We start from the raw sequence: 57,671 nt of genomic DNA on the forward strand, positions 1-57,671 counted from the left end.
CTTCTTCTCTCCATGAACCACCTCCGGTTTCATCTTCCACCTTAACAAGGTGTCATCGAAACCGGCAGCAGCCCAGTATGGGCCGCCTGGCACCGGAAAGACCGCCTACGGTCGCTGGCTCGCTCAACAGCTCGGCGTTCCTCTGCTCGTCAAACGTGCTTCCGATCTGAAATCCAAGTGGCTGGGCGAGAGCGAAAAGAACATCGCCAAAGCCTTCCGCGAAGCGCAAAACGATGGCTCGGTCCTCTTGATCGATGAGGTGGACAGCTTTCTGCAAGATCGACGGGGCGCCCAACACAACTGGGAAGTGAGCGAGGTCAATGAAATGCTGACCCAGATGGAATCGTTCTCTGGCGTGTTTGTGGCCTCGACCAACCTGATGGACGGGCTGGATCAGGCGGCCCTTCGCCGGTTTGATCTCAAGGTGAAATTCGACTTTCTGCGCCCCGACCAGGCGTGGGAGCTGCTGTCGCGCCACTGCGAAGGACTCGGTCTGCAGCAACCGCTGCCAGAGGAGCAGGCCAGGGTTTCACGACTGGTTTCTCTGACGCCAGGCGATTTTGCAGCCGTGGTGCGCCAGCACCGATTCCGGCCCATCACATCTGCTGCCACTCTCATTGCGGCCCTCGAAGCCGAATGCGCGGTGAAACATGGCACGAATCGCGCCATTGGGTTTTTGTGAGCACAAACCCATGGGAGAATTTCTTTCAAACAAGAGGGAGTCGGCCTTGCGTGTGCTTTCCAAATCGAAGCTGCTGGCGTTTCGGCAGTGCCCCAAGCGACTGTGGCTGGAGGTCCATCGCCCGGAACTGCGAGAAGACTCCTCTGCAACCGAGGCCAGCTTCACGGTGGGCCACCAAGTTGGCGACATTGCCAGGCAGGTCTATGACCCCAAAGGCAAAGGCGCGCTGATCGATTTCAAAGTGGGAGGCTTCGAAGCAGCCTTTGCGCGGACGCAGGCTCTCCTGCAAGCGAATCAGCCGATTTTCGAGGCTGGATTCCGCGCCGAAGGAGCCCTGGCCTTTGCCGATGTGATGCTGCCGGTCAAGCGCGGCGGCAAACGGGCTTGGCGGATGGTGGAGGTGAAGTCATCCACCTCCGTCAAGGATTACCACCGGGACGACGCCGCCGTGCAAGCATTTCTGGCTCGCTCCTCGGGGGTGCCTCTGACTGGGATTGCGCTGGCCCATATTGATAGTTCATGGGTCTATCCAGGCGGTGGTGACTACAGCGGGCTGTTGGTCGAGAACGATCTGACCGATGAAGCGTTTTCACGCGGGACAGAAGTTCGCAGCTGGATCGAAGACTCCCATGGGATCGTTGCCAAGAAGAAGGAGCCTCGCGTCTCAACAGGCGAACAGTGCAATGCTCCCTATGAGTGTGGTTTCTTCTCCTATTGCCAAAGCCAGGAGCCTCAAGCAGAGCAGCCCTTGCATTGGCTGCCCGGGGCACAGAGCAAGGGACTGAAAGCACATGTTGAGGCCCACGGAGTGTGCGAACTACGCGATGTGCCGGATGCGCTGCTGAATGACAAGCAAAGGCGTGTGAAGGCGGCCACGCTCACGGGAAAGACGTACTTTGATCAGAAGAGTGCGTTGCAAGAACTGGCCCAGCACAAGCTGCCCGCGTTTTTTATGGATTTTGAAACCATCCAGTTCGCAGTACCGATCTGGAAAGGTACACGCCCTTACCAGCAGATCCCGTTTCAGTTCAGCGTGCATCGCCTCGCGCGTACCGGGAAGCTCGAACAGCAGGCTTTTCTTGATCTCTCGGGCGGTGACCCCTCAAAAGCCTTTGCTGAAGCATTGCTCAGTGCATGCGGCGAGCGTGGCCCCATCTTTGTCTACAACGCTGGTTTTGAAATGGCCCGGATCCGCGATCTGGCGCAGCGTTTTCCACGACTGTCCGAAGCCCTCCTGGCGCTGAACGAGCGTGTTGTGGATCTGCTGCCTGTGGCGCGTGAGCACTACTACCACCCAAGCCAGCAAGGGAGCTGGAGCATCAAGGCGGTACTCCCAGCGCTGTGCCCAGACTTGACCTACGGTGACCTTGATGGCGTCCAGGATGGCGGCATGGCCATGGAGGTTTTTCTGGAGGCGATCTCGCCGCAAACCTCGGCGGCACGCAAGGCTGAGATTGAGCACCAACTTCTGGCTTACTGCACGCTCGACACCTACGCCATGGTCCGCCTGTGGGCTGCGTTCTCCAACTCGTCTTTGAAGATCTGATATGGCGAAACGATCCGACACCCTCGAAACGGTCAAGCTCGCTGTCGAACTGCTGCGCCGCATTCCCCGTGGCCGCAAGGTCACTGCCAGCGAACTGCACGAGCAGCTCCAGCACGCAGGGATTGAACGCGAACTGCGCACCATCCAGCGGCAGTTGGAAATGCTCAGCGAGCACTTTGAGATCGAGCGCGACGACAGCAGCAAGCCCTATGGCTATCGATGGCTGGAGCAGGCCAAGGCACTGGCCGTGCCCAACCTCACCCCTCAAGAATCACTGCTACTGCAATTGGCGGAGGAACACCTCAAGAACTTGTTGCCGCCCCGGCTCATGAAGTCCATGGATGCGTTTTTCAGTCAAGCGAGACGCAATCTGGGACCGGAGAGCAGTGCACGCCTTGAACGGGAATGGCCAGGGAAGGTGCGTGTGGTGGCGACAAGCCAGCCGTTGCTACCGCCCAAGATTGTTTCCGGTGTGTTTGAGGCAGTGAGCGAAGCGCTGTACAGCAATCACTGGCTGCACATCGAATACAAGAATGCAGGCGGCAAACGCACCAGCGCAGACGTGATGCCGCTGGGCCTGGTGCAACAGGGATCGCGGCTGTATCTCGTTTGCCGTTACCAGGGCTTTGACAACGAACGCAACCTGGCTCTGAATCGCATTGCTGCAGCTGAAGTTTCAACGCTCACCTTCGAGCGGCCCAAGACGTTTGACCTCAAGCGCTATGACGATGATGGCCGTTTTGGGTTTGGTGAGGGAGAGAAGGTCCGCCTGGTTTTCCGCATTGAACGCAGTGCGGGATTACACCTCATGGAGTCTCCGTTGTCCGCTGATCAACAAGTGGTCGAGCGCAAGGACGGACAACTTGAAATCTCGGCCACGGTCGTCGATAGCTCGATGCTGGAATGGTGGCTGCGGGGGTTCGGAGACGCTGTCACCGAAGTGCGAAAACTACCTATGAATATCAACGAAAAGTAAAACGATGAGCTACAAACTGGAACACAAAACCATCGGCTTCGGCATCGATCCTATTAGCCGCTTGCCCACCAAGGGTATCGAGGGCGTGTTTTTCATACCCTCCTATCAGCGAGGGTACCGCTGGACTGCGGATGAAGTGACGAAACTGCTGGATGACATTTGGGAGAGTGGGGGCCAACAGTACAGCCTGCAACCTATCGTAGTCAAAAGCCATGGGGAGAATACGTGGGAACTGATAGATGGGCAGCAGAGGCTGACCACTCTGTGGATCCTCCTGCGGTTCATGCAGAAAGGTGCTGACCGCTACTCCCTACAGTACGAAACGCGTCCTGGAAGTCAGGAATATTTGCGACAGCTTGATGCTGGGCAAGCCGCCAAGAATATTGACTACTTCTTCATGCACCAGGCTCATGCAACCATCACCGATTGGTTTACCAACAAGATGGGGCCGCAATACACCCAGTTCCTAATTGACGAAATGTTCCGGTTCTTGTCCACCTCGGTGAAGGTGATCTGGTACCAAGCTCCGGCGGACACTCCTTCCATTCCCCTCTTTACCCGCCTAAATCAAGGCCGCATCCCGCTGACGGATGCGGAGCTGATTAAGGCGGTCTTGCTAACACGCATTGCCCAAACAAAGGCGGGACGTGAGACTGAAGTTGCGGCTCAATGGGACGGTATAGAGCGGGATCTCCAGCGCGATGACATCTGGGCGTTTATCGCTAGCCACAACGTACTTACGGCCGAGCCCCATGGAACTCGTATCGGGTTGCTGCTGGACACCCTCGCTCAAAAACCTGAAAAAGATGCACGCAGGTACTACACGTTCGACAAACTGCGGGAGAAAGCTGACACCAGAAGTTTGGAGTTCTGGGACGAAGTCGTTGCTCTACACGCACAGATCCTCGGATGGTTCGAAGAACCGCGTTGGTACAACAAGATCGGCTTCTTGGTCGCTTGCAGCATCTCCATCGGAGAAATTCTGCATCTAGCAAAAGGCCTGAACAAAAGCGCTTTCGACGATGCACTGACAGCACGCATCCGCGAGGTGCTGAAGATCAGTGCCAATGACCTTGATGATGCATTGCGATATGACGATCCCAAAGGTGGCCCCAAGCTGCAGCGCCTGTTGCTGCTATTTAACGTCGAGATCACCAACGGGCGTTTCCCGTTTGAAAAGCATGTGGGAGCTGCTTGGTCTCTCGAACACATCCATGCGCAAAACGCTCAAGACTTAACTCGTGCTGAGCAATGGGCAACCTGGTTGCGAGAGCACCGGCAAGCTTTACAGAACATCGAGACGGAGGAGAGGAAAGCGAGTATCGACGAGCTACTTACAGCGATTGATGAGGCAACCCCGAAGCTGCATACGCCTCGCTTTGGTCAAGAACACTTCAATGCCCTAGCTGCAGAAATATTGGTAGCTTTGAACGACGGAATAGTGGAAGGGGCCGATCACAGCATCGCAAACCTTTCGCTTCTCTCGCATGGTGCCAACGCCGCCCTAGGCAATGCAGTTTTTGAAGTCAAACGATCCAAAGTGCTCGCGATGGACAAGGCTGGCGACTACATCCCGACAGCCACGCGCAATGTGTTCCTGAAGTATTACACCGACGCAGGGCGCCTACAGCCGCACTTCTGGGGTGAGGCCGACAAGACCGCCTATCTGCGAGAAATCAAAGACAAGCTGGCTTCCTATCTGCAATGACCAACAGGCATCCAACAATGAACACCTCCATCAACGACAGCACTCCTACCAGCCTAGCCCAGTTGTTCAGCCAGACCATCAATGGAACGCAAGTTCGGGCGATAGAAATTCCACTCTTCCAACGCGACTACGCACAAGGCCGCAATAGCGACCAAGCTCGCCACGTTCGCGAACGGTTCATTGCGGACCTTTGCAGTGCGCTGGATGGCGACAAGGAACTCCACCTTGACTTCGTTTTTGGCGATGTGGTCAACGGAACGCTATACCCTTTGGACGGTCAGCAACGACTGACGACACTGTTTCTGCTGCACTGCTATCTTTGCTGGCAGCTCACACCTGCTCTCGATGCCCCGCAATCATGGCACGCCTTTCACTACGCGACTCGCCCTGGGGCTCGTGCCTTTTGCCAGTTCTTGACTCGATGCCGACCTGACATAGGCGAACCGCAGCTGTCGAAATGGCTGTGCGATCAGGCCGACTACCTGCCTACCTGGAAACATGATCCCACCATTCAGGGAATGCTGGTGGTGCTTGACGCACTTCACGATCGCTACAAAGGCTGTCCTCCAAGCCAATTGCTTGCTGCTTGGCAGCGGCTCACTGATCCGGTAAAGCCCGCCATCAGTTTTCTTCTGCTTCCGGTCGCGTCACAAAAGCTCGACAACACACTCTATGTCAAGATGAACTCGCGCGGCAGGCCGCTCACAGAGTTCGAAAACTTCAAAGCTGAGCTGGAATCACTGCTGCGTCAAAACCTCGCTATCTCGGAACAGGCCGTGGATGCCTTCTCGCGCAAGATCGATACCGACTGGGCCGATCTGTTCTGGGAATACCGGGGTAACAATGACCTGATTGATGAAGAGTTCATGCGCTACCTGCGCTTTCTCTTCGAGGTACAGGCTTGGAAGCGAGGTATTCATGTCGATCTGAGCCAAAGCGACCAGAGAGCGCTCACTGAACTCTCCGAGAAGTTGTTTGGCAGTGCCGCTACTGATGCAGCGGACAATTTCGACTGGGTGGTTAAGGCCCTAGACATCTGGCTGCAGGTGCAGGCCGACGGGATTAGTGGAGCAAAAGCGATAAAGCCACTTTTCTCCCAGCTCTTCACGCGCCATCCAAGCACGACAACCCAGCCGCTACGCATTTTCAATTTCCGCGACTTCGATGAAGGCAGCATAGGAGTGGACATGTTCCATGGCTGCTGCGCTCTTTATGGAACGGGTAGTTGGAGGCTGGCACATACGTTGCTGTTCTACGGCGCACTGCAAGGATGTTTGGCTGGCACCTATCCACTACCACACATCCAACTGCGACTGTTGCGCAATCTGATAGAGGCCTCGCAGGACGAAATCCGTGCTGGCGAACGGAACAATATGCCTGCGTTGCTAGGTGAGGTCGAAAAGATCATGGCGCGCGGACCTCTTACCGACATCGCAACGTTCAACCAGGTACAAGTTGCCAACGAGGTTGCAAAGCAAGCACTACTGTCCGCGCAGCCGTCACTGCAAGAAGCCTTACACCGCCTGGAAGACCATGAATTGCTACGGGGTGGCTTGACCGCGTTTGATCTTGATCCAGCCCAAAGCAGCACCGGCTTTGAGAACCACGCTGTGCAGTTTCAAGCGCTATTCGAAGCACCGTTTGGCAATGTCACTGCGGCCTTGCTGGCGAAAGGAAATGAGGGTCGTGGCCACATTCGAACGTCCGGCCATCGCTTCGCTTACCTAGGTGCACCGCGTCAAACCAGTCCGTGGGAGAACCACTGGCGCGCAAGACGTGGTGAAGTCCCGCATTCCAGCGCTGGTGCACTGGCAGCCTTACTCGACGATATGACGACGGGATCGTCATTGAAAGATGTCATCGGTGCTTACTTGAATGCTCCTTCAACCCCGAAAGACTGGCGCTACTACATGGTGAAGTACGAAGCTATGCGGGCCGGAGACTCCGGGTGTTATGTCATTGCACCCTACCCTGGGTACTCCATGTGCATGCTTAAGGGAGACTCCTGCGACAACCGCAGCTATCACAGCGACGCTTACCTGCTAGCAGCAGTCACCGTTGCCCAGATATCGCAAACGCAGATTGCCAACTCTGGGTGGCCGCGCTGCTTTCCTGGCTACGAAACTGAGAGTCGCTCTTTGGAACTCCGGAACAGCCGAATCAAAATTCGGTGCGCCGCAGAAGGTTGGCAATTTGATGGTGTTCCTGAGAACGGAATGGAGCGTGAGAAATTTGATCGTGTCGTAGGCCAGTACCCCGAATACGACGCCTCGCTGAAGGCCTATATCGTCCCGCAAGAAGGTGGCATCGATACTGAAGACCGCGTTGCGATTGGTGGGCAACTCATACGCGACTTGGTATCCACTGGTCTTTAAATCGATCTGAAACGACCCAGGTTTCCTGGGTCGTTCAAGGCGTCACTTCTTTTTGATCAAATTGGCGATCCCATCGTAATTGGATTTTTTCAAATCAGCGCTGACTTGGGGCGTTGAGCAATAAACTGCCCAAGCATCCATCAACTCACGTCGCTTCGCCAACTGTGTACTGCGCGCATAAGCAGCTTCTGCCTTGTCTTTGAGTTGATGCGCCAGCGCGTTTTCGATGACCTCTTTGGGGAAATGGGTTGTATCTCCAGCCCAGTCACGAAAACTAGAGCGAAAACCATGCACTGTGATGTCCGTGTGACCCATCCTCCGGAGAATCGAGGTGAGCGTCATATCGGACAAAGGTTTGTTCTCCTTTGTGGCGCTCGGAAATATTAGCTCGCAACCTTCCAGTTTTGGAAGGTTGCGAAGCAGATCTAGTGCAGACTTGGAAAGTGGGACCGTGTGCTCCTTGCCCGCTTTCATTCGCCCCGCTGGTATGACCCACTCTTTGCGGTCAATATCGATTTCGGACCAGGTTGCCATCCGAACTTCACCAGAACGAGCGGCAGTCAGAATCGCAAATTCCAAGGCTTTAACCCCCAGACCTTCTTTCGCGCGGAGTTCCACCATGAAGGATGGCACCGACTGATATGCCAGGGCGCTAAAGTGCTCTACCTTCGCAATCTTGGATGGCTTCGCCAGCAGGGTGTCTAGGTGGCCCCGCCAGCGTGCTGGGTTATCACCTTGCCGATACTTACTGGTAGTAGCCCAAGCCAGTACCGTTTCAATGCGACCTCTCAAGCGGGCCGCCGTCTCTGTCTTGGTTGTCCAAATGGGTTGCAGGCACTTCACCACCAGATCGGTATCAATAGAGTTCACCGGTAGCTTACCCATCAATGGGTAGGCATAGGTCTCCAGTGTGCTCATCCACTGCGCGATGTGCTTGGGGTTCTTCCACTCATGGCGCTTGGCCTCGATGCAGGCCATCGCACATTCCTCGAACGTCATTTCGCGGGCCTTCACCAAGCGACGCTCGTTCACTTGGGCACGCCGCACGGCAACAGGATCCACCGGCTCTGTTGGATGATGAACCTGCTGCCTAGCCTGAAGCGCCAACCGCCTGGCTTCCGACAGCCCGACCGCTGCAAGGCTACCCAGTCCCATGTTTCGACGCTTACCGTCCGTGCCGGTGTACCGAAAAACCCAGGATCGGGAAGTACCTCGGACAAACAAGTACAGCCCCCCGCCGTCTCCGTGCCAACCGTCCTTCAGTTTGGTTAGAACAATTGCCGGCAGTTTGCCGGGCGTATGCGATCCCACGATTAGCCCTCTGTATACCAATTGCGATGGATTTTAGTATACCTTTTTGTATGCCTTTTTGGTTTGGATAGAGCAAGGTTTTGCTGGACGCCAATGGACAATAAATGCAGGATAAATTCATACATTTCAACGATTTAAAGCACTCCATCGATCACTACTGGGCGTCCTTGGATATGGCGGAGGTAGACGCCCTCTCCGCCATATATCAACCCAAGTGATTCCGGTCACTTGGGTTTTTTGTTGTCTGGCGAGCCTTTCTTGCGCACAGTGGCTTTGTGTGCCACGGCTACCCGCTGAACCTTGCCCACGGGGCGCTCCGGTTGATGTGCTGTCAATGAAACCCCTGGAGGTCTGCACATGCTGATGCGTTGGAAGTTCTTCGGTATCTGCTGGGGGTTGGCAACCCTGATGGTGCCAGCGTGGGCCGAAGGGACGCTGTTCAAAGTGCCCACCCGCGAAGGAGTGACCCACACGCTGTTCTGGGAGGCTGCGCCGAAAGCCAAGGCCACGGTACTTCTTTTTCCAGGCGGCGCGGGCGGGTTCGGCAAGGTGGAGGATGGCCGCGCCACCGGTGGCAACTTTCTCGTCCGGTCTGCGCCGTATTTCATAGCGCATGGATACAACGTGGCGATCTTTGGACGGCCCAGCGACATGGAGCTGGGCTGGACCGAACGCACAGGTGCGGCGCACATGACCGACATCGCCAAAGTGCTGGAACTTGTGAAGCGCCAAAGCGACCTGCCGGTGTGGGTGGTGGGCACCAGCCGAGGCACGGTGTCCGCGACAGCCATGGCCGTTCATGTCAAAGACCCGGTGATTGCAGGGCTGGTGCTGACCTCCAGCATCGTGCGCCGAAGCACACCGGGCGCGGTGCCCGCACAAAACCTGCAAGCCATCGAGCTGCCGGTGCTGGTCTACCACCACGCCAGGGACGGCTGCAAACACTGCCAGGCCAGCGACACGCCTGCCATCCTCGAAGGGCTGACGCGGGCGCCCGTCAAAAAGCTGATGGTGGTGGATGGCGGTTCCAACCCGGTGGGAGACGAGTGCGCGGCGCAGCACTGGCATGGATTCATCGGCATGGAGCAGGAAGCGATTGGACAAATTACCGCGTGGATTCAGGCGCCCAAGCCTTGAACCCTTGTCGGCGGGGAGGACACGAGTGGGTCACTCCAAGGGCCTCCTCCACAGCACGTCCACAGTGCACTCCAGGCGCCGCTCAGCGGGCCTATTCAGTGCAAATCCCCCAGCTGACGGGAAGCCGAAGGTTTCTGGATTCTTTGTAAAGGCAACAGCCCGTAACAGTTGCCCATAGACACCCGGTATCGCACTTGTCTTACACGCGGAACTGCGGCACTTTGCTGAAATCCTAGCCAGCAGCCATTGAGGTTGCACTGGGAGGTCATTGCGGCCCCTCACCCCTTTTTGCTGAAAAGGACTTCATCATGAAACGCCATTCCTTACCGCCGGGAGCGCGCGCGCTGGTCGCGTTCATCGGCACCGTGGTGCTGGCAGTGCTGGCGGCGGTGTCGTTGTTGATGCCGGACGTGGCCGTGCAGTCTGTGGACTCGATGTCGAACGGGCTCACGGGGCTGGATCAGATCTTGTCCACCAGCTTTCTGGATCACTGAGCGCCGGAGCGAGCCGGCATCGTTGGCGCTGCGCTGCAGCGTGTGTGGGTCCAAAGAGCAACACGGTAGCAAAAAGCATAGCATCGGAGTACCATTCGGCGCTGCACACCGGGAGTTTTCGGTGGCATTCTGGAATGGAGGACGATCGTGACCACACGTTTTCGCATCTCTGCAAACCGTTTTTCCTTGATTCATTACCCAAAATTCTGGGGATCGATTGCGCTGCTGGCCGTTTTGGCTGGCTGCTCCAGCCCCCGCGACAACGCCCTGGATGAGTTCTCGCGCTGGTATGACGGTGCCAGGGCCCAGGCGCAGGCAGGGGCCATGAGCTGGAGCGAGCTTTACAAGCAAAGCTTTGACCGCCTGACCGCCCTGCCCCCTTCGCTGCAGCAGGACACGCGCCTTGAAAACACCGTGCTGCTGCTGTCTGTAGCCCGCAAGCTGGAGTCCAACGAAATCAGCCCCCAGCAGTTCGCCATGGAGCGGGACGACATCGAGACCCAATTGCAGGCTCGCTTGCGTTGATAGAAGCGGCTGCTACCAGCGGCGACCAGAGCCCTGCTACGGGCCCAAAGTCACTGCGAGCGCGCCTGTTGAAGCAGCCACTTTGACGGCGCCTCGCTCCCGGTATCCAATGCCTTACCCATCGCCCCCGCGTGGCGTGACTGGCTAACGGGGCAAGCCCGCCGACTGCTCAACCACGCTCACGCGGCGGCGCAAGGCGTCGGCTGCAGCAGCGTCGCCAGCGGCTTCAGCCCGTTGCACCTGTAGCAGCAACCACGCCATCAGCGGCCTGCGCCAGCCCTGTGCCGACGCAGTCTCGGTGGCTGTGGCGATGACTGCGGGGCTGGCCTTCCCTGTCTGCAACAAGACACCCGCCGCCACCAGGCGTGAAAGAGGGTCGGCAATGCCCGCCAAGCTGGTAGCGTTGCCCGCCGTAGCGACGGCACGCTGTGCGGGTGGCAACAGAGCCACCTGACCGGCTTGAACGCGGCCCGCCAGATAGTCGGCGTAGGCCTGCTCGGGCGCTGCGGCATCGGCCCGCAAGGCCTCAAAACGCTCGCAGGGTTCGGTGACCAGACTCGCCACCTGGGCCGCACAGCGCATCAGCTCCAGGCGGGCGAGCAGATCGGGGCGGCCCGTGCGCGCCACTTCGGCGCGAGCACGGTCCCATTCAAGCTTTTCCACGCGCGCATTGCCAGACAGGTAGGCCTCGATGGCCTTCTGAGTCGCGCCCTGGGCGTTCATCTGCCAGTCGGGCACCGGGGGTTGGCTGGAACACGCAGCCAACGCGAAGGCGCAGCCGATGGACAGGAGCCGCAACGCAGCCCGCAAACGAAGTGCAGCAGAGGGGTTCATGGCAGCTTCAGCTCCGTGTCGCGTGCAAAGGGCCATTTGCGGTTGATCTCGTTGACCAGGCTTTCCACCTTGCGCAGGTTGCTTTCCACCTCGGCACGCAGCGCGCCCAGGTCGGTGGTGGCCTCGCGGGCATTGGCGCCGATGGCCTGGGCCTCCACCAGCACCGCGTCCACCTTCTTCAGGCTGGTGCGGGTGTCGGTCAGCAAGCCGTTGAGCTGTGCCACGGTGGCACGCACCTCGGGCACCAGCGCGTCCTTGTTGCCCTCGCTGCCAAACACCTGCTTGTCAGCGCGGGCGGCCATGCCGTCCAGGCGCGCCAGCAGCGCGTTGGTGCGCTCCAGGGTGGCCACGATCCTTTTCGCGTCCGCTTCGTTGCCCATCAGCACGCCCAAGGCACCGCCCGGGCCATTGAGCCGCTCCGTGAGGGCCTTGACGTTGGTCAGGGTGCTGCCCAGCGCAGCGTCGGGCGACGTGAGGGCGTTCAGGTTGGTCAGCAGCTCGCGTGCGGTGGCCATGAGCTGCGGGATCTCCGCCGTCGCGTCGCCGCGCAACACGGGCCGCACGGCGCCATCGGGCAGTGCGGGGTCGGTCAGGATGCCGGAGTACGCCCGGATGTTGGTGCCCCCCACCAGACCGCGCACCAGCGTGAACACGCTGGACTCGCGCAGCCAGTGTGCGTCCTTGCGGGGCACGTCCACCAGGATGCGGGCATTGCCCGATTCGGCCAGCTCGATGCGCCGCACGCGGCCAATGGGAAAGCCCGAGAAGGTCATGTCCATGCCCACCACCACGCCTTCGGAGTCATCGGCCGTCAGCACCAGCGTCTGCGTGGGCTCAAAAGCACCCCGCGCATACAGCAGGTACAGGCCCGAACCCACGATGAGGGCCAGGGTGAACAACAGCAGCGCCGCAGCCTTGAGTTCCAGATAGGCCACCGGGCGCAGGGTCTCGACCGGGGGATTATCAGCCCCGGCGGGAGGTGCAGCGGGGCCTTGCGACGGCTTGGAAGGATGGTCGTTCATGTCGTGGGGTTGTGCGGGTGGGTGCGAGTGGGTGCGACTGGCGCAGGCCGTCAGTAGTAGTTGCCCATGAGCGATGCCACCTCGATCAGCAGCAGCACCGCAAACATGCGGGCCAGGCCGCCCAGTTCCGAGTCCGGCTGCGTGCGCTCACCGCTGTCATACAAGCCAGCCGCCATGGGAATGAGCGCCACGGCCAGGCTGAAGAACAGGGTCTTGAGCACAAACACCATGGTCACGCTGGGCGAAAACACCTGGCCGAACATGCGCGTGTAGCTGGACAGGCCCGCCGTGTTGAAGCCGTACACCCCCAGGTACGCCAGCACCAGCGCCACCACGCAACTGAGCGCAGCCAGCGTGACGCAGGCAAACACCCCGGCAATCACGCGGGGCAGCAGCTCGATGCGCACCGGGTCGGAGCCCTGGCGGCGCAGCGCCTCAAACCGGCCGGTGAGCCTCAGATGCGCCAGCTGCGAGCCGTTGGGGATGGTGCAACGCATGGCCACAAACAAGGCGGCCGTGAGCGGGATCAGCTCCAGCACCAGCACTCGGATCACCATCTCCAGCGCGTAGCGCGACAGACCGTAGCTCAGCGCCGTGACCACCACGATGCGTGTGAGCACCAGGCTGATGAGCGCGGCCAGCACCGTAAAGCCCACCAGCACCGGCGCCGTGTCCAGATACAGGTGCCGGGCCAGCGCGCGGCGGGTGCCCTTGCCGTAACTGGACGGAGACAACACCAGCACCAGCACCACCGCGCCCAGGTACAGGATGCGCCACCAGGCCACCGCCCAGCGCCGCGCCGTGTTCCACACACGTTCGGGCAGGGAGAGGCCGGGAAGGCGCGAGATCATGGGCGGATCATAGCGGGGGCATGCGCCAGGGCAGCCCATGGCAGGTTGCTGGAGACATTTGAGCCATTTTCGGGCGGTAGCGCTAGAAGGATATGCCTAAGCAGCTATCAATTAAGTAGCAAATGGCAAGCACACCACCACACCGCACAACAACTGCTCACACATGGCGCTTGCCCTGGCTGGGCGTGGCGCCGGCGCCCACGGGCTGCGCATCAGCCCGCGCATGAAGCGCTTCAATGATGTGGCAGGTGGCATCCGCGCCATCACAGCGGCTGCGCAGCGCCTGCAGGTCGGCCTCCAGCGCCTGCAGCTCGGCCAGGCGGGTGCGCACATGCACCAGGTGTGCATCCAGCGTGTCGCAGGCGGCATGGCAGTCGGTCTTGCTGTCCCAGTCCAGCGCCAGCAAGGTCCTGACCTCGTCCAGCGACATGTCCATGGCGCGGCACAGGCGGATGAAACGCAGCTGGTGCACGTCGGCGCTGCTGTACAGGCGGTAGCTGTTGTCGCCGCGCGCGCCGGGCGGCAGCAGCCTCTCTTTTTCGTAATACCGGATGTTGGCGGCCGACACGCCGGACTGCTGAGCGGCCTCGCCGATGCGGAACTGTGCAGCGTGGGGGTCCATGGGCTTGACCTTCAAGTGACTTCAAGGTTTCCAATGATGCCATCGCTTTCCAAAACTGCCAGGAGAAAACACCATGTCCGCCCATTGCCATCACGGCCACCACGACCACGGCGCCCCCGGCCACAGCCACGAAGCCCCCGCCAGCGCAGACCCGCGCTACCGCCGCATCCTGTGGATTGCACTCATCGTCAACGCCGCCATGTTTGTGGTGGAACTGGGCGCGGGCACCCAGTCGGGCTCGGCGTCGCTGCTGGCCGACGCCATCGACTTTCTGGGCGATGCAGCCAACTACGGCCTGTCGCTGTGGGTGCTGGCCATGGCGCTGACCTGGCGGGCACGTGCCGCGCTGCTCAAGGGGGCCAGCATGCTGGCCTTTGGCGTGTTCGTGATCGGCCGGGTGGCGTGGGGGGTGTGGCAAGGGGTGCCGCCCGAGCCCTTCACCATGGGTGGCGTGGGCCTGCTGGCGCTGGCGGCCAACCTGGGGGTGGCCGCCCTGCTCTACGCCTGGCGCGAGGGCGATGCCAACATGCGCGGCGTGTGGCTGTGCACGCGCAACGACGCGCTGGGCAACCTGGCAGTGATGGCCGCTGCGCTGGGAGTGCTGGGCACGGGCACGGCCTGGCCCGATCTGGTGGTGGCCGCCGTCATGGCCGGCCTGGCCATCAGCGGCGGCTGGAGCGTGATCCGCCATGCACGGCAAGAGCTGGCCAGCACCGCAGACGCCCCCGCAGCCCACGGGCACTGAGCCATGCGCGTACGCCTGTCCACTCCGCTCCATGCACCGCCCGAATGGGTGGCTGCGCAACTGCAAAGCACTGCCGTTTTTCGCCACATCACGGCGCCCCTGGTGCGGTTCACGCGCCCCGGCGGCGCGCCCTGGCCCAGCCACTGGTCCCCCGGGGATCTGCCGTTGCAGATGCGGCTGCTGGGGTTGCTGCCCCTGGGCACCCAAACCGTGCGCATCTCCATCGAGCCCGCCGCGCAGGACGGCGCATGGCCCACGCTGCGCGACAACGGCGAGGGCACGCTGATGCGGCGCTGGGACCACCGCATCACGCTGCAGCCGCTACCGGACGGCCGCACGCTCTACACCGACGACATCGACGTGGTCGCGCGCTACCTGCCCTGGCTGATGACGCCCCTGAGCGCGGCGTTTGCCCAGTTGTTCTACCGGCACCGACAGCGGCGCTGGCGCCAGCTGGCGGCGCGCCACGCGGCAGATCCCATAGCTGACCCCTTGCACACGCAGCGCGCGTTCGACCACCTGCTGACAGCATTTGCGAGCGATGCCGGCGCACCGCCCACCACCCGCTGGCACTGGCTGGAGGCCGCGCATGTGCTGGGGCAGACCACGCTGTCCCTGCATTGGCGGTCGCACACAGCCATGCTGCGCTACGCCCTGCAGTTGCGCGACCTGCGCGAGGCCGGTGGACAGGTGCTGCGGCTGGCCCTGGTGCCGCTGGGCCATGCGCTGGCGCGGCTGCCCATTGGCAACACGGGGCGGGCACGGGTGAGTGCCTTGGCGCCCATGGGGCCGCAGCCACACATCAAGCGGCTGATTGACGGGGCGATGGCAGCTGCGCGCCTGCAGACCGCCCCATTTTTGCCAAAAACTGGCGATAGCGATTGATCTATAAGCGCCACCAGCTATCAAATCAGGAGTAAACAACCAACGGACAGTGCTGCCGCCGGGCACCCGGAATTTGACGCACGACAAGCCCGGCATGGGGCTTGCATGGTCCAATCCACAACCTGTGCGCCGCCCTCTGCCCCGGGGGCTGCGGGCACAGCCTTCATTCCCTTTGCTTTTTGCCCATGCCCTCCCGCGCCCCTGCCGACCCCACAGCCCCTGCCCCGCTGGTCGTGCCCCACAGCCTGACGGAAGACGCCGTGGCCATCTTCACCGGAGTGTTGCTCATCTCGGTGGGGGTGGCGTTTTTCACCAGCGCGGGGTTGCTCACGGGTGGCACGGCGGGGCTGGCGTTTTTGCTGCACTACGCCACGGGCATCGGCTTTGGCAAGATCTTCTTTGTGCTCAACCTGCCGTTTTACTGGCTGGCGCTGCGCAAGCTGGGCCGGGCGTTCACGGTCAAGACCTTCATCGCGGTGCTGCTGCTGTCGCTGCTGACCGAGCTGCAGTCGCAGTTCTTGCAATTTGCGCAGCTGCAGCCGCTGTACGCGGCCATTGCCGGCGGGCTGATCACGGGAACGGGCTTCCTCGTGCTGTTCCGCCACCGCTGCAGCCTGGGCGGCGTGGGCATTGCCGCGCTGTACCTGCAGGACCGCTACGGCTGGCGCGCGGGCAAGGTGCAGATGGCCGTGGACTGCGTCATCGTGCTGCTGGCCCTGTGGACGGTGGAGCCCCTGCGTGTGGCCTGGTCGATTGCAGGTGCCGTGGCACTCAACCTGGTGCTGGCCATGAACCACCGGCCGGGCCGCTACATGGCGGTTTAGGGTGGTGTAGTACTACGACGACACCTGCCAGCCCAGCCCACTGTGCAGCCGCTGCTCCAGCGCCTCGATGGGCACCGGGCGGCTGAACAGGTAGCCCTGCCACAGCGTGCAGCCGTGGCGCTCCAGAAACGCGCGCTGCGCCTCGGTCTCAACCCCCTCGGCAATCACGTCGATGCCCAGGCTCTGCGCCATGCCGATGATGGTCTGCACGATGAGCGCGTCGGTGTGCTGGATGCCGATGTTGCGCACAAAGCTCTGGTCGATCTTGAGTTGGTCCAGCGGCAACCGCGTGAGGTACGACAGCGACGACTGGCCGGTGCCAAAGTCGTCCATCGAAAAGCGCAGGCCCAGCGCGCGCAGCGCGTTCATCTTGGCGATGGTGTCGTCCACGTTGTCCAGCGCCAGGCTCTCCGTCAGCTCCAGCTTCAGGCGGTCAGGCCGCGCCCCGGTCTGGCGCAGCACGGCCACCACCTGCTCCATGAAGTCGGCCTGGCGGAACTGGCGGGCGCTCACGTTCACCGCCAGTTGCAGGTGGGCGGTGGCCGGGTCGTCCTGCCAGCGGCGCAGCTGGGTGCAGGCAGTCTGCAGCACCCACAGGCCGATGGGCAGGATCAGCCCGGTCTCTTCGGCCAGCGGGATGAACTCGAACGGCGGCACCATGCCACGCGCCGGGTGGTTCCAGCGGATCAGCACCTCGGCCCCCACCACATGCTTGCCGCAGCCTACCTGCACCTGGTAGTGCAGCGTGAACTGGCCCTGTTCCAGCGCCGTGCGCAGGTCGTTCTCCAGCGCCGCGCGGGCCGTGACAGCGGCCTGCATGCGCGGGTCAAAAAACCGGATGCCGTTGCGCCCTGCGGTCTTGGCGGCATACATGGCCAAGTCGGCGTGCTTGACCACATCTTCCACCGTCTGCCCCTGGCCGCTGAACAGCACGGCGCCCACACTGGTGGTGCTGTGCACGTGGTGCGATGCGAGCTGGTAGGGCTGGTTGAGCGCGGCCAGAATCTTTTCGCCCACCGCCTGCGCCTGCTCGGCCGCATCGGTGGCAAGGGCGCCCAGGTCTTCCAGCAGCACCAGAAACTCGTCGCCGCCCAACCGCGCGACGGTGTCGCCCTCTCGCACGCAGGCCGTGAGCCGCTGGGCCACCTGCTGCAGCAGCACGTCGCCCATGTCGTGGCCCAGGGTGTCGTTCAGGGTCTTGAAGTGGTCCAGGTCCAGGCACAGCAGGGCCCCTTGCAGGCCCGCGCGCGCACTGGTGGCAAACGCCTGTTGCAGGCGGTCCATCATCAGGCGGCGGTTGGGCAGGTGGGTGAGCGGGTCGTAGAACGCCAGGTGCTCGATCTCCCGCGCCGCCGCCGCGCGCTGGGTGATGTCGCTGAGAGTGGCCACGTAGTGCGTCAGCACCCCGTGCTGGTCCGTGACGGCGGTGATGGCCATGAAGTGCAGGTTCACCTCGCCGCTCTTGCAGCGGTTCCACAGCTCGCCCTTCCACTCGCCGGTGCTGGCCAGGCTGGCCCACATGGCATCAAAAAACGCCTTGTCGTGGTGGCCCGAGGCCAGCAGGCTGGTGCGGCGGCCCACCACCTCATCGGCGCTGTAGCCGGTGATACGGCTGAACGCGCGGTTGGTGCGCAGGATGAGGGTGTCCGCGTTGGTGACGATCATGCCCTCTTGGGACTCGAACGCAATGGCCGCAATGCGCAGCTCGTTCTCGTCGCGCTTGCGGGCCGAGATGTCCTTGCCCACGCCCCGGTAGCCACAAAACACACCGTCGTCATCAAACACGGGCGTGCCGCTGATGGACACCCAGTACGAGCAGCCCTGCTGGTCGCGGCGCTCGAACTCGAAGTCGCGGAACTCCTGGTGGCGCTCCAGCAGCGCGCGGTGTTCTTCCCACAGCGCATCGCTCATGCCCGGTGCGGCCAGCTCCCAGCGGGTCTTGCCCATGTGCAGCGCGGCCTCCTGCACCAGCCGGTCATCGGCCCGGCCCTCGACATGCGTGAGGCGAAACTGCGCGTCCTGCTCCCAGTACCAGTCGGACGACAGCGCCGTAAGGGTGCGAAAGCGCGCCTCGTTGTCCTCCAGCTTGCGACGCACCCGGTAGGACTCGCTCACGTCGCTGAACACCAGCACTACGCCCACGATCTGCCCCTGCGCGTTGCGAATGGGGGCAGCGCTGTCGGCAATGTGGTACTCGGCGCCATGCCGGGCCAGCAAAGTGGTGTGGTTGCTCAATGCCACCACCTGGCCCCGGTCCATCACCAGCTGCACCGGGTCTATCTGCGGCTCGCGGGTGCCGGTGTTGACGATGCGAAACACCTCGGGCAAGGGCTGCCCCGTGGCCTGGGCCAGGGGCCAGCCCGTCAGGCGCTCGGCCACCGCGTTCATGCGGGTGATGCGGCCCTGCGCATCGGTGGCGATCACGCCATCGCCGATGGAGTGCAGCGTGATGGCCAGGTTTTCCTCACTCTGGCGCAGTTCGGCCTCGGCTTTCTGGCGGGTCAGCGCCATGCGGTCAAACCGGCGGCCCAGCTCGGTCAGCTCCTGCAGGCCCGTGGCGGGCACGCGCGACACATAGCGTCCCTCGGCCAGCTCGTCCGTGGCATGCAGCAGGCGCCGCAGGGGCCGCATCACGCCGCGCCGCACCCCCACCTGCGCCACGGCAAAGGACAGCACCAGGCCACCCAGCAAGAACGCCATCTCGGTCCACATGCGGCGGTTGGCTGTGGCGTACAGGTTGTCCAGCGGCACGGCCAGGCTCATGGTGGCCACGGGCTTCCCGCCCGCCTCGATGAGTGGCTGGAACACCACCAGCTCAGGGGTGCCATCCGCGCGCGTGCGCTGGCGCTGGCCCTGCGGGGTCTGCAGCACCAGGGCGCGGAACTCGCCATCGGCAAACGGAGCCCCCAGCTCGCTGGCATCGGGCGGGTAGCGCGCCAGCACGCGGCCGTCGGGGTCGGACACGCGGGCCACCGCGCCGTCCGGCAGCCCCAGATCGGTGAGCCGCAGGCTCCACCACTCCAGCGACACCACCGCCACCGCAGCGGCCACCACGTCTTGCGTGCCCGGCGGAATCACCGGGTAGGCAAAGTTGACACTGGCCACCTGGGCAGCGCGGTCCACCTGGAAGCTGCCCACCGCAAAGTCCCGCCCAGAGATCGTCTGCTGAAAATACGGGCGGTTGGCCACATTGACGGGCGCCTTCAGCGGCCGCGCATTGCACAGCAGCTCGCCATCCGCCCGAGGCACGCCAATGTTGACGTAGGTGGTGTTCAGCGACAGCACTTCGGCCAGGTAGCGCCCGCACTGGGGGGCGGCGGGGTCGTGCACCTGCGGCATGGCGGCCAGCTGCTGCAGAAACTGGCGGGTGTTCTGAATCAGCCGTTGCTGGGTGCCGGCCACCGACTGCAGGGTCTGCAGCGCGCGCTCTTCGGCGGCGGCGATCGCGTCTGTGCGGTGGGTCCGTGCCTGGTACACCACCAGCAGCACCGCCGGCAGCGTGGCCCACAGCACCAGCCAGCGAATCCGCGCGGACAAGGTGCTCCACATTCCAGCGACCCATGGGGGCATACCGACCTTTCTGTGCAAGAGAAAGACGCTTGGAAACACAGTGGCCGGGACCTGCGAAAAAATGGACAGGGGGGAACCGACGTGTTTCATCACATGGTACTGCCCATGTTCCAAAAAGGCATGCACGATTTGCGCGGGTTTGCCCTCACGGTCCTTGGCCGGTTGCCCCGGCGCGCCGGGCCAGAAAAGGGCGTGCCAGTGGAACCTTGGGCCGCCCCGCCGTATCATTGAAGCATGCGTCGCGGCTTTTTCTTCCTGCTGATGGTGGTGCTGGTCCTTCGGGGCCTGACAGGCACGGCCATGGCGGCGGGCATTGTGGCGCCGCTGCTGCCTGCAGGCCCGGCGCAGCACACTGCGGCGCATCAGCCCATGGCGGAAGGCATGGCCCACGACCACAGCCACCCCCACGATCATTCCGCAACCCTTGCCCAGGCCGAGGGCTTGGTACCCGCCGACACCCATGCACACCATGGCAGCCCGGCCGCCGAACCCGCCCTCGACCACAGTGCCAGCCATGCTGCAGCGTGCCAGGATCACGGCACGGGCTGTCCGGCTCACAGTAACCATGACCACCACAGCGCCAGTTGCTCGGCCTGCGAAATCTGCCATTCGGCCATGCTGGGCCTGCCCGCATCGCTGACCCCCGCCCCCCTGCCGGCCGGAGCCCTGCTGCCCCTGGCCTCCGCGCAGTTTGACAGCGCCCCCGCAGCGCTGGCCATCAAACCACCCATCGCCTGATCTCCGACGCCCGAAGTGCGTCTGCCACGGCCTGATTGACCCCGCACCACGGGGCCCATCGGGCGGCAGCGCCGTGTTTTTTCGTTCGTTGTCTGGAGATCGCCATGCGCGCCCCTGCTATTTTTCTCTCCTCGCCGTCGCCCGGGCCATCGTGGCCCATGCGACTGGCTTGTCTCGCCCTGTTGTCGCCCTTGCTGGCGCAAGCCCAGAGCCCATCTGCACCCGACGCTACCCGCGCCGATGCACCCACCGCTCCCCTGCCCTACACGGCCATGCCACCGCAGCCCCCGCTGGTGGACGCCCTGCCCACTCCCCAGGCCTGGCGCCAGGCACACGAGGCCGTGGGCGCGTTCCCGCGCGGCCATGCGGACATCGTGGCCTGGGAGGCGCAGCGCGGTTCCGCACCGCCCCCCGCGCCCGCAGCCTCCGCAGCAGCCCCCATGCCACACCACCAGGGCATGCAACACCGCATGCCCCATGGAAAGCCGCCTGGCACAGCCCATGAGATGCACCACGGCAGCGCAGGGAGTGCCCACCCCGCCCACCACCCCGAACAGAAGGGCAAGCCATGACCAGCACCCACCGCCTTTCCGTGCTGGCTGCCGCCACCCTGCTGGCGGGCTGCGCCAGCGTGTCGTCCGACGGCCTGCGCAGTGATGTCGCAGCGCTGACTGCAGGCCGTACCGCCGGCGTAGCGCAGGCGGCCTTGCCCGCGATGGACCGGAGCGCCCGCGCAAAGGCCCAGCAGTCCATTGATGGCTGGCTTGCCCAGCCCCTGACACAAGACGCCGCCGTGCGCATTGCCCTGCTCAACAACCCCGGCCTGCAAGCCCGGCTGGCCGCACTGGGCGTGGCCGATGCCGAGCGGGTGCAAGCCATCTCGCTGCCCAACCCGCACCTGACCCTGGGGCGTTTCACCAATAGCCAGGAGCGTGAGATCGAACGCACCCTCGCCTTTGGCCTGATGGATCTGATCACCCTGCCCTGGCGCACCCAGCGCGAAGCCGAGCGCCTGCAGATCGCCACGCTGCAAGCCGCACAGGACGTGGTGCAACTGGCCGCAGACACCCGCCGTGCCTGGCTGCGCGCCGTGGCGGCCGAGCAGGTGGCCGCCACGCACGACCGCATGGTGGAAGCCGCCGAGGCCGGGGCCGAGCTGGCGCACCGCATGGCGCAGGTGGGCAACTGGAGCCGCCTGCAACAAGCCCGCGAACAGGCCGTGCTGCACGAGGCCACCCGCCAGCGTGCCCGCGCCCGCCTGGCAGCCGCCACCGAGCGTGAGCAGCTCAACCGCCGCATGGGCCTGTGGGGGCAGCAAACCCAGTACCAGCTGGCCCCACAGCTGCCGCCCCTGCCCACCGCCGCCTTACCCGCCGATGGCATCGAAGCCACCGCGCTGCGCGAGCGGCTGGACGTGCAAGCCGCCCGCCGCCAGCTGGACACCCAGGCCACGCGCCAGGGCTGGAGCCGCGCTAGCGCCGTGTTTGGCGACATTGGCCTGGCCTACAGCCGCAACACCGCAACCGAGCGCGCCACCGGCAGCAGCGACATCAAGCGCGGCTGGGAGATCGAACTGCCCCTGCCCCTGTTCGACTGGGGCGGCGCAGCCCGTACCCGCGCCCAGGCCGAGGTGGAGCAAAGCGCCGCCCAGCTCCAAGACACCGCCGTGCGCGCCCGCAGCGAGGTGCGTGCCGTCTGGCTCACCTACCGCACCGCCCTGGACCTGGCGCGCCAACAGCAGGCGGAGGTCGTGCCCCTGCGCCAGCTCATCAGCGACGAAACCACGCTGCGCTACAACGGCATGCTGGCCAGCGTGTGGGACATGCTGGCCGAAGCACGCAACAGCACGCAGGCCGTGGCCAACGCCATCGAAGCGCAGCGCGACTTCTGGCTGGCCGAGACCGACCTGCAATTGGCGCTGACGGGTACCTCGCCCGGTGCCCTGCAGGGCCTCACCTCCGGCGCCGCAGCCTCCACCACCCCACAAGGCCATTGACATGAACCGCCGCAATTTCTTTTCTGGCGCCGCCACGGCCGTGGCTGCAGCCTCCGTCAGCCGCGTGGCCCTGGCCGCGCTGCCCGAGCCCGCAATGCAGTCCAGCGCAGACACCGCGCCGCCGCTGCACCCGCCCACGGGCCGGCCCTACAACCCCGTGGTCACCCTGAACGGCTGGACCGCCCCCTGGCGCATGAATGCGGGTGTCAAGGAGTTCCACCTGGTGGCCGAGCCCGTGGTGCGCGAGGTGGCGCCCGGCTTCATGGTCAACATGTGGGGCTACAACGGTCAGAGCCCCGGGCCCACCATCGAGGTGGTCGAAGGTGACCGCGTGCGCATCTTTGTCACCAACCGCCTGCCAGAGCACACCACCATCCACTGGCACGGCCAGCGCCTGCCCAATGGCATGGACGGCGTGGGTGGCCTGACCCAGCCCGCCATCCAGCCGGGCAAGACCTTTGTGTATGAGTTCGTGGCGCGCCGCCCCGGCACCTTCATGTACCACCCGCATGCCGATGAGATGGTGCAGATGGCCATGGGCATGATGGGCCTGTGGATCACCCACCCCAAGGGCAGCCACCCGCAGATTGCGAAGGTGCAGCGCGACTACGCCTTCCTGCTCAACGCCTTCGACGTGGAGCCCGGCAGCATGACCCCCAAGGTCAACACCATGCTGGACCACAACATTTGGTGCTGGAACAGCCGGGTGTTCCCCGCCATCAGCCCGCTGGTGGCGCGGCAGGGCGACCGGGTGCGCATACGCGTGGGCAACCTCACCATGACCAACCACCCCATCCATCTGCACGGGCACGAGTTTGAAGTGACCGGCACCGACGGCGGCCCTGTGCCCAAAAGCGCACGCTGGCCCGAGGTAACCACCGACGTGGCGGTGGGCCAGATGCGGCAGGTGGAGTTCATTGCCGACGAACCCGGCGACTGGGCCCTGCATTGCCACAAGAGCCACCACACCATGGGCGCCATGGGGCACGCCGTGCCCACCATGATCGGCGTGGACCATCGCGGACTGGTGGGCAAGATCCAGAAGATCGTGCCCGACTACATGGTGATGGGCGAGCGCGGCATGGCCGACATGGGCGCCATGGAGATGCCGCTGCCCGACAACACCTTCCCGATGATGACCGGCGCCGGCCCCTTTGGCCCGCTGGAGATGGGCGGCATGTTCACCACCCTCAAGGTGCGTGCCGACCTGCCCGCAGGCAGCTACGCCGACCCCGGCGACTACAGGCAGCCAGGCGGCACCCAGGCCTTTGAATGGCAAGGCGCGCCAGCCACCAAACCCCGCCCCGCACGCACCGACACCCCAGGCACGGCCCCGGGCGCAGCCAATGCGCGCAAGCCGGCTGCCAGCAGCCACCAACATTGACATTACCAACCGCCATGAACACTATCAAATTCATAGCTACCTGGGCAATATGCACTAGCGCATTCGGCACTTTTTCTGCCTATGGGCATGAAAACATGCCCCACCGCACCACCACAGCCCCCGTGGTCAAAGAGCAAAAGGACTGGGGCATTGCAGGCGACGCCCAGCAGGTGCGCCGCACGATCACCGTGCGCATGGGCGACGACATGCGGTTCAGCCCCCGCCACATCGAGGTGCGCGAGGGCGACACCGTGCGGCTGCGTGCCGAGAACCAAGGCAAGGTGCTGCACGAGATCGTGATCGGTACCAAGGCCGAGCTGGACCAGCACGCGGAGCTGATGAAAAAACACCCCGGCATGGAGCACGACGAGCCCTACATGGCCCATGTGGCCGCAGGCAAGAAAGGCGACATCGTGTGGCACTTCAACCGCGCAGGCAGCTTTGACTTTGCCTGCCTCATCCCCGGCCACTACCAGGCGGGCATGACCGGCACCATCACCGTGCTGCCCCGCAACCCCTGATGCCAGGAGAAACACCATGACCCTCCCACGCCACCGTTCCACACATGCCCCCGCCAGCCCGCCCCGCCGCCAATGGCTCGCCACCACCCTGCCCCTGCTGGGCGCGGGTTTGGCCGTCGCTTTGCTGCCGGGTGGGTCCCTCGCAGCCAACAGCACACCCACTCCGCTGGAAGTGTGGAAAGACCCCAACTGCGGCTGCTGCCAGGACTGGGTGGACCACATGCAAGCCAACGGCTTTGCGGTGAAGGTGCACGCCACCGGCAACAACGCCGTGCGCGCCCGCCTGGGCCTGCCGCAAAAGCTGGGCTCGTGCCACACCGCGCTGGTAGGCGGCTACCTGGTGGAAGGCCACGTGCCCGCCAGCGACGTGCGCAAGCTGCTGCAGCAAAAGCCCAAGGCCCTGGGCCTGGCCGTGCCCGGCATGCCCGTGGGCTCTCCAGGCATGGACGGGGCCGTGTACGGCGACCGGCGCGACCCATACGACGTACTGCTGGTGGCCCATGACGGCAGCACACGCGTGTTCAACAGCTACAACAAAAAGGCATCGATATGAAAAAGCACCTCTTCTGCATCCCGCTGGCTGCCAGCCTGCTTGTCTTGGGCACGGGGTCTGCCCTGGCCCAAGCCCCCGCAGCGGCTGGCGCAGACAGCCACAGCAGCCACCACCCCGCAGCCGCCGCATCGACCGCGCCCCAGGCGGAGCTGAGCGAAGGCGAAATCACCCGGTGGGACCCACGCACCCTGCGCCTCACCCTCAAGCACGGCGAGATCAAGAACCTGGAGATGCCGCCCATGACCATGGTGTTCCGCGTGGCCGACGCCAGCGTGGTGGGCGATCTGAAACCCGGCGACAAGGTGCGTTTTCGGGCCGAGCAGATCAGCGGCGCATACCACGTCCAGCGGATCGAGAAAGCGCCCTAAAGCGACTCCACGCGCAGCGCCGGGGCCCTGATGCTGCGCAACTGTCGGACGACGCATGGGCACCATAATCAACGGCCATGAGTTCCTCCAACACACTGGCTGGCGACGCTGGCAGCATCACCCGCGTGGCCGGCATCGAGGTCGGTCACTTCACCGAAACCCGCCGCCCCACGGGCTGCACCGTCATCATCACCCGCGAGGGCGCCGTGGCCGGGGTGGATGTGCGGGGTGCCGCCCCCGGCACGCGCGAGACGGATTTGCTCCACCCCTCCAACCTGGTGGACAAGGTGCACGCCATCATGCTCGCGGGCGGCAGCGCCTGGGGGCTGGACGCCGCCACCGGCGCCGTGCGCTGGCTTGAAGAGCGCGGCGTGGGCTTTGATGTGGCCGTGGGCCGCCTGCCCATCGTGCCTGCCGCCGTGCTGTTCGATCTGCTGGTGGGCGACATGCGCATCCGCCCCGATGCGGCAGCGGGCTACGCGGCGTGCGAGGCAGCCTCCACCGCCGACCCGGCCGAAGGCAACGTGGGCGCGGGCACCGGCGCGGCGCTGGGCAAGATCTTCGGCATCCAGCGTGCCATGAAGGGCGGCATCGGCACCGCCTCGGTCACCGTGGACGGGGTCACAGTGGGCGCGCTCATCGCCTGCAATGCGCTGGGCGACGTGATCGACCCGGACACCGCCCAAGTCATTGCCGGAGCCCGCACCGACGACGGCCTGCGCCTGCGCGACACACGCCGCGCCCTGCTGCGCGGCGACCCGCCCCAACCCCTGCTGGCGGGCACCAACACCACCATCGGCGTGGTGGCCACCGATGCGGTCATCACCAAGGTGCAGGCCCATCGCCTGGCCGTGGCCGCGCACGACGGGCTGGCACGCAGCATCAACCCCGTGCACACCATGTCCGACGGCGACACCCTCTTCAGCCTGGGCACGGGCCGCAGCGGCAAGAGCCTGGGCATGATGGTGCTGGCCACCATGGCGGCCGAGGCCACGGCCATCGCCACCGCGCGGGCAGCACGCGCTGCGCGCGCGATCACCACAGCCGAGGGGTTGTACCTGCCATCGGCAGCAGAGCTGGGGTGACACCCACAGGGTGGCACTGGACGCCCCCGATGCGCTGAAAGAACTCCAGGAACCCCGCGGACGGCGCGCAAGGCCCTGCCGTGCGCGGTCAAAAAAACCTTGACGGGGCGAAAAAGTGGCCCAGGATCAGGGGCTGTGACGCGCCGCGGCGACCTGCGCCACCCGCGCGCATGTGGCTACTTGCTCACAAAAGATGGAAAACATGGCGCATTAGCCCATAAAAGTGCATCATCATTGCCACCAGCTGGAGGACCCATCGCATGAATGTCCTGCAAAACCTGAGCATCAAGACGCGTCTTGGCATTGGCTATTTCGTCCTGACCTGCGCACTGATTCTGGTGGCCGTCATGGGCATCCGTGGAGAGTCCATGACGCAGGAGAGCCTGGACAACCAGGTCAATCGCCTGAACGTGATCAAAAGTCTGGGCAACCGGGTTCTTGATACGGCCAATGCAAGGGCCGTGTCTGCGCGCAACTTGGTGATCGCTGGCTCCAAGGAGGATGCTGAGGCAGAAACCCGGCGCATAGGGGTGGCCCACGAAGGCATGGGCAAAGCACTACAGGGAGTGGAAGAGGCCCTCAAGACAGGCCCCCCGGAAACCGCTCCTCTGAACAAGCTGCTGGCCGAGATCAAGAAAACCGAGGCGGCCTATGGCCCTGTGGCGCTGGAGATCACCCGGCTGGGGAGCCTGGGAGAAAAAGATGCGGCCATCAAGAAAATCAACGAAGAATGCCGCCCCCTGCTGAACAAGCTGGTGGCAGACATCGAAGCCTTCCTGGCCGAGAGCGATGCCATCAGCAAACGCGCCAGCCAGGAATCGATGCATCAGTTTGAATCGTTGCGGTTTCAGCTGATCCTGCTCAGCATCGCCATGGTGGTGTTTGCCTGTGTGCTGGGCGTTGCCACCACGCGTTCCATCGTCCGACCGCTGAGCGAGGCAAGCCAGGCGACGCAGGAGTTTGCGCGGGGCAACCTCGCCAACCCGCTGGTGGCGCAAGGCAAAGACGAGATCGCTTCGGTCGTTGCCTCCATGGAAGCCATGCGACGGAGCCTGTCCAACCTGGTGGCAGGAGTGCGCCAGGGATCGGAGAGCGTATCGACCGCCAGCGCAGAAATCGCGCAGGGCAACCAGAACCTGTCAATGCGCACGGAGCAGCAGGCCAGTGCCCTGCAGCAAACTGCGGCATCGATGGAACAGCTGGGCTCGACCGTGAAGCAGAACGCGGACAACGCGGTCAATGCAAATCGGCTCGCGCATTCCGCCTCAACCGTCGCACAGCAAGGAGGCGAAGTCGTAGCCATGGTGGTCGCCACCATGAAGGACATCAATGACTCCAGCCGAAAGATCAACGACATCATCAGCGTGATCGACGGCATTGCGTTCCAGACCAACATCCTCGCGCTGAATGCCGCGGTGGAAGCCGCCCGCGCCGGCGAGCAGGGCCGAGGTTTTGCTGTAGTGGCCAGCGAGGTGCGCAACCTGGCCCAACGCAGTGCCGCCGCCGCCAAGGAGATCAAGCAACTGATCACCGAAAGCGTGGGCCGCGTAGAGCACGGCACCGCCCTTGTCGACAAAGCAGGCCAAACCATGACCGAGGTCGTGGCCAGCATCCGCAATGTGACGCACATCATGGGCGAGATCAGCGCCGCCAGCTCCGAACAAAGTGCTGGGGTCACGCAGGTGGGCGAAGCGGTCACGCTGATGGACCAAGCCACACAGCAGAATGCCGCACTGGTGGAGGAAATGGCGGCCGCAGCGGCCAGCCTTCGCGGTCAGGCCGACGACCTCGTCAATGCAGTGGCAGTCTTTCGGATTCACGGCAGCGGGTCTGCTTTGCTGATCAAGTGAGCTGAAGTAACTGAAGTACCGGCACAGACAAGAATAGAAGGAATAGATTCTGGAGGCGTGTCAGCGGCGAAGGTACTGCGCCAGCAGATCCACCAACGGCTGGCGTGTTCCCAGCCATGCGCCTGACGCATACCTCCCGTTATCAGAAGGTCCAACCTGATTCTTCGTCAGATCCCGTAAGCACGCAGTGCCAATCGGAGCGTTCAGGCCATCGTGATGACGCGAGGAGTCGGCGACCTGTGACCAACCGTTTGAACGATTGACCGCCCTATGATGCGACTGGTGGGTGGTGCGCGGGGATTGGCTCCTGGTACCCCGCACTTATTCATAAGGCCCCGGATCGGAACAAGGAGAGTCAACCCATGAGAGACCATTCGTTTCAGAACCGTGCATGGCTGCTGTGCCTGCCCTTGCTCGTGGGCACGCCGCCCGCACTGGCGCAGGACCAGCTGGTGGATTTGCAGTCCAGCGGCGGCTACACCTCCTACCGTCTGGCGGACGATGTGACCCAGGTGGACCTGGTGGAACAAACCCAGGGAGCGTGCCGATTCAACCGCACCTGGGGCTATGACCTGACCAACCGCGAGCTGTGGACCAACGGTGGTTGCGGCGGTCGCTTCAAGATTACGCGGACCTATGCCTCCGGCAACAACAGCGGCTCCAATGCCGGGGCAGCGGTAGCGGCCGTGGCCGCCATTGCAGGCATTGCCCTGTTGGCCAACCACAACCGTCACGACGACGACCGACGCCCCGAGTACCCGGGCTACCCCGGCCAGGGTGGCGACTGGGGGCGCGAGATCCGCGTGGATGGCCGCCTGTGCCTCGATGTGCGGGGTGGCAAGTTCCAGTCTGGCACCACCTTGCAGGTGTACGAATGCAACGGTACGGCATCCCAGCGTTTTGCAGTGGGGCGCGGCGGCGAGATCCGCGTACGCGACCTGTGCGTCGATGTGGACCGTGGCGACCCACGGGATGGCGCCCGGGTGGTGCTGTGGTCCTGCTCGGGCTCGCGCAGCCAGAGCTGGTTCACCCGGGGTGGGCAGATTGTGAGCCAGCTTAACGGCAAATGCCTGGATGTGGATGCCGGCCAGGTCCGCCCCGGGGCGCACACGATGGTGTGGCCCTGCAACCGCAGCCCCAGCCAACGCTGGTGGTGGTAAGGAGCCCCCATGCAAAAAAATCTGCAACGGATCTCTGCAAGCGCCTGTACCCTCGTGCTGGCAATGTTGGCTCACACAGCCAACGCAGCCGATACGGCGGTATCGTCACCCACCACGCCACCCCGCCCTGCCAAGGCCCACAAACCGGTGGCCCCAACCCTCACCCACAGGCTGCAAGTCATCTGCTCGGCAGCCGATCTCAACCACGACGGCAACGTGTCGCTGGACGAGTTTCACCAGGACATCGTGCAGGGCTGGCACAGCCTGGGGCCCGATGCAGAGGGCTACGTCCATCTCGCCCACCTCAGCCAGTTGCCCCGCATCAGCAAAAGCCAGCTGAGGCGGCTGGCTGCAGCTGACAAGGATGGGGACGGAAGGCTGTCGTTCACCGAGGTGGTGCAGGCTCGCATGGCCTACTTCGAAGCGGCAGATGTGGACCAGAACGATATGCTCTCGCTGCAGGAATGCATGGCCTACGAGCGCCAGCGCAGGCGCTTGCCGCAGTAAGCGACCCGGCTGGCAATTTCAACGCCCCAGGTATTCCAGGCCGGGGCGACTCCTGGGGCGTAAAGACAAGTGCTGATACGCGGCGCTGTAGCTCCTGCCCGGATAATCCACCGGCTTGCTGATCGCGCGACAGGGATCCGGAACGACCCTGTTGCGCGGTCGGCCCATCCCGGTTGGCCGAAGCGCCACTCTCGCCCTGTTTTCGCTCCGTTGGTCCATCCCCCATGCCCCAGGCCTTTCGCAACACCTTTCTCACCCTGCGCGATCTGATTGTGTCGGCGGGCCCCCTCGCCTTCTTGGCGGTCGGGCTGCTGGTGCTGGCCTATTGGTGGCTCAACCCCAATCCCCCGAAGACGGTGACCCTGGCCACCGGCCCTGCCCAAAGTGCCTATGAAGAGTTTGGCAAGCGCTACCAGAAGGCACTGGCTGTCGACGGGATTGATGTGGTACTGCTGCCCAGCGAGGGCTCGTCGCACAACCTGCAGCTGCTGAGGGACGGCCAGGCTGACGTGGCCTTTGTGCAGGGCGGTACGGCTGAGCTGCAGCCCGATGACCCGGACAACCTCGTGTCCCTGGGCAGCCTGTTTGTGGAGCCGCTGTGGCTTTTCTACCGCACCGACGCAGCAGAGCGCATGCACAACGCCCCCCGGCTTGATAGCCTGCGGCAGCTGCGCGGCTGGCGGGTCAATGTGGGGTCGGAGGGCAGCGGCGTTCCCACGCTGATCGAGCGCCTGTTGCAGGCCAACAAGGTGGAGCCGGTGTCGGTCAAGCTGTCGAGGCTGGAGCAGACGCCTGCCACGGTGGAGTTCCTCGCCGGCCGGCTCGATGCCCTGGTATTTGCCTCGGCGCCCGAATCGCTGATGGTGCAGATGCTGCTGCAGACACCTGGTGTGCAACTGCTGGATTTTGCGCAGCACGAGGCTTACGCGCGGCGGTTTCCGTTCCTCACCCCCGTGACCTTGCCACGGGGGGTGGTGGACCTTGCGGCCAACGTGCCCCAGCGCGATGTCCGGCTCGTGGCCACCACCACGTCTTTGCTGGCGCGCGACGGTACTCACCCCGCCTTGCTCACCCTGTTTGCCCAGAACGCCCAAAAGCTGCACAGCGGCGCAGGCTGGTTCAACCGGGCGCGTGAGTTCCCCAACACGCGCGGCAGCGAGCTGCCGATCGCCAAGGAGGGTGACCGGGCCATGAACGAGCCGGTGCCCATGCTGCAACGCTACCTGCCCTTCTGGCTGGCCAACCTGATTGAGCGCATGTGGCTGGTGCTGGGCATCTTGCTGGCCATCATGCTGCCGCTGTCGCGCATCGTCCCGCCGCTCTACCAGTTCCGGGTGCGATCACGGGTATTCCGCTGGTATGGCCGCCTGCGCGAGATCGAGAACGACCTGGAGATGGGCAAGAGCGACCCTGCAAGCCTGCTGCGCACCCTGGACAGCCTGGAAGCCCAGGCCGAAAAGGTGAGCGTGCCTTTGTCGTATGCGGACGAGCTGTATGCCCTGCGCAACCACATCCACCTGGTGCGCAAAAAGCTGCTGCGCGCGTCGGGAGGGGCTGGCGGATCGGCTGACCACAGCACTCCGGGCGAGGGGATGACTGAAAACAGCATGAAGGGAACAGGGAGCGCAGCAGGAACTGGGCATTGACCCAGGCTTCAGTGGCCAGTGGCACAAGGCCGCTGGCAGCACTCAAAGAGCCACCTGCAGCGCAGGTGTCTTTCCGCTCAGCGATTCTTGGGGGTCTTGGCACCCGAAGCCGGGGCCAGGGGAGCGGACTTGGACAGCGGCGCCATTCGGGAGCTGGAGCCCGTACGACCCTCAGACGACTTGCGGTCTGCTCCACCCGTCTCTGTAACGCCCAAAGCGCGGGCCGCAGGCTTGGCGGGTTTGGGCAGCTGGGCCGGCACCACGCGCAGCGAGCCTTCAGCCGCCAGCTTGTCGCGCATGCGGCGGGTCATGGACTGGGTGCTGGCATCGGGCGCAGTGAACAAAAACAGGGTGCCATGCGGGCTGGCCCACGTAAGCTGGGTGCGCACCACCCGGCCATTGGTCACCAGTTCCACCCACGCCCCGATGACAAAGTCAGCATAAGGGTCGGGGGTGTCCAGCGGGGTCTGAGCGCTGTCCTGCAGGGCAGGAGCGGAAGCCTCGGGCGGTTCAGCCAGTTCTGCCACCTCGGAGACCGCTTCGGGCTCGGCCGCAGGGGCCGGTGCGAGGGCAGCTGGCGCCGGCTTTTCAAAAGCAGCCTGGTGTAACGCCACCAGCCGCTGCAAGAAAGCGCTGGTCTGCACCGCCGGGTAATTGATGGTCTTGAGCCCCTTGCGCAGTTTGGCCAGCAGGCCAGGGATGGCCTCGTTGAGGCGGTCCGTCTCCTGGCGGGTGAGGTCCGGCTGCGCCGTCCACAGCAGCACCGGGACCAGCGCCAAGTAACCACTGGGGTCGTCGTCCTGGCTATCATCGCCGCGCATCACCTGGGCCAGCGCCACCACGTCAGCCCAGGGGCCCGCCGCAAAATCCAGCACGTCCGACGGCACTTTGTCCACATCGGGCAGTTTGCGAATATCGGCTGCGATCTTCTCGGCCAGCAATTCGCGCTGCTCGGCCTGCAATTTGGCTTTCTGTTCGGCCTCCTGATGGGCCTTGATCTTTTGTTCCTGGGTGTCCCAGGCCGACTGCAGCGCCTTGAGCACAGTGTCAAAGGGCCCCGCATCCTTGACCTCATGGGCGGACAGGTGGCCCACCGCCTCCGTCACCAGCCGCATGAAACGACTGAAACCAGGCTCCGTCTCTGCAGTGAATGCCAGGCTGCGTTGCGTCAGCTCGTCGAGCAGGCGGCGTGCAGGGTGATTGCTGTCGGTAAAAAACCGTCCGTCGTGGTGCACCAGTTGCTTGAGCGCGGGCTCCAGGCTCTTGACCGCCTGCTGCACGGGAGGCAACAAGCGGGCGTCCTGCGCGATGTTGGCCATCATGCGCCCCACCACCTCCACCGCCATGGCGGTGGACTGGGTTGCGGCCTCCATGGGCACGGCGGCATAGACCACCGGTGCCACGCCAGGCCCCCGCCAGCCGGCCAAGGGCACGGGCAAGGACCCGGGCTGGCTGACCGTGCCGCCCCCGGCCAGTCGGCCCACCAGGCGCTCCAACTGGGCCATGTCTTCAATCGCTTCAGCGGCTGCGCCTGACGGGTAGTAGCCCCCTGCCAGCGATGACTGGGCGCTGACAGCTCCCGCACGGGGGTCCACCCAGCCTGGCTGACCCGCGCCGCTGGGCACCACCACCGCCTGTGCTGGCACGGCTCCGTAGACCGGAGGAGGGGCAAAGGGATCGCCCCCCGCCAGCATCTGACGCAGGATGCCGACGGTGAGCAGCGCCTCTTCGGCAGCATCCACAGGCATGGGCACCATGGCACCTTGCTGCGACTCGCCGCTCCAGCCCGTGCTGGGGCCCATGCCACGCCCGTAGCCGGTGTTGCCGTAGTCGCCCATGGGCGCATTCATTGACGGGCCATAGCCCGAATAGCCGCCTCCGTATCCCGTGCCAGGGCCACCGTAGCCAGACCCGCCGTAACCGGTGCCCGGGCCTGCGCCGCGTCCGCCGCCCGAAGGCGTGCCGAGCACCGCGTAGCCCACCGGCTGCACGCCATGCTCGCGCAGGCTCTGGGCGGTTTTTTTGTATTCCTCGGCCAGCAGTTTGCCCAACAGGTCGCGCATGTGCTGCATCCACAGCTGGCGGACCTCTGCGGAAACGCCGGTCTCACCCACCACCTGCTGCAGCGCGCGGATGTAGCTCTCGGGCCGCAGCGGGTTGCGTTCAGGCTGCACACTGCGCAAACCTTGGGCGGCACTCACCAGGGTGTTGAGTTCCGCCAGCACGGCGTCCGTGGCATGGAGTGCAGACTGCTGGGCCTTGGACAGCTCCACCTGGGCCTGCATCTCGCTTTCGTCCATGAGCGAAAGCTCGCCAAAATCCATGCCGGTGTCGTCGGCCGAACTACGCCCCTTGGCGACCGCAGGGCCTTCGGCAAAGATTTCGAGCAGGGCCATGGGATAGCCCTTGACCAGCGCTGCCTCGTGCTCGTTGAGCAGGCGCAGCGCATCGCTGAGCAAATTGCGCTGCTGGATGTTGCGGCTAACCGATTCCTCGCTGGTCAAGGCACTTTGGGTGACCTTGACGAGCTGCCCCATCAGGGCCTCGCCCCCGCGGACGGCGTTGACAACGCAGGCGCGGAAAACGGTTCTCAGACGCGATGCGGGCAGGGACATGGTGGGAGGGAGGAATCGGGCAAGAGGTTTCCAGATGCAATCCTACTTGACCTCGGCCTTTATTTGAGGGCCTTGAAACGCATCCGCTTGGGCTTTGCGCCCTCTTCACCGAGTCGCTTCTTCTTGTCGGCCTCGTACTCCTGGTAATTGCCGTCAAAGAACGTCCACTGGCTGTCACCTTCGGCGGCCAGGATGTGCGTGGCAATACGGTCCAGGAACCAGCGATCGTGGCTGATAACCAACACTGTGCCCGCGTATTCAAGCAAAGCGTCTTCCAGCGCGCGCAGGGTTTCCACGTCCAGGTCGTTCGAGGGTTCGTCCAGCAGCAGCACGTTGCCGCCCGCGATCAGCGTCTTGGCCAGGTGCAGTCGGCCGCGCTCACCGCCCGACAGCATGCCCACCTTCTTTTGCTGGTCGCCGCCGTTGAAGTTGAAGCGCCCGGCGTAGGCGCGGCTGGCCATGGTGAACTTGCCGATGTTAATCATGTCCAGGCCGCCGGAGATGTCTTCCCACACGGTCTTGTCGTCCGACAGGGCATCACGGTGCTGGTCCACAAAGGCCATCTTCACGGTCGAGCCGATCACGACTTCGCCGCTGTCTGGCTGTTCGCGGCCCGCAATGAGCTTGAACAGGGTCGATTTACCGGCGCCATTGGGGCCGATGATGCCGACGATGGCGCCGGCCGGAATGTTCATGGACAGGTTGTCGATGAGCACGCGGTCACCAAACGACTTGGTGACATTCTTGAACTCGATGACCTGTGTGCCCAGGCGCTCGGCCACAGGAATGAAGATTTCCTGCGTTTCGTTGCGCTTTTGGTATTCGTAGTCGCTCAGTTCTTCGAAGCGGGCGATACGCGCCTTGCTCTTGGCCTGACGGCCCTTGGCGTTCTGGCGGACCCACTCCAGTTCCTTCTTCAGGGCCTTGGCACGGGCCTCTTCGCCCTTTTGCTCGGACTCCAGTCGGGCCTGCTTCTGGTCCAGCCAGGTGCTGTAGTTGCCCTTGTAGGGGATGCCGTAGCCCCGGTCCAGTTCCAGAATCCACTCGGCGGCGTTGTCCAGGAAGTAGCGATCGTGGGTGATCGCCACCACGGTGCCGGGGAAACGGTGCAGAAACTGCTCCAGCCAATCCACCGACTCGGCGTCCAAGTGGTTGGTAGGCTCGTCCAGCAGCAGCATGTCGGGCTTGGACAGCAGCAGGCGGCACAGTGCGATGCGGCGCTTTTCGCCCCCCGACAGCAGGCCGACCTTGGCATCCCATGGGGGCAGGCGCAGTGCGTCGGCCGCGATTTCGAGCTGGTGCTCGGAGTCTGTGCCGGCGGTGGCGATGATGGCTTCCAGGCGGGCCTGCTCCGCAGCGAGCGCGTCAAAGTCGGCATCGGGCTCGGCGTAGGCGGCATACACCTCTTCGAGCTTGGCCTTGGCGGCAAACACTTCGCCCATGGCCTCTTCCACGCTTTCGCGCACCGTGTGCTCGTTGTTGAGCTGCGGCTCCTGGGGCAGGTAGCCGATCTTGATACCCGGCATCGGGATGGCCTCGCCCTCGATCTCCTTGTCCACGCCCGCCATGATCTTCAGCAGCGTGGATTTGCCCGAGCCGTTCAGACCCAGCACGCCGATCTTGGCGCCCGGGAAAAAGCTCAGGGAGATGTCCTTCAAGATCTGCCGCTTGGGCGGCACGGTCTTGGAGACGCGATTCATCGAATAAACGTATTGGGCCATGGAGGGTTCTAGCTTGCGAAAGTGGGCAGGAAGTCTGCATCCGAGCGGGTTTGGAGGACCATTTGGAGCAATCCAAAAGGACGCCGAACGCGCTCTCAAACCCTGGATTATCGGTCCATGCGACAATACCCCCGTTGTGGGCTCCAGTTGCCCGCCACATCAGCACACTGCTGGGGACGAAGGAAGCCACGCTTCCGGGCTCCCAATCCTGAACCTCATCAGCCTGAGACTGGCTCGGCAACCTCCCGGTTGCACGACAGGCGGATACCCAGCGCCCCGGACGGGCGCATCCAATGACATGACATTTGACGAACTGAACCTGGCTCCTGCCATCCTGAAGGCCGTGCACGAAACGGGCTATGAAACCCCCACGCCCATTCAGGCCCAGGCCATTCCCGCTGTTCTGGAAGGCCACGACCTTCTGGCCGGCGCGCAGACTGGCACCGGCAAGACCGCCGCGTTCACCCTGCCCATGCTGCACCGCCTCTCGCAAGGCACTGCACCCAAGAACAAGTTTGGCGGCAAGGGCATCCGCGCCCTGGTGCTGACGCCCACCCGCGAACTCGCCGCCCAGGTCGAAGAATCTGTGCGCGAATACGGCAAGTACCTGGACATCAACTCCACGGTGGTCTTCGGCGGCGTGGGCATGAACCCGCAGATCGACCGCATCAAGCGTGGCGTGGACATCCTGGTGGCCACCCCCGGCCGGCTGCTGGACCTGCAGCAACAGGGCTTTCTGGACCTGTCCACGGTAGAAGTGCTGGTGCTGGACGAAGCCGACCGCATGCTGGACATGGGTTTCATCCACGATGTGAAGAAGGTGTTGGCCCTGGTGCCCAAGGACAAGCAAAGTCTGCTGTTCTCGGCCACTTTCAGCGATGAGATCCGCGAGTTGGCCAACACCCTGCTCAAGAACCCCCAGAGCATTCAGGTCACCCCGCGCAACACCACGGTGCAGCGCATCTCGCAGGTGATTCACCCCGTGGGCCGCGGCAAGAAAAAGCAGGTGCTGCTGCACATCATCCAGCAACACAACTGGAGCCAGGTGCTGGTGTTCACGCGCACCAAGTTCGGCGCCAACAACGTGGCCGAGTTCCTGACCAAGAACGGTGTGCAGGCGATGGCACTGCACGGCAACAAGAGCCAGAGCGCCCGCACGCAGGCCTTGGCAGGCTTCAAGAGCGGCGAGATCCGCGCCCTGGTGGCCACCGATATCGCTGCGCGCGGCATCGATATCGATGACCTGCCGCACGTCGTCAACTACGAAATCCCCAACGTCCCTGAAGACTACGTGCACCGCATTGGCCGCACGGGCCGTGCTGGCGCTACCGGCGAGGCCGTGAGCCTGGTCTGCATGGACGAAGAAGGCTTCATGATGGACATCGAGCGCTTCACCAAGCAGCAGATCCCCGTGCAAGTCATTGAAGGTTTTGGGCCCGAACCCGGCGAAAAGGCCGAGCCCATTGCCATGGGCCGCCAGACCATCTGGGGCGGCGCAGGCAAGCCCCCGAGCCGCGACGTGATGCAGGCTGCCGCCAAGGCCGCCCGTACCGAAATGATGGAACGCATCCGCACCAACAAGGCCAGCCAAGGCGGCGGCCAGGGTGGCGGCGGCGAGCGCGGCCCTCGTGCTGGCAATGGCGGCGGTGGCCGCTCCGGCGGCGGCGCGCCCCGCAACGCCCAGGGCCCGGCCGGCGGCGGCCGTGGCGGACAAGGCGGTGGTCGCGGCGGCCCGCGTGACGGCGCATCCCAGGCACCAGCACGCAGCCGGGGCCCACGCCCAGAGGGCGGTGGCGGCCATCGCTACGATGACGCACAACCCCCCCGCGCCAATGCGCACCTGGGCACCCACCTGGGTCACAGCAACCCAGGCCATCGCAGCTCGGGCCATGGTGCGGGCGGTCAGCCCGACCCCATGCGCACCAGCGTGGACAGCATGGCTGAACGCGGTCGCCGTGGTGGTGGCGGTGGGTATCGCAACTCTGGAGGTGGTGGCTATGGCGGCGGATCGGGCGCGGGTGGCGGTGGTGGCCGGGGCAACGGGTCTCGTGGGCCAGGCGGTCCTCGCGGCTCTTTTAACCGCTGAGTCACGCAAGGCGCCTTCTGCCCCCGCAGCGGGCGCGCCCGAGACCTCGGGCACCACAGTTCATGTGCTGCATGCCAAGGGGCGGCGAGCCCCCGCGCTCGCCCATCCCCGCCTGCAACTGCATGCGGTGGATTTTGCGGCGATGCCTGCTTTGCCGCCAGCGGATGACGTCTACATCACCCTGGGCACCACCATGGCTGCAGCAGGCAGCCATAGCGCGTTCCGCGCGGTGGACTATGACGCCGTGATGGCCACGGCCCGCGCTGCGCGTGCGGCCGGCGCGACCCGTTGCGGAGTTGTCACCGCCATGGGTGCCAACGCGCAGTCGCGCATTTTTTACAACCGCGTCAAAGGCGAGGTAGAGCGCGACCTGCAGCAGCTGGGTTTCGAGACATTGGTCATCGCGCGCCCCTCCCTGCTCATGGGCGAGCGCCGGGCGCTGCAGCAGGCCCACCGGCCCGCCGAATCGCTGTCACTCAAGCTGTTTCAGTGGCTGAACCCCCTCCTGCCCGCCAACTACCGCGCCCGCCCGGGCGCCGATGTGGCCCGGGCGCTGGTCCATGCCGTACAGTCGGGCCGGCCCGGCCTGCAAGTGCTGTCCGGCCGTGCGCTGCAGCCTCGCTGACAGGCGGCTGCAGCCCTGTGACCACAACGACGCTGCCCGCCCTCCATGCGCCCCACCGAATTCCCCCAACCGCTGGACACCCTGATGGTGGCCACCTGCAATGTGCTCAACCTGGCCAACCCGGGTCGCCTGTTCTACGAGAACCAGGACCCGTACAGCCAGACCGAGTTTGAGCGCAAGATCACTTGGCTGGGGGAGCGCTTTCGGGCACTGAACGCCGACGTGCTGGCCGTGCAGGAGGTCTGGGACGATGCGGCTTTCAAGGGAGCACTGGGGCGGGGCGGCATGCGCTACGACTTCGTCGCCGTACCTGGAGCCGAGAACAACGACACCCAGCAAGGTGCGCAGGGCACACCTCGGGTGGGCCTGGCCACCCGACTCAAGGTCGAGGCTGTGCAGTCCTTCGCCGACTTCCCCCCGGGTTTTCAGGTGGACGTGCCCGGCATTGGCCAACACACGCGCTTTGAGCGTCCGCCCCTTGTGGCCACCTTGCGGATGAAGCATGGCCAGACCCTCAACGTCCTCACCGCCCACCTCAAATCGAAGCGCCCCAAGTTTCTGCAGGATGCCCTGGGCCAGCCCACCGAGGACCGGGACGACCGCAAGGTGGTCGCACTGGCCTCACTGCGCTCACTGATCATGCGTGGCGCCGAGGCCATGGCCCTGCGTTGCCTGGTGATCGACCTGCTGCACCGCACCAGCGTGCCCCTGGTGGTCCTGGGCGACTTCAATGACACCCCCGACAGCGTTACCACGCAGCTGATCTGCGCCACCACCGACATTGCCTACGACCGGACGGCCCGCGATGTGGCACTGTTCAATGCGTACGACCTGCAAGGAGATTTCGCTTTGAAAAAGGACGTGGCCTACTCCCACATCCACCAGGGTGCCCCCTATGTGCTGGATCAGATCCTTGTCAGCGAGGAGTTCCTGCCCAACGGGCGCAATAGCGTGGGTGATGTGCGCCGGGTGGATTATTTCAATGACCACCTGCATGAAGGGCGCGACCGCACGCGCTCGGACCACGGCTTTGTGCGCGCCCTGTTGCGGCTGAAGCTGCCCAGTTCGCCTCCGATCCAGAGCGCATCCCCTTCGCCCACTGACGCCACTGCACCCAGCAACATCCCTCGCTGATCACCGCGACAGCCCAAGCCGCCATGCGTTTGCAACGGGATGTACGCTGACAAGGAGAGTCGGGTGCGCGCAGGTAACATCCACGTACAAAGCGCCCTACTCGCCCCAGATTCGGGGCTCTCTCTGGCAGCCCACACCATGACCCAGCACACATTCCAGCGCGGCCGCGCCGATGCCACCCCGCTTTCACGCCCTGAACCACGGATCACGCGCTGGGCCGCTCCGGCCACGCTGGCAGCGCTGCTGCTGACAGCCTGCGGCAGCACCCCGCTGCCGCCCTGGCCCTCCACGCCAACGGCCCAGCAGCGCAGCGCCCCTGCGCCCCTGCCGCGCGTCCAGCAAGGCACCGTGGTCCCCGCGCCGCTGGGACAACAGACACCCGCGCAGGTGCCGCCACCGCGCGCCGCCGTGGTGGCCAGCCCCCTGCCCCAATCCGCACCGCTTCTGGTGCGCGACGAAGCGCCCATGGCGCCGCCCTATGGCGATGCAGTGGCCGCGCGGTTCCCCAACCCGTCAGTGGTCTACAGCACCCCCGGTCTGGGGGCCGACCGCAGGGCCTTCACGACCAATGCCGAGGTGGGCCAATGGCTGCGCAGCCTGAGCGACAGTGCGCCCCGTAGCGGCACGCGCACCCAGCTGCTGCAGATCGGCACCTCGCAGCGCGGCGAGCCCATACAGGGCCTGCTGGTCACCCGTGCCGCCGGCACAGACCCTGCCAGCCTGGACAAGAGCGGCCGCCCCACCGTCGTACTGATTGGGCAGCAGCATGGCGACGAACCCGCCGGCAGTGAAGCCCTGTTGGTCATCAGCCGCGAGCTGGCCCAGGGCCTGCTTGAACCGCTGCTGGACCGCATCAACGTGGTGGTGGTGCCCCGCGCCAACCCGGATGGCGCCGAGGTGGGCACGCGCGTTACTGCCAACGGCGTGGACATGAACCGCGACCACCTGTTGCTCAATACCCCCGAAGCCCGCGCCTTGGCGCAGGTCATCAACGACTACCGCCCCATCCTCGTCGTGGACGCCCACGAATACACCGTGGTGGGCCGCTATCTGCAGAAGTTCAACGCCATCCAGCGCTACGACGCGCTGCTGCAATACACCACCACCGCCAACTACCCCGAGTTCCTCACCAAGGCGTCGCAGGAGTGGTTTCACCAGCCCATGGTGGCCGCCCTCAAGGCCCAGGGCCTGACGAGTGACTGGTACTACACCACCTCGACCAACCTGCAGGACAAGCGCATCTCCATGGGCGGCACCCAGCCCGACACGGGGCGCAACGTCCACGGCCTGAAAAACACGGTCAGCCTGCTGATCGAGACCCGGGGTGTGGGCATTGGCCGCATGCACATCCAGCGCCGCGTGCATGCGCAGGTCACCGCCATCACCAGCGCCCTGCGCACCACCGCAGAACGCGCCGCCAACCTGGAGCAGGTGCGCTCGTTCGTGGCCCGCGACGTGAGTGCCCTGGCCTGCCGTGACCAGGTGGTCATCGAGGCCGAGGCCACACCCACCCAGCGCGACCTGGATTTTCTGGACCCCGAGACCGGCGCAGACCGCAGTATTCGTGTGGACTGGAACTCATCGCTGACGCTGCGCAACACCAAGGTGCGTGCACGGCCCTGCGGCTACTGGCTGTCGGCGGACGCCAGTGCGGCCGTGGAACGTCTGCGCCAACTGGGCATCCAGGTCATGCGGGTGGCAGAGCCTGGCTCCGTGCTGGCCGAGAGCTACCGCGAAACCACGCGCGAAGCCGGCAACCGCCAGGACGTGATCGGCACCATTGCTGGCAGCGGCGACATCGTTCGCGTGCAGGTGTCCACACTGCGCAGCGCCATCGACGCGCCCGCTGGCAGCTTCTATGTGCCGCTGAATCAGCCGCGTGCGAACCTGGCCGTGGCTGCGCTGGAGCCCGACACGCAAAACAGCTACTTTGCCAACCATCTGATCCAGGAGCTGGGCCAGAGCGCACGCGTGATGGCTGTGCCCTCTCTGGTGTTTGAAGAAACGGATTGACCCTCGCCGTGAGGCAGGCCTCTGGCGGCGTGATGCCGGGGCTTGTCACCCAGGCGGGGGTAGATGGGGCACTCCGTGAAGACGCCGTCCGGAAGCTACGCTGCCCCCTTGAGTGCCGCCATCAATTTGCTATCAATCAAATAGCTGCTTAGGCATATTCTTCTAGCGCAACCGGCAGATTTGGCTCATATCATGCCGGTCCGTGCAGTGGCGCAGGTCGCGTGGCGCGGGACTGACGCTCCCGGGCACGCTCCAGCACGTGGCGGGTCATGGCCTGCGCCAAGGCATCTTCTGCAAGGAACACCTGGGCGTGGCTGCATTCCTGCACCAGCCGCTGGGCCTCGTCCTCATTGTGGCTGCGCACCACAATGTCCACACCCGGGTTCAAAGTCTGCGCGGTCTCGATCATCTGGCGCACCTGCAATGCGTCGGGGGTGGCCACCACCAGCATCGCGGCCCGCGCGATGTGCGCCTGGATCAGCACTGCGGGCTCCACCGCGTCGCCAAACACTGCGGCCACGCCATCGGCACGCAAGGCCTCCACCAGTTCCCGGTTCTGCTCGGCCACCACAAACGGAATATCGTTGGCCGCCAGAGTCGCCGCCACGCGCCGCCCCACCCGGCCGTAACCAACCAGCACAACCTGCCGCGCGAGATAGCGTGAATCGGTGGTCGTGGGTAACTCGGCCAGGGGATCATCACGCTGCTCCAGCCGTCTGGCCCACGCGGACCGGGCACGCAGCCAGTCTTGCAACGGTGCAATGGCACGGAACAACAACGGGTTGAGCGCCATGGAGAACAAGGCGCCCGCCAGCACCAGACTGGCCCCCTCCGGCGGCAGCAGGCCCAATGAAGATCCCAGTGCGACCAGAATGAATGAGAACTCCCCGATCTGCGCCAGACTGGCCGACACAGTGAGCGCCGTGTTGAGCGGATAACGGAACGCCAGCACCAGACCCGCTGCGGCCACGGTCTTGCCCAGCATGATGATGGCAACCACCGCCAGCACCTGCAGCGGACGCTCCCACAAGACCGCCGGGTTGAACAGCATGCCGACGGACACGAAAAAAAGCACGGCAAATGCATCGCGCAGCGGCAGTGATTCGTGCGCAGCACGGTGGCTGAACTCTGACTCCCGCATCACCATGCCTGCAAAGAAGGCCCCAAGCGCAAATGACACGCCAAACAGTGCTGCCGAGCCGAACGCAATGCCCACCGCCGCGGCCACCACACACAGCGTGAACAGTTCACGCGACCCGGTGCGTGCCACCTGCCATAACAGCCAAGGAAACAACCTGCGCCCCACCAATAGCATCAGCGCCACAAACCCGCCCACCTGCAGCAGCGTCCACCCCAGCGTGCGCCAGAGCTGCGCGGCATCCAGGTCGGCCCCGGTGCCGCCTCCCAGCCATCCCCCCAGCGGTGGTAGCAGCACCAGCACCAGCACCATGGCCAGGTCCTCCACCACCAGCCACCCCACCGCAATGCGTCCGGTGTAGCTGTCCAGAATCCCCAGCGTCTCCAGCGCACGCAGCAGCACCACCGTGCTGGCCACCGACAGCGCCAAACCAAACACCAGAGCCCCCCCCATGCCCCAGCCCCACCACAGGGCCAATGCCATACCGAGCGACGTCGCCACCATCATCTGCACCACGGCGCCCGGCACGGCAATCTTGCGCACCGCCAGAAGGTCGCCCCAAGAAAAATGCAGCCCTACGCCAAACATCAGCAGCATCACGCCGATCTCCGCCAACTGGCTGGCCAAGGCTGCATCGGCAACAAAACCAGGAGTGAACGGGCCGATGGCCACCCCCGCCAGCAAATACCCCACCAGGGCTGGCAGCCGCAAACGGGCGGCCAGAAAGCCCAGCACCAGCGCTAAGCCCAAGGCGGCAGCAATGGTGTGGATCAGCGTGACGCTGTGTGGCATGGGCAAATGCTCCAGAGGGCAGGCAAAACGGGGGGATGACCCGGTTATAACCGCATCACCGTCCCGGCAGCAAAATCGCCCCGGCGGCAGCGCCAGGAGCACCGGTCAGGGCGGGTATGATTAGCGCCCTGCGCCAAGCAGTTGCGGACACTCCGCAAGCCGGTCGGCCACACAACCGACCACATCCATCTGCCCGTAGCTCAACTGGATAGAGCAATAGCCTTCTAAGCTATAGGTCGGGGGTTCGAGTCCCTCCGGGCAGGCCAGCCTCTTGGCTGGCAGCTTTCAAGCTCTCTTGCGTACCAATCAAGCCGTTCTGACGAGCGTGGAACGGCCGGGCAATGCCCGCGTCCGCTGGATGACGGATGTGGATCAAGCACCTCGTCGCGTACAGCCCCAACCCTAACGATTGGGCTGCTGCACAGCAGCGTAATTCATGGCAATGGCCTGCACCACGGCACCAATCAATGCCGCATCGCCAGCGCTCTGCGGCAACACGTCGCGCACGATCTGCACCGCGTATTGAAGTTGCTCTTTGGCCAAGGCCGCAGACATGGCGTTGCCGCGTTTTTCACTGGGCGACGCGTCGCGAATCACAAGGCTCATCAGAAACTCCCGAAAGGTTAAGCACGCAGTATGCGCCGTGCGGGACTGTGGTGCGCTGAAGGCTGGGTTATTGATGGAGAAAACCTATTTAGTCCGCGAGGCTGCAAATAGATAAGCGCACGACAACAACCTGAGCCCCAAAGCAAAAAGCGCTGCAACATTTCTGTTGCAGCGCTTTGCTGTTTTGGGGTGGCTGATGGGGCTCGAACCCACGACAACAGGAATCACAATCCTGGACTCTACCAACTGAGCTACAGCCACCGTAGCTTTGTATTATAGCCCGGGATTTTGCCGCCGGACATCAAATTGCTTAATTTTCTGCTGTGACTGCCGTCACAGCCTCAGGGCGCGGCGCCTTGATCTGCACCTTGAAGCGCTGCTTGAGCAATTCATAGTAAGCCAGCCCTTCGGCCGTGGCCAACCACTGCACGTATTGTTGGCGCTCCTGCTGCGCACGCTGCGCGTCCGGCGCCTGGCGTGGCACCACGCGGTTGACCTTGACCACGGCGTAACCGGCAGTCCCCAAATCCACGCCCGTCCAGCCGGGAAGTGTCTCGGCGGGGGCTCGCAGCGCGGCGTCGATGAGGGCGCGCGGCAGGTTCTGGGTTTGTTCACGAGAGACCTCGGTCGCTGCAGCCAGGCCAGTGGCAGAAGACGGTGCGGCCTTCCATGCGGCAAGCTTGGCCTCGCCTTCCTTGCGTGCGAGTTCGGCAGATTTCTCAGCCACATACAAGGTGCGGACACGGGCCTTCACTTCGTCATACGGCAGCGTCAGCGCAGGGGTGTACGCGGTCACACGGCCAGCAGCCATCTGGCTGGGGCCCACTTCCACCGCCTCGGTGTTGCGCTTGTTCTGCAGCGAGTCGGTGGCGAAAAGCGCTTCGAGGAACTTGGCATTGGCCAGCGAGCCCTTGGCACCTGCGGCAGGGGTCCGGGTCACGCCCTTGGCCGTCTGGATCTTCAGCTTGAGCTTGTCCGCCACCGGCTGGAGGCTGTCCGCCTGCTCATACACACCGTTGGTGAAGGCTTCTGCCACCTCGGCAAACTTGCGCTGCGCCTGCTGCTGTTTGAGCTCTGCCTCCATGGTGGGGCGCAGTTCTTCAAACGTGGGCTGACGAGGTGTCTTGATATCGGTGAGCTGGATGATGTGGTACCCAAACTCGGTCTCCACCAGGTCGCTGATTTCGCCTTTCTTCAGCGCAAAAGCAGCCTCTTCGAAGGGCTTGACCATGGCACCCCGGGCAAAGAAATTCAGGTCGCCGCCCGCAGTGGCAGAGCCCTTGTCGTCAGAGGACTTCTTCGCGACTTCGGCAAAGGTGCCTGGCGCCTTGCGAACCTGGGCGAGCAACTCGGTAGCACGGGCCTTGGCCTTCTCGCGGTCTGCAGCGGATGCATCCTTGGGAGCATTCACCAGAATGTGGCTGGCTCGGCGCTCTTCCTTCGCCGTCATGCGAGCCACGTTCTCTTTGTAGTAGGTGCGCAGGTCGTCTTCACCCAGGGTGATGGAAGCACGCACGCTGTCGAGATCGAGCACCACGTACTCGATGGCTGCCTGTTCCAGTTGCTGGAACTGGGCAGGATGGGCTTTGTAGTAAGCCTCCAGGTCCGCATCCGTGGGGGTGACCTTGCTGGCGAAGTCGGTGGCATTGAAGCGCGCAACCTGGATCTCGCGGCGCTCGTACAAAGCGTCGAGCGCGAGCTTGACCTGGGCATCGGTACCAAATGCAGTGCTCATCACACCACCCATCACCTGGTTCACCGAGATGTCGCGGCGCACATTGGCTTCAAACCCTTCGGGTGTCAGGCCTTGCGCGGCCACCAGGGCGCGGTAGGCGTCAGCATCGAGCGTGCCGTCCGGGCGCTTGAGCCCTGCAATCGCAGGGATTTCCTGCAGGCTGCGGGCCAGACGGGCATCGCTGGTCACAAGGTGCATCTTTTGCGCCGCAGCTGCCAGCACTCGGTCACGCACCAAGCGCTCCAGCGTGGCATAGCGGGCACTGGGAGAGTCCAGCAACTTGGGATCGACCGAGGGAGACTGGGCACGGATGCGGTCGGTCTCCATGCGATGGGCATTGTCCCAGTCCGTCTGGTTGATGTTGTTGCCATCGACACGGGCCACTACCGGGCTCTTTTCAGAGAAATAGTTGCGGTCGATGCCTACCAGCACAAACGAAGGAATGATCAGCAAGAACAAGAAGATCATCACGATCTTGGAGTGCTTGCGGATGGATTCAAACATGGTCGATCTTTCAGAAGACAAAAAACAAAAGGCGAACTTGCGTTCGCCTTTGTTCGGTGGTGGTGGGTCCTGACGGTCTCGAACCGCCGACCTACTCCGTGTAAAGGAGCCGCTCTACCAACTGAGCTAAGGACCCTACCTAAACTGATCCTCAGTTCAAGGCGTCTTTCAATGCCTTGCCAGGACGGAACTTTGGAACTTTAGCAGCTTTGATTTTAATCGTAGCGCCAGTGCGGGGATTGCGACCGGTGCGGGCAGCACGCTTGCCCACGGCAAAAGTACCGAAACCGACGAGCGACACGGTGCCGCCCTTCTTGAGAGTCTTCTTGACGGCCTCGATCGTGGATTCCAGGGCACGCGCAGCAGCGGCCTTGGAGATGTCGGCGTTGGTAGCGATGTGCTCGATCAATTCGGTTTTGTTCACAAGAAGCCTCTCGGAAAAGAGTTAATGGAATGTCTCGCGGATATCTGGTCTTCACACGCTTGCAAGCACAGCCGGGGGCTGGTGGAGAACAAGCGGGGGAATGACTGGCATACACAGCAGTGGCTGCTGCATCAGATTAAAGCCATCGAGTTTCAGAGTGTCAATACAACACGCTGTTTTGCGTCAGCGATGTTTTGAATTCTAGTCGTATTTCACGCTGCGACAGGGCTTGGCGGGCGTTTTTGTCTCAAACACGCCGTATGGGCAGCATTCCGTATTGACACCCCGCAGCCAGCCGTACTCAACGGGCTGTGAGCGCCTGCGCGATGGCTTTGCCCACATCCTGCGTGCTGCCCGTGCCACCCAGATCCGGGGTGCGAGGAGCACCACTACCGGGTTGCAAAACGGCCTCAATCGCGGCCAGCACAGCGTCGTGCGCAGCGCGGTACCCCAGGAAGTCCAGCATCATGGCGCCGCACCAGATCTGCCCGATGGGGTTGGCGATGCCCTTGCCTGCGATGTCAGGCGCCGAGCCGTGCACGGGCTCGAACAGCGACGGCATGGTGCGTGTGGGGTTGAGGTTGGCGCTGGGCGCGATGCCGATGGTGCCAGTGCAGGCCGGTCCCAGGTCGGAAAGGATGTCGCCAAACAGGTTGCTGGCCACCACCACATCAAAGAAGTCGGGGCGCTGCACGAAGTGGGCCGTGAGGATGTCGATGTGGAACTTGTCCACCTTGACATCGGGATAGGCCTTGGCCATCTCGGCCACGCGCTCGTCCCAGTAGGGCATGGTGATGGCGATGCCGTTGGACTTGGTGGCGCTGGTCAGGTGCTTCTTGGGGCGCGACTGGGCCAGCTCAAACGCAAACTTCAGGACGCGGTCCACGCCATGGCGCGACATCACCGTCTCCTGCATCACGATCTCGCGCGGGGTGCCCTCGTACATGCGGCCGCCGATGCTGGAGTATTCGCCCCCGGTGTTCTCGCGCACGATCAGCATGTCGATCTCGCCGGGCAGGCGCGGGCTGCCGTCGCGGCGCACCACCGGCGCGACCACGCCGGGCATGAGGCGCGCGGGGCGCAGGTTGATGTATTGGTCGAACGCGCGGCGGAACAGCAGCAGCGAACCCCAGAGCGAGACATGGTCGGCGATCTTTTCGGGCCATCCGACGGCGCCAAAGTAGATGGCCTCATGGCCGCCGATCTGGTCCTTCCAGTTGTCGGGCAGCATCTTGCCGTGCTTTTCGTAGTAGTCCCAACTCGAAAAGTCGAAGTGGTCGAAGTGCAGGTCGATGCCAAACTTGCGCGCAGCCTCGTCCAGCACACGTAGCCCCTCGGGCATGACCTCTTTGCCAATGCCATCCCCGGCAATGACTGCAATGCGATGCTTCGCCATTCAGATGCTCCTGAAAATATAGCTGCCTGCGCTTATTTCACTAGCGCTTTAGACATCAAAGACTTGAAAATTATTTGACGCGTGCCCGGATCTCGGGAAGCGCCTTCTGCAGGTAGTACACCATCGACCAGACCGTGAGCACCGCCGAGGCCCAGATGAGCCAGGTGCCCCACACGCCCGTATCGATCACGCCGAACAGGCGCCCGTCGTACAGCAGGAAGGGGATGGCCAGCATCTGCACCGTGGTCTTCACTTTGCCGATCATGTGCACGGCGACGCTCTTGCTCGCACCGATCTGCGCCATCCATTCGCGCAGCGCCGAAATCGCAATCTCGCGGCCGATGATGATGAGCGCCACGAACACATCGGCACGCTGCAGATGCACCAGCACCAGCAGCGATGCGCACACCAAAAACTTGTCGGCCACCGGGTCCAGGAACGCGCCAAACGACGAGGTCTGGTTAAGCTTGCGAGCCAAGTAGCCGTCCAGCCAGTCCGTGGCGGCAAACACGATGAACATCACCGTGGCGATGAGATTGCGCGTGGCTGGCTCCAGCGGCGCGTAGAACACCCCCACGATCAAAGGTATCGCGACGATGCGCGTCCAGGTCATCAAGGTGGGGATAGTCCAGAACATGGCGGCGATTGTGTCACGGCGCAGCCGTGGAACTGCGCGGGGCCTATCTCAAGGCCTTGTAAATTTCTTCTGCCAACTCGCGTGAGATGCCATCGACGGTCGCCAGGTCCTCGACACTGGCGGCCGCCACGCCGCGCACCCCGCCAAACCGCTGCAGCAGCCGCGCGCGCTTCTTGGGGCCGACGCCCGCAATTTCTTCGAGCTGCCCACCGCCCACACGCACCTTGGCGCGCGCAGCGCGCATGCCGGTGATGGCAAAGCGGTGCGCCTCGTCGCGGATCTGGGCCACCAGCATGAGCGCGGCCGAGTCCTTGCCCAGGTAGACCTTCTCACGCCCATCGGCAAAGACCAGTTCTTCCAGCCCCACCTTGCGGCCTTCGCCTTTCTCCACGCCCACGATGCGGGTCAGGTCGAGCCCCAGCGCAGTGAACACCTCGCGCGCCACGCCCACCTGGCCCTTGCCACCGTCGATGAGCACCAGGTCGGGCAGGCGCGCAGCCCCTTTGCGGGTGGGCGCGCCAGCTTCCGCGTCAGGCGCGGCAAAGTCGATGCCCCCCTCCTCGCGCTGCGCCTCCACCACCTTGCTGTACCGACGTGTGAGCACCTGGCGCATGGCGGCGTAGTCATCGCCGCCAGTGATTCCCTCGATCTTGTAGCGGCGGTATTCGCTGCTCTGCATCTTGTGGTGGTGGAACACCACACACGACGCCTGCGTGGATTCGCCCGCCGTGTGCGAGATGTCGAAACACTCGATGGTGAGCTGGTCCAAATCTTCGGGCGGCAAGTCCAGCGCCTCGGCCAGGGCCCGCGTGCGGGCCTGCTGCGAGCCCTCCTCGGCCAGCAGCCGCGCCAATTGCAGGTCAGCGTTCTTCTGCGCCATGTCCAGCCAGGCGCGGCGCTGTTCGCGGGGCTGGTGGATGGCGTTCACGCGCAGGCCACTTTGTTCGGTCAGCGCGTCCAGCAAGGCCTTGTCCACCGGCACACTGGTCACCAGCAGCGGTGGCACAGGCACACCGATGTAGTGCTGGGCAATGAAGGCCTCCAGCACCAGGGCCTCCACGGGGCGAACCGGACGAGACGGGGTAGCCACCGTTTCATCCGCACCGTCCCCGCCCTCTTCTTCGAACACCGCCGCAGCGTCCTCGACGTGCACCGGAAAGTACGGCCGGTCGCCCAGGTGGCGGCCACCGCGCACCATGGCCAGGTTCACGCAGGCGCGTCCACCTTGCACGCGCACCGCCAGGATGTCCACATCCTTGTCATCCACCGTCTCAATGGACTGCTGGTGCAGCACGCGCGACAGCGCCTGGATCTGGTTGCGCACCTCGGCAGCCTGCTCAAACTCCAGCTTGTCCGAATGCGCCATCATCCGCGCCTCCAGCGCCTGCAGCAGCTCCTGCGTTTCACCACGCAGCAGTGCCTCGGCATGCTGCACATCAGCCGCATAGGCCTCGGGCGAAATCAGGTCCACGCAGGGCCCAGTGCATCGCTTGATCTGGTACAGCAGACAGGGCCGCGTGCGGTTGGCAAACACGGTGTCTTCGCAGGTGCGCAGCCGGAAGACCTTTTGCAGCAGCTGGATGGTTTCCTTGACGGCCCAGGCGCTGGGGTACGGGCCGAAGTAGCGGTGCTTTTTATCGACCGCGCCCCGGTAGTACGCCATGCGCGGAAACACCTGCCCCGGCGCATCGCCCCGTGTGTGCGCGCCCGGCGTGCCGGTGATCTTGAGATAGGGGTAGCTCTTGTCGTCGCGGAACAGGATGTTGAACTTGGGGTTCAACGTCTTAATGAGGTTGTTTTCCAGCAGCAACGCCTCGGCCTCGGAGCGCACCACGGTGGTCTCCATGCGCGCGATCTTGCTGACCATGTGGCCGATGCGGGTGCCGCCATGGTTCTTCTGGAAATAGCTGGACACCCGGCGCTTGAGGTTGAGCGCCTTGCCCACGTACAGCAGCGCATCCTGCGCGTCGAAATAGCGGTACACGCCCGGCAGCGCGGGCAGCGCAGCCACCTGCGCCAGGAGTTCTTCGGAATGCACATCAGACATGGCGCGTATTGTGGCCTCGGGCGCCGCCTGCCCCATTCACTATCAAAAAAATAGCTGCCAGCGCATATTCAACCAGCGCTTGCAGCCATTTTGATCAAAAACACCGCCCCTCGGTCACTCCGCCTCGATCTTCGAGGTCTTCACCACCTGCGCCCAGTTGGCCAGATCGGCCTTCACCTTGTCACCCAGCTGCGCCGGGGTCTGGTAGTCGGCCGTGGCGCCCTGCTCCAGCGCCTTTTGCTGGAAGGCCGCGCTTTGCACCACGGTGCGGATGTCGGCCGTGAGCTTGTCCACCACGGCCTTGGGCACGCCGGCCGGGGCAAACACCGCAAACCACGAAGTGGCATCGACCTTGGGGTAGCCCGCTTCGGCCGTGGTGGGCACATCGGGCAGGCTGGGCAGGCGCTGCTTGCCCGTCACGGCCAGCACGCGCAGCTTGCCGCTGGCGATGTGGGGCATAAACGGCGGCGCTGTCCCAAAGGTCAGGTCTACCTGGCCACCCAGCAGGTCCTGCAGCGCGGGGCCTGTGCCCTTGTAGGGCACGTGGACCATCTTGATGCCGCCCTGCTGCTCCAGCATGGCACCCGTGACGTGCTGCAGCGAGCCGTTGCCCGACGAGGCGTAGTTGAGCTTGCCGGGGTTGGCCTTGGCGTAGGCGATCAGCTCGGGCAGCGTCTTCACTGGCAGGTCGGCCCGCACCACAATGATCTGCGGGGCGGAGATGACGTTGGCCACGGGCTGGAAGTCGCTCTGCTCCCACTGCTTTTGCTTGGTGATGTGGGGCGAGATGACGTGGTAGCCCGAGTACTGCATGAGCAGCGTGTACCCATCGGCCTCAGCCCGCTTGACGGCGCTGGCCGCAATGTTGCCGTTGCCCCCGCCCTTGTTGTCTGCGATGACCGACTGGCCCAGCACCGGCGCCAGGGCCTGCGCCAGCATGCGGGCCGACAGGTCGGTGGTGCCGCCTGCGGCGGTGGGCACCACCAGGGTCACGTTCTTGGAGGGGTAGGCGCCCTGCGCCGCTGCGTGGCCGATAAAGCCCGTGGCCAGCGCGGCGAGGGCCAGGGTGGTGAACTGCTTGCGGGTGGTTGTCATGAAAGCGATGTCTCCGTTGTCGTTGTTGTCAAAAATCTGAAAAGCGAGGAACCTTTGGGTGCCAAGAAGCGTGCGCGGTCAATCGACCGTGGCGCCCGTTTCCTTGACCACGCGGCTCCACTTGGGCAGGTCGGACTGCACCAGCGCCGCCAGTTGCGCCGCCGTGCCCTTGAAGGGCTCACAACCCACGGTGGCCAGTTTCTCGACCACATCCTTGTGCTCCAGCGCGCGGGCCACCTCGGCCTGCAGTTGCGCGACGATGGGCGCGGGTGTGCCGGCCGGGGCAAACAGCGCATACCAGGGCGCCTGGCCAAAGCCCTTGATCGTCTCGCCAATGGTGGGAGCGTCGGGCAGCGCCGCCACGCGCTTTTCATTGACCACGCCCAACACCTTGAGCTTGCCCGCCTTGATGAACGCAATGGCCGACGGCAGGCTTTGCACCGACAGCGGCACCTGTCCGCCCACCACGTCGGTGGCGGCAGCGGCGGAGCCCTTGTAGGGAATGTGTTGCAACTGAATGCCTGCGGCCTTTTGCAGCATTTCGCCGATCAGGTGGTTCAGCGTGCCGTTGCCCGCCGAGGCAATCGAATACTTGCTGGGGTTGGCCTTGGCCAGGGACACCATTTCGGCCACGGTGTTGGCGGGGAACGAAGGGTGCGCCACCAGCACATAGCCCGCAGTCGCCACGGGCGCCACGGGGGCAAAGTCCTTCACGGGATCAAAGCCGGGGTTCTTGTAGAGCGCGGGACCAATCACGTGGGCGCTGTCGGCTGTGAGCAGCAACGTATAGCCGTCGTTGCGAGCTCGGGCCGTGGCGCCGGTCGCCAGTGTGCCGCCCGCACCAGGGCGGTTCTCCACGATCACGCTCTGGCCCAGTTGCTCACCCAGCTTTTGCGCCACCACGCGCGCAATGGCATCGTTGGCACCGCCTGCGGCCTGGGGCACGACCACGGTGATGGGCTTGGAGGGGTATTTGTCCTGCGCGCCCGCCGCAAAGGCGGCAGAGCACAACACGGCAGCCGTGAAGAGGCGGCGGGACAGTGGGGCGGGGAAGGTCATGGTTTTGTCTCCTGTTGTGATGGGGGGTGCTGGCGCGTCCGCATTCAGCGGGACAGCGCTCTTTCGCGGATGGCATCGAAATCGGCAGGCACCGGGTGCAGCGTCAAGCGCGGCCCCGCCTTGGCGATCTGGCTCGGAATGTCGTGGCCGATGAGCGCAGGCAACTGCTGCGCGGCGGCCACCAGTCGGGCCAGGTCCACGCCCGTGTCGTAACCCATCAGCGCGAGCGCGTGCACGATCTCTTCGCTGCACACATTGCCGCTGGCGCCCGGCGCGTAGGGGCAACCTCCCAGGCCGCCCAGGGACGCATCAAACCGGTCAGCACCCGCGTCGATGGCCGCCAGCACATTGGCAAGGCCCATGCCGCGCGTATTGTGGAAATGTAGGGTGAACTCCACCCCCGGCCAGCGTGCGCGGGCTGCCGCCGTGAGCTGGTGCACCTGCGTGGGGTAGGCCATGCCCGTGGTGTCGCACAGCGTGATGCCGCACACGCCCACGTCCACAAAACGCTGCACCCAGCCAAACACATCGGCCTGGGCCACATCGCCTTCCATGGGGCAGCCGAACACACACGACAGCGACACATTCACCGCCACGTTGGCGCCCTGCGCCAGGGCCACCACCTGCGCCAGCGCCGCGAACGACTGTTCCTGCGTCATGCGCAGATTGGCCAGGTTGTGGGTGGCGCTGACGGACATCACCAGGTTCAGTTCATCCGTGCGCGACTCGATGGCACGCTCGGCGCCGCGCAGGTTGGGCACCAGCGCGGTGTAGACCGTGCCAGGGCGGCGCGTGATCTCGCGCATCACCATCTCGGCGTCTTTCAGCGCGGGGATGGCGGTAGGCGATGTGAACGAAGTCACCTCGATCTTGGACAGCCCGGCTGCAGACAGTGCATTGCACAGCGCGATCTTGTCAGCCGTGGGCACGAAGGCCTTTTCCATCTGCAGGCCATCGCGCAGCCCCACTTCCTGCATGTGGATGCGGCGACCTGCGCCTTGCCAAACGGTGCTGGGTGCGTTCATTGCACGACTCCTTTGCTGCGCAGCAATGCAATCTGCTCGGCATTGAGCCCCATTTCTGCCAGCACCGCATCGGTGTCATCGCCCAGGTGCGGCGCGCTGCTGCGGATGGTGCCCGGCGTGGCCGAGAGCTTGGGCACGATACCCGGCACCTCCACGCTGTAGCCGTCACGCGTCTGCTGGGTCAGCAGCATGTCGCGGGCGCGGTAATGCGGGTCTTCGGCGATGTCCTTGGCGGTGTAGACCTTGCCCGCAGGCACGCGGGCGGCGCCCAATGCATCCAGCACCTGCTGCACGGTGCGCCGCGCGCTCCAGGCGCCAATCGCAGCGTCAATCTCTTCCACACGCGCCACGCGGCCGGTGTTGTTGGCCAGATCGGGTGCGGCGCCCAGGTCGGGCCTGCCAATCGCGTCCATCAGCCGCTTGAAGATGCTGTCGCCATTGCCCGCCACCAGCACCCAGCCGTCCGTGCAGGGGTACGCGTTGCTCGGTGCAATGCCCGGCAGCGCACTGCCTGCCGCCTCGCGCACGGCGCCAAAGGCACTGTATTCGGGGATCAGACTTTCCATCACGTTGAACACGGCCTCGTGCAGTGCCACGTCAATCACCTGGCCTTTGCCGCCGTTGACCTTGCGGTGGTACAGCGCCGTGAGCACGCCGATGGTGCCGTGCAGCGCCGCCAGCGTGTCACCAATCGACACGCCCACCCGCACCGGCACTCGGCCGGGCTCGCCCGTCAGATGGCGCAGGCCGCCCATGGCCTCGCCAATGGCACCAAAGCCTGGCAGGTCGCGGTAGGGCCCCGTCTGGCCGTAGCCAGAGATGCGCAGCATCACGAGGCCGGGGTTGAGTTGGTGCAACTCTTCGGGCGACATGCCCCAGCCCTCCAGCGTGCCGGGGCGGAAGTTCTCGACCAGCACATCGGCCTCGGCAATCAGCTGACGGGCGATGTCCTGGCCTTCCTTTTGGCGCAGGTCCAGCGCCACGGAGCGCTTGTTGCGCGACTGCACCTGCCACCAGACGGAGGTGCCTTCCTTGATCAAACGCCAGTTGCGCAGGGGGTCGCCAGTCTCTGGCGCTTCGATCTTGATCACGTCGGCGCCAAACTCGCCCAGCGTCTTGCCGCAGAACGGCCCGGCAATGAGCTGGCCCATTTCGATGACGCGCACGCCTTGCAGTGCGGCGGGGGAAGCAATGGAATCCATGGGTGGGGTTGTCTCCTGCGGCCAGCCCCACGCCGGGGTGGCTCGGGGCGAATGATGCGCAGGGCGCGCGGGGCCGTAAATCGCTCAAGCAACAAGATGCCATCGCAAACCGGCATGGCAGTGGCTGCGCTTGTTACCATCAGGCCCCCATGAAACTCGACCCCGTCTCCCTGCGCCTGTTTGTGGCGGTGATGGAAGAAAGCACCATCGCCGCCGCCGCCGCGCGCGAGCACATCGCCGCATCGGCCGTGAGCCGTCGCCTGGCCGACCTGGAAGACGCGCTGCGTGTGGCGCTGTTCACCCGCAGCAACAAGGGCACCGAGCCCACGGCTGCCGCCTACGCGCTGCTGAACCTGGCGCGTGGTGTGCTCAACGACCTGGACGGCATCGCCAGCCAGATGCGCGACTACGGCGCGGGCGTGCGCGGCCATGTGCGGGTGGTGGCCAACATCTCGGCCATCACGCAGTTTTTGCCCGCGCAGCTGCAGAGCTTCATGGCGCTGCACCCGCAGGTGGACGTGCGGCTGCAGGAGCAGATCAGCACGGCCATCGCCCAGTCGGTGGCCGAGAACGCGGCCGACGTGGGCATCCTCAACCAGGGCCAGTACGGCGACCGCGTGGTGCAGCTGCCCTACCGCACCGACGAGCTGGTGCTGGTGGTGCCCACGGGCCATGCGCTGGCCCGCCGCAAGTCGGCCCGGCTGGCCGACGCCCTGCCCTACGACTTTGTGGGCGCACACCCGGGCAGCGCCATCAACAACCAGCTGACCCGCGCGGCCTCGGAAGCCGGCTTGCCGCTGCGCCTGCGCATGCAGGTCACCAGCTACGACGCGCTGTGCCTGATGGTGGCCGCCGGCCTGGGCGTGGGCGTGATGCCGCGTGGCAGCGCCGCGCTGTACAAGGGCTCGCAGCCCATCCGCGTGGTCACGCTGAGCGAGCCCTGGGCGCACCGGCAGCTGGTGCTGTGCGTGCGCTCGGAAGAATCCCTCTCCAGCGTGGCGCGGCTGCTGGTGGACCACCTGCGCGCGCAACCACCGAATTCCGCCCCATGACCCTGCCCCGCCCCCTCCCTGCCCTGCAATGGGATGTGTTCTGCCGCGTGATCGACAACTTTGGCGACATCGGCGTGTGCTGGCGCCTGGTGGCGCAGCTGGCGGGCCTGGGGCACCGCGTGCGCCTGTGGGTGGACGACGCCTCGGCGCTGGAATGGATGGCCCCTGCAGGAAGCCCTGGCGTGGAAGTACGCCCCTGGGGCGCACCGCCGCCGGGCCCGCACGAGTCCCCCCCCGATGTGATGGTGGAGGCGTTCGGCGGCGACATCGCTCCTGAATTCATAGCATATAGCGCAATTTCTACTAGCACTTCTAGGCAAAAACGTCCCAAACCGGTCTGGATCAACCTGGAATACCTGTCCGCCGAGGCTTACGTGGAGCGCACCCACCGCTTGCCTTCGCCCATCCTGTCGGGCCCGGCGTCGGGGTGGACGCGCTGGTTTTTCTACCCCGGCTTTACCGCTGGCACCGGCGGCCTGCTGCGCGAGCCCCATCTGATGGAGCAGCGCGAGGCGTTTGACCGCAGCGCCTGGCGTGCAGAGCACCGGGCGCTGTTCGGGGCGGGGTACGAAGCGCCGGGCACGCACTGGGTGTCGCTGTTCTGTTATGAGCCTGCGGCACTCGCCGACCTGTTGCAGCAGTGCGCGCAGCAGCCCACCCAGCTATTGGTCACGCCCGGCCGCCCGGCCGCCGCCGTGCGGGCAGCCTTGGCCGACCCCATGAGCAGCGCAACGGTACCACTCCCGCATGAAAAGCGGGGGCAGCTGTCCTTGTCTTACCTGCCCCACCGGCCTCAGCCAGCGTTTGACGAGATGCTGTGGGCCTGCGACTTCAACGCAGTGCGGGGCGA

Annotated in this window: 48 protein-coding genes and 3 tRNA genes (1 of these 51 running past the window's edge); 30 read left to right on the plus strand and 21 right to left on the minus strand. The window is 64.3% G+C overall.

The window, feature by feature from the left end; translation table 11 throughout:
- Positions 1-49: 49 nt before the first annotated feature.
- From ACT531_RS20440 to ACT531_RS20460, 5 genes are read left to right on the plus strand one after another with little or no spacing between them, the layout of a single operon-like run.
- Positions 50-682, plus strand: coding sequence for an ATP-binding protein (locus ACT531_RS20440; RefSeq protein WP_476018612.1), 633 nt, complete (start codon positions 50-52; stop codon positions 680-682).
- 10 nt (positions 683-692) lie between these two features.
- A complete protein-coding gene (locus tag ACT531_RS20445) occupies positions 693-2,228 on the plus strand; it encodes a DUF2779 domain-containing protein (RefSeq protein ID WP_476018613.1) in 1,536 nt (511 codons plus the stop codon).
- A gap of 1 nt (position 2,229) precedes the next feature.
- The gene (locus tag ACT531_RS20450) at positions 2,230-3,204 is read left to right on the plus strand and encodes a helix-turn-helix transcriptional regulator (RefSeq protein ID WP_476018614.1); all 975 of its coding nucleotides are present in this window, start codon (positions 2,230-2,232) and stop codon (positions 3,202-3,204) included.
- A gap of 4 nt (positions 3,205-3,208) precedes the next feature.
- Positions 3,209-4,912: a DUF262 domain-containing protein gene (locus ACT531_RS20455; RefSeq protein WP_476018615.1), complete on the plus strand. Its 1,704-nt coding sequence runs from the start codon at positions 3,209-3,211 to the stop codon at positions 4,910-4,912.
- A 17-nt stretch (positions 4,913-4,929) separates the two neighbouring features.
- Positions 4,930-7,287: a DUF262 domain-containing protein gene (locus ACT531_RS20460; protein ID WP_476018616.1), complete on the plus strand. Its 2,358-nt coding sequence runs from the start codon at positions 4,930-4,932 to the stop codon at positions 7,285-7,287.
- Positions 7,288-7,329: 42 nt separating this feature from the next.
- On the opposite strand, the gene ACT531_RS20465 is transcribed toward ACT531_RS20460, so the two are convergent.
- On the minus strand, positions 7,330-8,598 hold the full coding sequence (locus ACT531_RS20465) for a tyrosine-type recombinase/integrase (RefSeq protein WP_476018617.1): 1,269 nt from the start codon (positions 8,596-8,598) through the stop codon (positions 7,330-7,332).
- Positions 8,599-8,955: 357 nt separating this feature from the next.
- Between ACT531_RS20465 and ACT531_RS20470 the strand changes: the two genes are divergently transcribed.
- The 3 genes from ACT531_RS20470 to ACT531_RS20480 all read left to right on the plus strand — a co-directional run bounded on the left by ACT531_RS20470 (position 8,956) and on the right by ACT531_RS20480 (position 10,754).
- Positions 8,956-9,735 (plus strand): alpha/beta hydrolase, encoded by a 780-nt coding sequence (locus tag ACT531_RS20470; protein WP_238990860.1) that lies wholly within the window; start codon positions 8,956-8,958, stop codon positions 9,733-9,735.
- Between the two features lie 308 nt (positions 9,736-10,043).
- Positions 10,044-10,229, plus strand: a complete 186-nt coding sequence (locus tag ACT531_RS20475; protein WP_015014689.1) for a hypothetical protein — start codon at positions 10,044-10,046, stop codon at positions 10,227-10,229.
- A gap of 186 nt (positions 10,230-10,415) precedes the next feature.
- On the plus strand, positions 10,416-10,754 hold the full coding sequence (locus ACT531_RS20480; RefSeq protein ID WP_085944693.1) for a hypothetical protein: 339 nt from the start codon (positions 10,416-10,418) through the stop codon (positions 10,752-10,754).
- A 144-nt stretch (positions 10,755-10,898) separates the two neighbouring features.
- Here the strand turns inward: ACT531_RS20480 and ACT531_RS20485 are convergent, their stop codons facing one another.
- The 4 genes from ACT531_RS20485 to ACT531_RS20500 form a co-directional block, all read right to left on the minus strand.
- A complete protein-coding gene (locus ACT531_RS20485; protein ID WP_422847093.1) occupies positions 10,899-11,588 on the minus strand; it encodes a hypothetical protein in 690 nt (229 codons plus the stop codon).
- Positions 11,585-12,610: an MlaD family protein gene (locus ACT531_RS20490; RefSeq protein ID WP_476018618.1), complete on the minus strand. Its 1,026-nt coding sequence runs from the start codon at positions 12,608-12,610 to the stop codon at positions 11,585-11,587. Before ACT531_RS20490 ends, ACT531_RS20485 begins: the two co-directional genes overlap by 4 nt.
- A gap of 50 nt (positions 12,611-12,660) precedes the next feature.
- The gene (locus tag ACT531_RS20495) at positions 12,661-13,461 is read right to left on the minus strand and encodes an MlaE family ABC transporter permease (protein WP_476018619.1); all 801 of its coding nucleotides are present in this window, start codon (positions 13,459-13,461) and stop codon (positions 12,661-12,663) included.
- A gap of 157 nt (positions 13,462-13,618) precedes the next feature.
- Entirely contained in the window at positions 13,619-14,083 is a 465-nt protein-coding gene (locus ACT531_RS20500; protein WP_476018620.1) for a Cd(II)/Pb(II)-responsive transcriptional regulator, read from the minus strand.
- A gap of 73 nt (positions 14,084-14,156) precedes the next feature.
- Between ACT531_RS20500 and ACT531_RS20505 the strand changes: the two genes are divergently transcribed.
- From ACT531_RS20505 to ACT531_RS20515, 3 genes are all read left to right on the plus strand, one after another.
- Positions 14,157-14,828 (plus strand): cation efflux transmembrane domain-containing protein, encoded by a 672-nt coding sequence (locus ACT531_RS20505; protein ID WP_422847095.1) that lies wholly within the window; start codon positions 14,157-14,159, stop codon positions 14,826-14,828.
- A 3-nt stretch (positions 14,829-14,831) separates the two neighbouring features.
- The gene (locus ACT531_RS20510; protein WP_476018621.1) at positions 14,832-15,713 is read left to right on the plus strand and encodes a DUF3703 domain-containing protein; all 882 of its coding nucleotides are present in this window, start codon (positions 14,832-14,834) and stop codon (positions 15,711-15,713) included.
- 185 nt (positions 15,714-15,898) lie between these two features.
- Positions 15,899-16,537 carry a YitT family protein gene (locus tag ACT531_RS20515; RefSeq protein ID WP_476018622.1) on the plus strand — a complete coding sequence of 213 codons (639 nt, stop codon included), beginning with the start codon at positions 15,899-15,901 and terminating at the stop codon, positions 16,535-16,537.
- 12 nt (positions 16,538-16,549) lie between these two features.
- On the opposite strand, the gene ACT531_RS20520 is transcribed toward ACT531_RS20515, so the two are convergent.
- The gene (locus ACT531_RS20520; RefSeq protein WP_476018623.1) at positions 16,550-20,074 is read right to left on the minus strand and encodes an EAL domain-containing protein; all 3,525 of its coding nucleotides are present in this window, start codon (positions 20,072-20,074) and stop codon (positions 16,550-16,552) included.
- Positions 20,075-20,341: 267 nt separating this feature from the next.
- Between ACT531_RS20520 and ACT531_RS20525 the strand changes: the two genes are divergently transcribed.
- From ACT531_RS20525 to ACT531_RS20580, 12 genes are all read left to right on the plus strand, one after another.
- Positions 20,342-20,845 carry a hypothetical protein gene (locus tag ACT531_RS20525; RefSeq protein WP_476018624.1) on the plus strand — a complete coding sequence of 168 codons (504 nt, stop codon included), beginning with the start codon at positions 20,342-20,344 and terminating at the stop codon, positions 20,843-20,845.
- Between the two features lie 104 nt (positions 20,846-20,949).
- Positions 20,950-21,417, plus strand: a complete 468-nt coding sequence (locus tag ACT531_RS20530) for a hypothetical protein (protein WP_422847100.1) — start codon at positions 20,950-20,952, stop codon at positions 21,415-21,417.
- On the plus strand, positions 21,414-22,841 hold the full coding sequence (locus ACT531_RS20535) for a TolC family protein (protein ID WP_476018625.1): 1,428 nt from the start codon (positions 21,414-21,416) through the stop codon (positions 22,839-22,841). Before ACT531_RS20530 ends, ACT531_RS20535 begins: the two co-directional genes overlap by 4 nt.
- 1 nt (position 22,842) lies before the next feature.
- The gene (locus tag ACT531_RS20540) at positions 22,843-24,225 is read left to right on the plus strand and encodes a multicopper oxidase family protein (protein WP_476018626.1); all 1,383 of its coding nucleotides are present in this window, start codon (positions 22,843-22,845) and stop codon (positions 24,223-24,225) included.
- A 14-nt stretch (positions 24,226-24,239) separates the two neighbouring features.
- On the plus strand, positions 24,240-24,746 hold the full coding sequence (locus ACT531_RS20545) for a cupredoxin domain-containing protein (RefSeq protein WP_295943642.1): 507 nt from the start codon (positions 24,240-24,242) through the stop codon (positions 24,744-24,746).
- A gap of 16 nt (positions 24,747-24,762) precedes the next feature.
- A complete protein-coding gene (locus tag ACT531_RS20550) occupies positions 24,763-25,299 on the plus strand; it encodes a DUF411 domain-containing protein (protein WP_476018627.1) in 537 nt (178 codons plus the stop codon).
- Entirely contained in the window at positions 25,296-25,667 is a 372-nt protein-coding gene (locus tag ACT531_RS20555; protein WP_476018628.1) for a copper-binding protein, read from the plus strand. Before ACT531_RS20550 ends, ACT531_RS20555 begins: the two co-directional genes overlap by 4 nt.
- A gap of 77 nt (positions 25,668-25,744) precedes the next feature.
- Positions 25,745-26,752 (plus strand): P1 family peptidase, encoded by a 1,008-nt coding sequence (locus ACT531_RS20560; protein ID WP_291447214.1) that lies wholly within the window; start codon positions 25,745-25,747, stop codon positions 26,750-26,752.
- Positions 26,753-27,012: 260 nt separating this feature from the next.
- Positions 27,013-28,602 (plus strand): methyl-accepting chemotaxis protein, encoded by a 1,590-nt coding sequence (locus ACT531_RS20565; protein ID WP_476018629.1) that lies wholly within the window; start codon positions 27,013-27,015, stop codon positions 28,600-28,602.
- A 362-nt stretch (positions 28,603-28,964) separates the two neighbouring features.
- Positions 28,965-29,762 (plus strand): lectin, encoded by a 798-nt coding sequence (locus ACT531_RS20570; RefSeq protein WP_476018630.1) that lies wholly within the window; start codon positions 28,965-28,967, stop codon positions 29,760-29,762.
- Positions 29,763-29,909: 147 nt separating this feature from the next.
- Positions 29,910-30,269 (plus strand): EF-hand domain-containing protein, encoded by a 360-nt coding sequence (locus tag ACT531_RS20575; RefSeq protein WP_476018631.1) that lies wholly within the window; start codon positions 29,910-29,912, stop codon positions 30,267-30,269.
- A 224-nt stretch (positions 30,270-30,493) separates the two neighbouring features.
- Positions 30,494-31,915 (plus strand): TAXI family TRAP transporter solute-binding subunit, encoded by a 1,422-nt coding sequence (locus ACT531_RS20580; protein ID WP_209820298.1) that lies wholly within the window; start codon positions 30,494-30,496, stop codon positions 31,913-31,915.
- Positions 31,916-31,992: 77 nt separating this feature from the next.
- Here the strand turns inward: ACT531_RS20580 and ACT531_RS20585 are convergent, their stop codons facing one another.
- Both ACT531_RS20585 and ettA read right to left on the minus strand, forming a co-directional pair.
- Complete coding sequence (locus ACT531_RS20585; protein ID WP_476018632.1) at positions 31,993-34,530, minus strand: DUF1631 family protein; 2,538 nt, start codon at positions 34,528-34,530, stop codon at positions 31,993-31,995.
- 59 nt (positions 34,531-34,589) lie between these two features.
- Positions 34,590-36,251 (minus strand): energy-dependent translational throttle protein EttA, encoded by a 1,662-nt coding sequence (gene ettA / locus ACT531_RS20590; RefSeq protein WP_015014713.1) that lies wholly within the window; start codon positions 36,249-36,251, stop codon positions 34,590-34,592.
- Positions 36,252-36,549: 298 nt separating this feature from the next.
- Between ettA and ACT531_RS20595 the strand changes: the two genes are divergently transcribed.
- From ACT531_RS20595 to ACT531_RS20610, 4 genes are all read left to right on the plus strand, one after another.
- On the plus strand, positions 36,550-38,337 hold the full coding sequence (locus ACT531_RS20595; protein WP_110961182.1) for a DEAD/DEAH box helicase: 1,788 nt from the start codon (positions 36,550-36,552) through the stop codon (positions 38,335-38,337).
- A 142-nt stretch (positions 38,338-38,479) separates the two neighbouring features.
- Positions 38,480-38,962 (plus strand): Rossmann-fold NAD(P)-binding domain-containing protein, encoded by a 483-nt coding sequence (locus ACT531_RS20600; RefSeq protein ID WP_476018633.1) that lies wholly within the window; start codon positions 38,480-38,482, stop codon positions 38,960-38,962.
- A 45-nt stretch (positions 38,963-39,007) separates the two neighbouring features.
- The gene (locus ACT531_RS20605; protein ID WP_110961180.1) at positions 39,008-40,096 is read left to right on the plus strand and encodes an endonuclease/exonuclease/phosphatase family protein; all 1,089 of its coding nucleotides are present in this window, start codon (positions 39,008-39,010) and stop codon (positions 40,094-40,096) included.
- 138 nt (positions 40,097-40,234) lie between these two features.
- On the plus strand, positions 40,235-42,109 hold the full coding sequence (locus tag ACT531_RS20610; RefSeq protein ID WP_110961179.1) for a M14 family metallopeptidase: 1,875 nt from the start codon (positions 40,235-40,237) through the stop codon (positions 42,107-42,109).
- Positions 42,110-42,299: 190 nt separating this feature from the next.
- Here ACT531_RS20610 and ACT531_RS20615 read toward each other — a convergent pair whose 3' ends face one another.
- A complete protein-coding gene (locus ACT531_RS20615; protein WP_110961178.1) occupies positions 42,300-44,039 on the minus strand; it encodes a cation:proton antiporter in 1,740 nt (579 codons plus the stop codon).
- Positions 44,040-44,228: 189 nt separating this feature from the next.
- Here ACT531_RS20615 and ACT531_RS20620 point away from each other — a divergent pair.
- Positions 44,229-44,305: transfer RNA gene (locus tag ACT531_RS20620), tRNA-Arg, on the plus strand.
- Between the two features lie 136 nt (positions 44,306-44,441).
- On the opposite strand, the gene ACT531_RS20625 is transcribed toward ACT531_RS20620, so the two are convergent.
- From ACT531_RS20625 to ACT531_RS20680, 12 genes are all read right to left on the minus strand, one after another.
- Positions 44,442-44,645: a hypothetical protein gene (locus ACT531_RS20625; protein ID WP_476018634.1), complete on the minus strand. Its 204-nt coding sequence runs from the start codon at positions 44,643-44,645 to the stop codon at positions 44,442-44,444.
- Between the two features lie 185 nt (positions 44,646-44,830).
- Positions 44,831-44,906: transfer RNA gene (locus ACT531_RS20630), tRNA-His, on the minus strand.
- A 49-nt stretch (positions 44,907-44,955) separates the two neighbouring features.
- Entirely contained in the window at positions 44,956-46,884 is a 1,929-nt protein-coding gene (locus ACT531_RS20635; RefSeq protein WP_476018635.1) for a SurA N-terminal domain-containing protein, read from the minus strand.
- 60 nt (positions 46,885-46,944) lie between these two features.
- Positions 46,945-47,020 (minus strand) — tRNA-Val (locus ACT531_RS20640).
- A gap of 15 nt (positions 47,021-47,035) precedes the next feature.
- Complete coding sequence (locus ACT531_RS20645; RefSeq protein ID WP_008906675.1) at positions 47,036-47,308, minus strand: HU family DNA-binding protein; 273 nt, start codon at positions 47,306-47,308, stop codon at positions 47,036-47,038.
- 301 nt (positions 47,309-47,609) lie between these two features.
- A complete protein-coding gene (locus ACT531_RS20650) occupies positions 47,610-48,704 on the minus strand; it encodes a tartrate dehydrogenase (protein ID WP_476018636.1) in 1,095 nt (364 codons plus the stop codon).
- 70 nt (positions 48,705-48,774) lie between these two features.
- A complete protein-coding gene (gene pgsA / locus ACT531_RS20655) occupies positions 48,775-49,341 on the minus strand; it encodes a CDP-diacylglycerol--glycerol-3-phosphate 3-phosphatidyltransferase (RefSeq protein WP_015014722.1) in 567 nt (188 codons plus the stop codon).
- 43 nt (positions 49,342-49,384) lie between these two features.
- The gene (gene uvrC, locus ACT531_RS20660) at positions 49,385-51,388 is read right to left on the minus strand and encodes an excinuclease ABC subunit UvrC (RefSeq protein WP_476018637.1); all 2,004 of its coding nucleotides are present in this window, start codon (positions 51,386-51,388) and stop codon (positions 49,385-49,387) included.
- Between the two features lie 114 nt (positions 51,389-51,502).
- Complete coding sequence (locus ACT531_RS20665) at positions 51,503-52,483, minus strand: Bug family tripartite tricarboxylate transporter substrate binding protein (protein ID WP_476018638.1); 981 nt, start codon at positions 52,481-52,483, stop codon at positions 51,503-51,505.
- Between the two features lie 78 nt (positions 52,484-52,561).
- Positions 52,562-53,542, minus strand: a complete 981-nt coding sequence (locus ACT531_RS20670; RefSeq protein WP_476018639.1) for a Bug family tripartite tricarboxylate transporter substrate binding protein — start codon at positions 53,540-53,542, stop codon at positions 52,562-52,564.
- Between the two features lie 44 nt (positions 53,543-53,586).
- Complete coding sequence (locus tag ACT531_RS20675; protein ID WP_476018640.1) at positions 53,587-54,567, minus strand: hydroxymethylglutaryl-CoA lyase; 981 nt, start codon at positions 54,565-54,567, stop codon at positions 53,587-53,589.
- Positions 54,564-55,769 carry a CaiB/BaiF CoA transferase family protein gene (locus ACT531_RS20680; RefSeq protein ID WP_476018641.1) on the minus strand — a complete coding sequence of 402 codons (1,206 nt, stop codon included), beginning with the start codon at positions 55,767-55,769 and terminating at the stop codon, positions 54,564-54,566. The genes ACT531_RS20675 and ACT531_RS20680 overlap by 4 nt, the downstream gene beginning before the upstream one ends.
- 149 nt (positions 55,770-55,918) lie before the next feature.
- On the opposite strand from ACT531_RS20680, the gene ACT531_RS20685 reads away from it, so the two are divergent.
- Both ACT531_RS20685 and earP read left to right on the plus strand, forming a co-directional pair.
- Positions 55,919-56,821 carry a LysR family transcriptional regulator gene (locus tag ACT531_RS20685; protein ID WP_060985370.1) on the plus strand — a complete coding sequence of 301 codons (903 nt, stop codon included), beginning with the start codon at positions 55,919-55,921 and terminating at the stop codon, positions 56,819-56,821.
- A protein-coding gene (gene earP / locus ACT531_RS20690) for an elongation factor P maturation arginine rhamnosyltransferase EarP (RefSeq protein ID WP_476018642.1) crosses the window boundary here: on the plus strand, positions 56,818-57,671 show its 5' portion. It continues 295 nt past the right edge of the window; the window shows 854 of its 1,149 coding nt (coding positions 1-854); its start codon is at positions 56,818-56,820; the stop codon falls past the right edge of the window. Before ACT531_RS20685 ends, earP begins: the two co-directional genes overlap by 4 nt.

It is taken from the genome of Acidovorax sp. DMC1, from assembly GCF_056314325.1.

Bases quoted from the DNA above. Each gene is read 5' to 3' on its own strand.
- ACT531_RS20455 (WP_476018615.1), top strand. From the start codon at position 3,209: ATGAGCTACAAACTGGAACACAAAACCATCGGCTTCGGCATCGATCCT.
- ACT531_RS20650 (WP_476018636.1), bottom strand. From the start codon at position 48,704: ATGGCGAAGCATCGCATTGCAGTCATTGCCGGGGATGGCATTGGCAAA.
- ACT531_RS20500 (WP_476018620.1), bottom strand. From the start codon at position 14,083: ATGGACCCCCACGCTGCACAGTTCCGCATCGGCGAGGCCGCTCAGCAG.
- ACT531_RS20530 (WP_422847100.1), top strand. From the start codon at position 20,950: ATGCGCGCCCCTGCTATTTTTCTCTCCTCGCCGTCGCCCGGGCCATCG.
- ACT531_RS20595 (WP_110961182.1), top strand. From the start codon at position 36,550: ATGACATTTGACGAACTGAACCTGGCTCCTGCCATCCTGAAGGCCGTG.
- ACT531_RS20505 (WP_422847095.1), top strand. From the start codon at position 14,157: ATGTCCGCCCATTGCCATCACGGCCACCACGACCACGGCGCCCCCGGC.
- ACT531_RS20680 (WP_476018641.1), bottom strand. From the start codon at position 55,769: ATGGATTCCATTGCTTCCCCCGCCGCACTGCAAGGCGTGCGCGTCATC.
- ACT531_RS20450 (WP_476018614.1), top strand. From the start codon at position 2,230: ATGGCGAAACGATCCGACACCCTCGAAACGGTCAAGCTCGCTGTCGAA.
- ACT531_RS20565 (WP_476018629.1), top strand. From the start codon at position 27,013: ATGAATGTCCTGCAAAACCTGAGCATCAAGACGCGTCTTGGCATTGGC.
- ACT531_RS20475 (WP_015014689.1), top strand. From the start codon at position 10,044: ATGAAACGCCATTCCTTACCGCCGGGAGCGCGCGCGCTGGTCGCGTTC.
- ACT531_RS20585 (WP_476018632.1), bottom strand. From the start codon at position 34,530: ATGTCCCTGCCCGCATCGCGTCTGAGAACCGTTTTCCGCGCCTGCGTT.
- ACT531_RS20580 (WP_209820298.1), top strand. From the start codon at position 30,494: ATGCCCCAGGCCTTTCGCAACACCTTTCTCACCCTGCGCGATCTGATT.
- uvrC (WP_476018637.1), bottom strand. From the start codon at position 51,388: ATGTCTGATGTGCATTCCGAAGAACTCCTGGCGCAGGTGGCTGCGCTG.
- ACT531_RS20685 (WP_060985370.1), top strand. From the start codon at position 55,919: ATGAAACTCGACCCCGTCTCCCTGCGCCTGTTTGTGGCGGTGATGGAA.
- ACT531_RS20635 (WP_476018635.1), bottom strand. From the start codon at position 46,884: ATGTTTGAATCCATCCGCAAGCACTCCAAGATCGTGATGATCTTCTTG.
- ACT531_RS20560 (WP_291447214.1), top strand. From the start codon at position 25,745: ATGAGTTCCTCCAACACACTGGCTGGCGACGCTGGCAGCATCACCCGC.
- ACT531_RS20460 (WP_476018616.1), top strand. From the start codon at position 4,930: ATGAACACCTCCATCAACGACAGCACTCCTACCAGCCTAGCCCAGTTG.
- ACT531_RS20670 (WP_476018639.1), bottom strand. From the start codon at position 53,542: ATGACCTTCCCCGCCCCACTGTCCCGCCGCCTCTTCACGGCTGCCGTG.
- ACT531_RS20605 (WP_110961180.1), top strand. From the start codon at position 39,008: ATGCGCCCCACCGAATTCCCCCAACCGCTGGACACCCTGATGGTGGCC.
- ACT531_RS20515 (WP_476018622.1), top strand. From the start codon at position 15,899: ATGCCCTCCCGCGCCCCTGCCGACCCCACAGCCCCTGCCCCGCTGGTC.
- ACT531_RS20510 (WP_476018621.1), top strand. From the start codon at position 14,832: ATGCGCGTACGCCTGTCCACTCCGCTCCATGCACCGCCCGAATGGGTG.
- ACT531_RS20485 (WP_422847093.1), bottom strand. From the start codon at position 11,588: ATGAACCCCTCTGCTGCACTTCGTTTGCGGGCTGCGTTGCGGCTCCTG.
- ACT531_RS20470 (WP_238990860.1), top strand. From the start codon at position 8,956: ATGCTGATGCGTTGGAAGTTCTTCGGTATCTGCTGGGGGTTGGCAACC.
- ACT531_RS20600 (WP_476018633.1), top strand. From the start codon at position 38,480: ATGCCTGCTTTGCCGCCAGCGGATGACGTCTACATCACCCTGGGCACC.
- ACT531_RS20540 (WP_476018626.1), top strand. From the start codon at position 22,843: ATGAACCGCCGCAATTTCTTTTCTGGCGCCGCCACGGCCGTGGCTGCA.
- ACT531_RS20495 (WP_476018619.1), bottom strand. From the start codon at position 13,461: ATGATCTCGCGCCTTCCCGGCCTCTCCCTGCCCGAACGTGTGTGGAAC.
- ACT531_RS20535 (WP_476018625.1), top strand. From the start codon at position 21,414: ATGACCAGCACCCACCGCCTTTCCGTGCTGGCTGCCGCCACCCTGCTG.
- ACT531_RS20615 (WP_110961178.1), bottom strand. From the start codon at position 44,039: ATGCCACACAGCGTCACGCTGATCCACACCATTGCTGCCGCCTTGGGC.
- pgsA (WP_015014722.1), bottom strand. From the start codon at position 49,341: ATGTTCTGGACTATCCCCACCTTGATGACCTGGACGCGCATCGTCGCG.
- ACT531_RS20610 (WP_110961179.1), top strand. From the start codon at position 40,235: ATGACCCAGCACACATTCCAGCGCGGCCGCGCCGATGCCACCCCGCTT.
- ACT531_RS20445 (WP_476018613.1), top strand. From the start codon at position 693: ATGGGAGAATTTCTTTCAAACAAGAGGGAGTCGGCCTTGCGTGTGCTT.
- ACT531_RS20545 (WP_295943642.1), top strand. From the start codon at position 24,240: ATGAACACTATCAAATTCATAGCTACCTGGGCAATATGCACTAGCGCA.
- ACT531_RS20555 (WP_476018628.1), top strand. From the start codon at position 25,296: ATGAAAAAGCACCTCTTCTGCATCCCGCTGGCTGCCAGCCTGCTTGTC.
- ACT531_RS20625 (WP_476018634.1), bottom strand. From the start codon at position 44,645: ATGAGCCTTGTGATTCGCGACGCGTCGCCCAGTGAAAAACGCGGCAAC.
- ACT531_RS20665 (WP_476018638.1), bottom strand. From the start codon at position 52,483: ATGACAACCACCCGCAAGCAGTTCACCACCCTGGCCCTCGCCGCGCTG.
- ACT531_RS20490 (WP_476018618.1), bottom strand. From the start codon at position 12,610: ATGAACGACCATCCTTCCAAGCCGTCGCAAGGCCCCGCTGCACCTCCC.
- ACT531_RS20525 (WP_476018624.1), top strand. From the start codon at position 20,342: ATGCGTCGCGGCTTTTTCTTCCTGCTGATGGTGGTGCTGGTCCTTCGG.
- ACT531_RS20570 (WP_476018630.1), top strand. From the start codon at position 28,965: ATGAGAGACCATTCGTTTCAGAACCGTGCATGGCTGCTGTGCCTGCCC.
- ACT531_RS20550 (WP_476018627.1), top strand. From the start codon at position 24,763: ATGACCCTCCCACGCCACCGTTCCACACATGCCCCCGCCAGCCCGCCC.
- ettA (WP_015014713.1), bottom strand. From the start codon at position 36,251: ATGGCCCAATACGTTTATTCGATGAATCGCGTCTCCAAGACCGTGCCG.
- ACT531_RS20675 (WP_476018640.1), bottom strand. From the start codon at position 54,567: ATGAACGCACCCAGCACCGTTTGGCAAGGCGCAGGTCGCCGCATCCAC.